Below are 56,909 nucleotides of genomic sequence, written 5' to 3'. Positions count from 1 at the left end.
CACCGGCCGGTGGACATCGAGCTGTGGATCACCGAGATACGCGCCGCGTCCTTCACGATCGCCTACGAGGTGAAGGACGACGACGTCGTCTACGTGCGCGCCTCGACCGTCATCGTGCCGTTCGACTTCACGGCGCAGCGGCCGCGGCGGATCACCGACGAGGAGCGCGCGTTCCTCAAGGAGTACACGGACGACGCCTCCGGCCAGGGGGCCGTCGCCGCATGACCGTGCTGCACCTCGCCGACGAGACGGAGGCGGCCGACCTGGCCGCCTTCCTCTCCCGGCTGCTCCACTACGACCGTTCGGCCGCGGTGCGCCTGCAGGCCGCGGGCACCGCGCTGGCCGTCTTCGGGCGGCCGCCGTCCTTCGAGGTGCTGGCGATCCGCGCCGTGCGGCTGGCCAAGCCGTACGAGGACGGGCTGGACGCCACGCTCGACGTGACCGTCTCGGCCGGTGAGCTGCTGGAGGCGGTCGACGAGGCCGCGGCCACGGCGGGCGTGCCCGGCGCGGTCACCGGGCCGCCGTGGGCCGGGCTGCTGCCGCCGCGTTCGGGCTGGCAGCCGGAGAGCGGGTTGCCCGGGGCCGACGTGCTGCGTTCCCTGGTGTCGGCCGCGGTCGCCGAATTCCGGTCGCGGACCGAGGAGTTGGCGGCCGAACGGCGTACGCGGGCCGAACTCGACTCCATCGGGCGGGACATCTGGTCCCGGACGGTCGGGGAGACCGGGCTGCCCGTACGGGCCGTGCACGCGGCCCAGTCGCTGGGGTTCCTGCGGCCGGGCGGCGCGGTGGCGCTGCTTTCCGCCGGGGCGTGGCTGCGGCTGCGCACGCCCTACGGGTCCGTCGCCGTACGGCGGGCGGGGCTCGGGGCGTTGGGGCTCAGCGTGCGCTGAGGCGGTGCCTCAGCCCCCCTTTCAGCTGTTTTCCTCGTCCGGCCGTACGGCGATGTGGTCGGGCTCCAGTTCCAGGGCCACGCGGTCGCGCATGCCCAGGGCCCGCGTGTACTCGGCCGGGAGCTGGAGGCGGCCGGCGCGGTCGAGCATGGCGTACTCGCGGGCGACGACGCGTTCGTGGCCGGTGATCTCGTCGACCTCGCTGCGGCGCAGGACCTCCGTGGAGGTGCGGCCGTCGCGGATGGCGACCGTGCGGCGGACCTCGGAGGCGACGGTCTGGTCGTGGGTGACGATGACGATCGTGGTGCCGAGTTCCTCGTTGGCGCTGCGGAACGCGGCGAAGATCTGGTGGGCGGTGTGGGAGTCGAGCTCGCCGGTGGGTTCGTCGGCGAGCAGGACCTCGGGGTCGTTGGCGAGGGCGACGGCTATCGCGACGCGCTGTTGCTGGCCGCCGGACATCTCGTGGGGGTGGCGGTCGGCGCAGTCGGCCAGGCCGAGGAGGTCGAGGAGCTCCAGGGCGCGGGCGGTGTGGCGGGCGCGGGCCGAGCGGCGGCGGTGGCCTTCGGCGAGGCCGAGGGGGAGGGTGATGTTCTGGGCGGCGGTGAGGTAGGGGAGGAGGTTGCGGGAGGTCTGCTGCCAGACGAAGCCGACGGTGTGCCTGCGGTACGCCAGGCGGGACTTGGGGGTCATGGCGAGGAGGTCGTGGCCCGCGACCCGGGCGGCGCCGGCGGTGGGGGTGTCCAGGCCGGCGAGGATGTTCATGAGGGTGGACTTGCCGCTGCCGGACGCACGGTGGTGGGGCAGGACGGTCAGCAGGGCCGCGGCCGGCAGCGCCCCGTGGGCGCGTGCCCGCAGCAGGGCGAGCCGCGTGAACCCCGTGAACCCCGCCACCGACCCCCGACCCCCGTCGTCGTCACCCCGTGTCCCGGTGGCGATGCTGTCAGAGCGGACGGGCCACGGGTAAGCGGTGGTGGACCGGCTTTGACCGGATCGTGATCGGATTCCGGCGCGGGGGAACCGGAATGCGACGCTCTGGGACGGGTCAGTCCGGGGTGTTCACCATCGAGTCGGCCGCGTACGTCAGGTAGTTCCACAGCGTCGTCTCGTGCTCCTCGGACAGGCCGAGTTCCTCGACGGCGACCCGCATGTGCCGCAGCCACGCGTCGTGCGCGGCCCGGTCGACGGCGAAGGGGGCGTGCCGCATCCGCAGCCGGGGGTGGCCGCGGTTGTCGCTGTAGGTCGTCGGGCCGCCCCAGTACTGCATGAGGAACAGCGCGAAGCGCTCCTCGGCCGGACCGAGGTCCTCCTCGGGGTACATGGGCCGCAGGACCGGGTCCTCGGCGACGCCCTCGTAGAAACGGTGCACCAGCCGGCGGAAGGTCTCCTCCCCGCCGACCTGCTCGAAGAAGGTCTGCTCCTGAAGCGTGCCGCGCCGAATCTCTTTCACGTCCCCCATGGTCTCAGACACCGGGTCCTAGGACCGAGGCCCTAGGGACGCCGGTGACGGGCCGCGCACGGCCCCGGCGCGAGGTGTGGCGCGAAGGCGTACTCGCCGGGGGCCGTCGCGGGCCGCACAGTGGAGGCATGGGTGCGGATGCTGTGGCGGCGCGAGCCGCTCTGGTGCGGGAGATCGAGGCGAGCGGCGCCTTCGCCGCCGACCCGCGCTGGCGGGAGGCGTTCACCGCGGTCCCGCGCCACCTCTTCGTGCCGTACTACTACGTGGCCACGGTCGCCGGCTACGAACGCCGCTGGGGCGAGAACCCCGACCCCCTCGCGCGCGAGCAGTGGCTGCGCGGCGCCTACGAGGACACCCCGCTGGCCACCCGGCTGCGCGACGGCGAGCTGGTCTCCTCCAGCAGCCAGCCCTCGCTCATGGCGCTGATGCTGGCCGAGCTGCGGGTCGAGGACGGCCACCGGGTGCTGGAGATCGGCGCGGGCACCGGCTACAACGCCGCGCTGCTCGCGCACCGGCTCGGCGACGACCGGGTCACCACCGTCGACCTGGACCCGGAGATCACCGAGTCCGCGCGCCGCCACCTGGACGCCGCCGGGTACCACCCCGCCGTCGTCACCGGCGACGGGGCCCGCGGGGTGCCGGAGCGGGCGCCCTTCGACCGGGTGATCGCGACCTGTCAGCTCAGCGCCGTGCCCCGGGCCTGGATCGCCCAGTGCCGGCCGGGTGCCCGGGTGCTCGTCCCGCTGGCCACCGGGCTGATCGGGCTGACCGTCCGGGACACCGGGCACGCGGAGGGCAGCTTCCTGGCCACCGCGGCCTACTTCGTGCCGCTGCGCGGCCAGGGCCGGGCCGACCAAGGACCGGTCGCGCTCGGCGGGGTGCCGCGCCCGGCACGGGACGACGACCTGTTCCGCTTCCTGGTGACGCTGACCCGGGGCGCCCTCGAACCGCCCGAGGCGTACGCCTTGTGGCGGCGGGAGGGCATGCCCGGACGCTCCCGCTACGGCATCACCGTCGAGGGCGACCGGGCCTGGGCCTGGCTGGACGACCCGGCCGGGCCGTACGCCTGGCCCCTGCCGGAAGGGCGGCCCTGACCGGCGCCGGGGCGCCGGCCGGGGGGCGCGTCAGCCGCGCCGGACCGTGATCGTCGTCCACGCGCCGACGTGCACGCGGTCGCCGTCCTGCAGCGGCACCGGCACGAACGGCTGGATCGGCTCGTCGGAGCCGTTCACCGTGGTGCCGTTCGTCGAGTTCTGGTCGACGACCGCCCAGCCGCCGTCCGGCTGCTGCACCAGCACCGCGTGCTGGTGCGAGACGCCCGGGTCCTCCGGCGGCACCGACAGGTCGATGTCGGGGGTCTCGCCGGTGGAGTGCCGGCGACGGCCGATGGTGACCTGGTTGCCGCTGAGCGTGCGCTGCTGTTCCGGGGAGTACGCGGGCAGGTTGAGCCCCGCGGCCTCCGGTCCCGAGCGGTGCATCATCGCCATGAAGTACTCGCGGTCCGGACCGATGGTCGCGGTCCAGGTCGCCGGCTGCTGCCCGAACGCCGGGCCGGGCGGGGCCTGGGCCGCGCCCTGCTGGGGGTAGCCGTAGCCGCCGCCCTGCGGGCCCGCGCCGGGACCGCCCTGGCCGCCGTGCCGCGCGGGGGCCTGGCCGGACGGCGGGGGGATCACCCAGTCGTCCTCACCGCCGCCGAAGGGCGGGGCGGACCGCTGGTTCTCCTGCGGGAACGCGGGCGGGGCCGGGGGAGCGCCGGCCGACTGGTAGCCCTGGGGGGCACCCGGGTCGGTCGCACCGGGGCCGCCGGGGTTGCCGGGACGGCCGGGGCCGCCGTGCGTCGGCGGGAGGGGGCGCGAGGGGTCGGTGCCGAAGCCGGACGGGTTGGGGCCACCGGGGCCACCGGGCCCACCCGGGCCGCCCTGTCCGGGGGGCGCGCCGAAGGGCTCACGGCCGAAGGGGCCGCCCTGGCCGCCCTGCTGGCCAGGGGTGTCCCGTCCGTACGGTCCGGGAGCACCGCCGGGACCGGAACCGGGGCCGCCGAAACCGCCACCGGGGCCGCCGGGACCGCCCGGGCCGCCGGAGGGAGCCGACGGCTCACGGCCGAAGGGGTCGGCGGACGGACCGGACGGCTCACGGCCGAAACCGGACGGCTCACGGCCGAAGGGGTCGCCCGACGGACCCGAGGGCTCACGTCGGAAGGGGTCGCCGGCCGGGCCCGACGGCTCGCGCCGGAACGGGTCACCCTGCGCGGGCTCACGTCGGAACGGATCACCGGCCGGGCCCGTGGGACCGGAGGGCTCCCGTCCGAACGGTCCGCCGGGACCCTCGGACGTCGAGCCCGGCCCACCACCGGGACCACCGGGTCCAGCCGGACCTCCGGGTCCGCCCTGGCCGCCGTGCCCGCCCGGTTCGCCGCCGAACGGCGGGGCCGGCGGGATCGGCTCGGCCGGCCGGTTCACCTGGGACGGCCGGGAGTGCTGGTAGTCGAAGGAGTCACGCCCGCCGAACGACTGAGGCGCCCCCTGAAACCGCCCGCCGGGACCCGCGCCCGGACCACCGGGACCGCCGGGACCACCGGGACCCGGACCGCCGGGACCACCTGGCGCGCCAGGACCGCCCGGTGCGGGCGCCGGCGGGCGCGGGGCGGCCGGGGTGTACGAGGTGGCCGTGTTGGTGAGGAAGTTCCACCGGCACTCCTCGCAGAACGGCGCACCGCCCTCGCGGGGCGTGCGGCACTGCGGGCAGAGCTCCGGCTCGGACGCCGAGGACGGGGGCCGGCCCGGCTGTCCGGACTGACCGTGGTGGCCGCCCGGCGTGGGCGGCGGGAAGCCGTAGCCGCCACCGGCCGGGGGCGGCGGGGGAGGGGGCGGTGGCACGGCACCGGCCATGCGGTGACCGCAGACCTCGCACCAGTCGTCGGAACCCGACTGGTGTCCGTTCGGGCAGGTCGGCATGTCGGCGCGTCCCCCTCTCCTTCGGTGTCCTGCTGGGTAGGGTCAGGTCACTTCTTTACACGAACAGTCTTGGTGGACCGGGTCTCGAGGGTCATTTCGTCTGCCTCCGCGACCTTCGCCTTCAACCGCACAGTACCTGTCGCGGCATCGACCACGTCCACCACCTTCGCAAGCAGTTTCGCAGTATCCGCGTTCCCGGAAGCGCTTGCCAGCTGAACGGCCCGGCCCAGTTTGGCCGTTGCCCCGTCCCGGTCGCCCGCCTTGCGGAGGTCGAGGCCCTGCTGGATCGTCCTCGCCAGCTCGGCCTGGCCCGTGTAGTGGGCGACCTGCGGGTTGAGGGAGGTGGAGGCGGCCACGTCGTCGGTCCACACGGCCCGGACCAGGCCCTGGGCGCCGAGGCTGCGCGCGCCGTCCGTGCCGGGCTCCGGGACGACCAGGGAGACGCGGGCGGCGAGCATCTCCTGGCCGACGTGGGCGGGCGGGACCTCGACGCACACGTGGTAGTCGCGGGACTCGTCGCCCCAGGATCCGGTGGGGTAGTCGCCGGAGCGGGGCCCGGACTCGGTGCGGCGGCCGGTCAGGTCCTCGACGGCCGGGGCGACCTGCTTGACGAACCGCACGGTCGTGCCGACCGGGGTCCACAGCCGCAGCGCGACGTCCGCGACCTCCTTGCCCATGGCCGTCTCCATCATCCCCGTGAAGTCGGCGGCCAGGCCCGCCGGGTCGGCGACGATGTCGGCGGTGCCGAGCAGCGCGGAGGCGACCCCTGTGACCTCTTTCACCTCCCAGTCGGTGCCCACGCCCCGGGCGTCGCAGGTGAAGCGGCCGGCGCAGTCGTCGAGGGCGGCCCGGAGGTCCTGCGGCGACTCGTGCTCGTTGCGGCCGTCGGTGAGCAGGATGCCGTGGCGGATGGCGACGTCGGCCGAGGACAGCAGCCGGTCGGCGAGGCGCAGCCAGGTGCCGATGGCGGTGCCGCCGCCCGCGTGGAGCCGGCGCAGCGCCTGCTTGGCCTGCTCGCGGGTGGACGCGTCGGCGACGGCGAGGCGCCCGCCGCCGGGGTAGACCTCCTTGGCCACGTGGGTGCCGGCGATCACCGCGAAGTGCACGCCGTCGCGCAGGGTGTCGACGGCGGCCGCCGTGGCGTCCCGGGCGTTGCGCATCTTGGCGGGCGGGTAGTCCATGGAGCCCGAGCAGTCGACCATGAGCGCCACGGCGGCCGCCGTGGCGTCCCGGGCGTTGCGCATCTTGGCGGGCGGGTAGTCCATGGAGCCCGAGCAGTCGACCATGAGCGCCACGGCGGCCGACGGGCCGCGACCGGCCGTGTACAGGTGCGGTGCGCCGACCGCGCCGCCGACCGTGCCGCCGCCGGTGGCGGTGACCGTGACGATCGCGTTCACCTCGCGGCCGCCCTCGGGCAGGTACTCGTTCTGGTAGACGTCCACCGCGAACTGCGGCACGTTCGGTTTCGAGAAATTGGCCATGCCCACATCCCCCTTGAAGGCCCCGCGGCGGCCGCGGAGTGATCACTCCTCCCGCCCCGGTCCCCTCCGGGGCGGTGAGGTTTCCCCGTTTTGTGCGGGTCGCTCAGGCCGATCCTGCCCCTTGGGGCGGCGCCGGGAACGGGACGACGGCCACTGTTACGTTGTCGTGGCCCCCGCCGTCCAGCGCGTGCCCGACGAGGACCCGGGCGCTGTGCAGGGGGCGTACGGCGGCGTCGTGGGGGACCGCCTCGGCCAACTCCTCGGCGGCCTCGGCGTAGTTCCACAGGCCGTCGGTGCACACCACGACCACGCCGGGCCGGTCCGGTTTGAACGCGGCGGTGTGCGGCTCCAGTTCGTAGGCGTCCGCGCCGAGCCAGCCGGTGATCGCGTGGGCGCGCTCGTCGGCGTACGCCTCGGCCTCGCTCATCAGGCCCGCGGCGACCATCTGCGCGGCCCAGGAGTCGTCCTCGGTGAGCCGGGCGGCGGGGGAGCGGTCGTCCGGGATCCAGTAGGCGCGGCTGTCGCCGACCCAGCCGACGACCAGCAGGCCGGCGCTGACGACCGAGCCGACGAGGGTGCAGGCGGGGGCGTTCTGGTGCGGGGTGTGCTCGCGGGCCGTGGCGGGTTCGGCGGCCAGCGCGTCGACGGCGCGGGCGGCGGCGACGATCGCGTCGTGCATGGCCTGCTGCGGGTGGGTGCCGTGGGCCAGGGCGGCCACCAGGGACTCGCACGCGGTGCGGGAGGCGGCGAGGGAGGCGTCGTCGGGGCGGGTCGCGGAGGACACGCCGTCGCAGACGATCGCCACGGTCGCGTGCGTGCCGTCGGGCAGCGCGGTGTGGCCGAGGGCGAAGGCGTCCTCGTTGCGGTGGTGGCGCAGCCCGCGGTCGCTGACGGCGGCGACCGGGCCGAACTCCTGCTCCAGGTGGTCCCGTTCCCGGGGCTGGGCGTGCCCGCAGTTCTCGCAGTAGCCGTCGCCGTCGACCCGGCCCGCGCGGCAGGCCACGCACACCGGGACGGGCCCGGCATCCGGGGCGGCGTCGGCGGTCTCGGCGGCGACGCGCGGGTCGGGCGCCTGGAGCGGGTACTCGTCGGGCTCGGGCACCCGGTCGAACCGCACCCCGGCGGCGGGGGCCGCGGGCGACGGTGCGGCCGTGGACGCCGGCGGCACGGCAGCGGCGGCGGGCCCGGCGGGCACCTCCGGGGCGGGGGCGTGCGCGGGCCCGGCCGCGGTGCCGGGCGGTGGACCTTGGGGGGCGTCCGGGAGCACCGCGCCGTTCATCGCGAGCGTCGGGTGGTCGGGCGGGGGCGGCGGCACGGCGGTCAGGTCGTACCCGCACGCGCCGCAGAACCGGTCACCCGACTCCAGCGGCTCGGCACAGCTCGGGCACTTCGACAGTGCGGCTTGCGGGGGCATCTGCGACATCAACTACACCCACGTCCGGGGGCGGTAACGGTTGGCACGTTCCACCAGATCGATCCTCTCCTCACCGCCGGGCGCGAGCCGGGCCAGCGTGCGGTACGAACGCTCCAGTCCGAAGCGCAGGCCCCGCTCGTCCAGGTCGCTGCCGAGCAGTGTGCGCCGGGCGTCCGGGGCGGCGTCGCGGCCACCGGAGAGTATCCAGTCCAGCGCGCTGCCGAGGACTTCGGCGGACAACTGCTCGCGCCGCGTGGGGTCGAGGCCGTGGGCGTCCAGCGCCTCGACCTGGGCCGCCGCGGCGGTGAGGTCCTCCAGGAAGGGTACGTCCCCGGCGGTGGCCGTCCGCTGCCGCAGCCGGGCCCGCACGGCGGCGACCCGGGCGGCGGTGGAGTGGACGGAGGACTCCGGCACCGACTCCAGCGTCCGTACGGCGGCGCGGCGGTCCCCGGCGGCGAGCTGCACGCGCGCGAGGCCGAACGCCGCGCTCACGTGGCTCGGGTCGGTCGCCCACACCAGCCGGTAGTACTCGGCGGCGTTGTCCAGCTGGTGCAGCAGTTCGGCGCACAGGCCGAGGGCCAGCTTCGGCACGGGTTCGCCCGGGAACGCGTCGTAGATCGCGTCGAAGGCGAGGGCGGCGCCCTCGTGGTCGCCGGTGACCAGCGCGCTCACGCCCCGGTACCAGACGACCCGCCAGTCGTCGGGCCGCTCGTCCTCCAGCGTGGCCAGGGTGGCGAGGGCGTCCTCGGGGTCGTCCTTCTCCAGCCGGGCCCGCACCTGCCGCAGCCGGGTCTCCACGGAGGGCGCGGGCGCCGCCGCGAGCGCGGTGAGCAGCTCGCCCGGCGCGGTGGTCACCAGGCCCGCGAGGAAACCGGCGTTGGGGTCGGCGGGGTCGACGTGCGGCACGGGCAGGGCGAGCGCGGCGGCAGCGGCGTCGACGGGCCGCACCAGCCCGGACGCGGCACCGGCGCCCACGGACGCCGTACCGGCACCCACGGACGCGGCACCGGCACCCTGCGCGCCGCCCGGCCCGGGGGCGAGGGGCCGCCCGGTCCGGTCGGTGCGGGCCCCCAGCCGGGACACCTCCCCGTCCAGGCGCGGGAACAGCTCCGTGTCGGTCACCCGGGTCTCCGGTCCGAACAGCGTGGACAGCGCGGGACGCGCCCGCCCGGTCTGCAGGGAGACGACCTCGCGGAGCACGCCGGTCAGCTGCTCGGCCATCTCCTGCGCGGAGGCGAACCGCCGGGCCGGGTCGGGGTCGGTGGCGCGCACCAGCAGCCGGTAGAACGACTCGTAGGCGCGGAACACCTCGATGTGGTCCGGGTCGGGCAGCGCGTCCGCGTAGACGGACGTGTAGCCCTGGAAGTCGAAGGTGAGCACGGCGAGGGTGCGGCCGACCGTGTACAGGTCGGACGCCACGGACGGGCCGGCGTCGGCGACCTCGGGCGCCTGGTAGCCCACCGTGCCGTAGATCGCCGACTCGGTGTCGTCCATGCGGCGCACGGCGCCCATGTCGATCAGCTTGAGCTCGTCCTCGGTCTGGATGGCGTTGTCGACCTTGAAGTCGCAGTACAGCAGGTTGCGGCTGTGCAGGTGGCCGAGCGCCTCCAGCGCCTCGATGCCGTAGGCGCAGGCCTGCTCCACGGGCAGCGGGTCGCGCCGGCCGTCGGGCGTGCGGCGGGCGTTGGCGATCTCCTTGAGGGACTTGCCGCCGACGTACTCCATGACGATGTACCCGTCCAGCGACCCCGTCCGCTGGTCGAGGTGCTCGACGAAGTTGTAGATCCGCACGATGTTGGCGTGCTCGATCTCGGCGAGGAAGCGCCGCTCGGAGATCGCGGCGGCCATCGCGTCCTGGTCGCCGGTGTCCAGCAGGCCCTTGAGGACCACCCACCGGTCGGAGACCGCGCGGTCCACGGCGAGGTAGATCCAGCCGAGCCCGCCGTGCGCCAGGCAGCCCACGACCTCGTACTGGCCGTGCACGACGTCGCCCGACTTCAGCTTCGGCACGAACGAGTAGGGGTGGCCGCACTTGGTGCAGAAGCCCTCGGTGCGCCCCGGCTGCTCCCCGCGCGAACGACCCACCGGCGCCCCGCAGTCCGAGCGCGAGCAGAACCGCTTGCGTTCGGGCACCTCCGGGTCGTCCAGCACCATCGCGCGCGGGTCGGGACGCGGCACCTGGGGCACCGAGACCAGCCCGGCGCCGAGCCTGACCCGCCCGGAGGAGCCGGCCGAGGAGCCGGAGCTGCGCACCGACACCGAGCGGCCGGTCGAGGTGCCCGAGAGCTCGCGCGACAGGCGGCCCGACACCGAGCGCCGCGACCGCGACGACTGCGAGGCCGTGCGCGAGGAGCGCGCGGAGCGCGAACTGCCGCTGTCCGCAGCGGCCTTGCCGCCGCCGACGTGGGTGGGCGCGGAGGCGACCAGGCCGCTGCCGGACACCACCGGGGCGAGCCCGCAGGTACCGCAGTACAGCTCGCCGCCGCCCATGTCCTCGTACGACCCGTCGCAGCCCGGTCGCTGGCACGGCCGCCCTGCCTGACTCATGGCGTCTGCTCCCCCCTGCCCTCGTGGCCCTCGTGGCCGTCGTGGCTGCCCCGGCCGTCGTACGGCCGGTCCTGCGGACCGCCCTGGCCGGGCACCCGCGAGGTGCCGAGCAGTTCGGCGGCCGCCTGCTGGTAGCGCAGCACGGCCTGCTCGGCGACGCGCAGGTCGCACGGCGCGCTCCACAGCATGCGGCGCGCCGCGTCGTACCGCTCGACCAGGAACGGGTCCTCCGCCAGGCCGTGCCGGGCCACCTTCGCCTTGTACGCGTCGAGCCGGCCGCGCAGCTCCGCGCGGACCGCGAGCGGCGCGGTGACCGCGGTCAACGACTCACGGGCACGCAGCAGTTCGTCCTCCGCCTTCTCCTCCAGGGCCTCCAGCAGCGGGGACAGCCGGTGCCACTGGCCCTGCCGGCGGTACTCGGCGGCGGTCGCCAGCTGCTCCTGGAGCGCGGTGGGCGGGCCGCTGACCACCGGCACCTCCGTGGCGGCGATCTTCGCCAGCACCTCGCCGCGCGCGGTGCGCGCCTCGGCGAGCGTGCGGTCGGCGCGGGAGAGGACGTCGCGCAGCCGCACCAGCCGCTGCTCCGCGTCCTGACGCACCGTCAGCACCGCGTCGATCTCCCGGCGCACGTCCTCCAGCGCCCGCGCCTCCCGGTCGTACACCGTGGTGTCGGGCCGGCCGCCGCCCGGGGCCGAACTGCCCTGCGCGGGCACCCAGAAGGCCAGCGGGTCGGAGATGACCCGGGCGCGCAGCGCGGTCAGCGTGCGGGTGATGCCCTCCAGGTCGTCGCCCGACGGGTGCTCGCCCGGGCGCACGCCGACGGAGTGCGCGAGCCGGCGGGTGCGCTGGAGCTCGGCGGCCAGTAGATCGATGCGCGCGGGCAGCGCCGACCACACCGCGTCGGCGGCGACGACCACGTCCAGCGAGGACGCGTACAGCTCGTTCATCCGGTCCACCAGCGCGGTCAGCGTGAAGCGGTGGCTGAGCCGGCCGGTGCAGTGCAGCGTCGGCGCGTGCGCGACGGCGGTCGCGGAGTCGGCGATCGTGACGCTCTCGCCGCGCAGCAGCTCGGTCAGCTCCACCAGGTCCTCGCGGCTGGACCAGCGGCGCCGCGAGCGGATCACCCGGGCGGTGCGCAGCGCGTCCGTGTAGGCGTCGAAGTACGTCCACAGCAGCGTGATCGACGCCTCCGTGGCCGTCCAGCGCTCCGCGGTGACGCCGGTGAGCCCGGCTCCCTCGAGGAGTCTGCGGCCCGCGTGGTCCTGGAGGGCCAGCAGCGAGGTCTCGATCGCCTCGTGCTCCTGGCCGAGCCGCGCCAGCGCACGGTCCACCTCGTCCCGGTCCATCACCGGCCCGGCGGGGTCCGTGACGCCCATCGATCACCTCTCGCTGCTGTGTGTGCCCTCGTGTACGCCCTGGCTCCGCCCCGGTCCCGCCCGGTCGGTCCCGCCCTCCTCCGTGGTGCCGTCAGCTCGTGCGCCGGTACGTGGGCGCGGGCGGCCGGGACGCCGTCGCGTCCTTCCCCAGTGTCGCCGACAGCCAGGTGTCGTACGACGCCTGCCAGCCGTTCGCGCGGTACTGCACCAGGACCTGATTGACCCGGCGTACCAGATCGTCCGCGTCCTTCTTCATCGCCACGCCGTAGTACTCGGTCGTGAACGCCGCACCCTTGAGGGTGACCGTCGGGTCCTGCGCGGCCTGGCTGGCGGCGAGCGCCCCGTCGGTCACCACCGCGTCCGCCTCGCCGAGTTGGAGCCGCACCAGGCAGTCCAGCTGGTTGGGCACGGTGAGGGAGATGTCCGTCGACGCGGGCAGCCGGCCCGTCCGGCGGTCGTCCGTCAGCCGGGAGTTGGCGGTCGATCCAGCCGCCGAGCACACCTTCTTGTGCGCCAGCGAGGCGTCGTAGCCGGTGATCGCCGACGACCGGGGCGCGAGCACCTGCTGCCCGGTCCTGAAGTAAGGCGCGGAGAACGCCACTTCGCCCAGCCGGTCGCAGGTGATGGTCATGGTGCGCACCACCATGTCCACCCGGCCCTCCTGGATCGCCGGGCCGCGCTGGTTGGTGGGGATCGCCTTGAACTGGACGGCGTCCGGGTCGCCGAGGATGTCCTGGGCGATCCGGTGCACCAGGTCGATGTCGAAACCCTCCAGCTCCGCACGGGCGTTGTTGGGGTTGCGGTAGCCCCAGCGGTAGCTGTTCTGGTCGACGCCCACGACCAGCTTGCGCTTCTCGCCCCGGCGGGCCTTGATGGCGCTGATCGTCGGACCGTCGGCACCGGACGGCGCGAGGGTCTGCTGCTCCGGCGCGGTGCATTTCTCGTCGGCGGCCGCGCTGCCCCGGCCGCTGCCCCCGCCGTCCCGGCCCGGGCCGTCGCCGTGCGCCCCGGCCCGCGGCAGCAGCAGCACGAACGCCAGCGCGAGGGCGCAGGCGACCGCCATCGCGCCGACCCCGCCCCAGCCGCGGGGGAGGCGGCGGCGCAGCCCCGTCCGGCCGGCGACGCCCTCCGCCCCGGACCGTCCGCGTCGCGTACGCATCCCTGCGATCACTGCGCCTCCTCTCACCGGTACTCCGACAGCCGGCGCCCGATGCCGACGACCGCGCCCGCGGCCGCGAGGACGGCGAGCACGGCGGCACCGGCCGGCAGACCGGTCATGGCGTCCCGGCCGTCGCCGGCCGCCCGCAGGAACTCGCGCTGCTCGTGGGCGAGCGCCTGGTCGAGATGGCCGTCGACGCTGTCGAAGCACTCGCCGGTCGACCCCTTGGCGCCGATCACCAGCGCCAGCGCCTGCTGGTAGTTGCCGTTGTCGTCCTGGTCGCGGGCGGCGCCGTGCCGCTTGCGCCACTCCGTCATGTTGCCCTGCGCCGTGGTGACCGGCTGCCGGCCCGCGCGGTCGTCGGCCAGGGCGGCGGCCCGGTCCAGGCCCTTGGCGAGGACGGCCATGTCGGCGGAGAAGTCGTGGTCGTAGCGGTCGACCGTCCGTTCCTCGCCGTCCGCGGTCTCCTTCACCGTCTCGGCACCGCGGGCCACCAGGGTGAGGTTCTCGTTGCCGCGGGCCTTCAGGGAGGCGACGCGGGCGTCGTGCAGGACGTTCAGCGAGCGGACGCCGTGGTCGTAGGAGTCGTCCAGGCCCGCGCGGGCCACGCCGTGCCCGACGACCAGCCAGAGCAGGACGATCCCGGCGGCCGCCGTCGCCGCGACCAGGCCGTGGTTGAGCACCCGGTTCGTGCGGCGGTAGGTGCGGTGCTGGACCCAGGCCAGCGCGGCCAGCGCGAGGACGCCGAGCGCGATCGCCGCCCATGGGTAGGGCGTGGCGTCCGCGTAGTCGTCCTCCAGCCGCTGGTTCTCCTTCTGGTACAGGTCCTCGGCGGCCGGGAGCATCTCCTGCTGCATCTTCTGGTTGGCGTAGCGCAGGTAGGCGCCGCCGACCGGGAAGCCCTGCCGGTTGTAGGTGCGGGCGCGCTCGACCAGGCCCTTGTACTCCGGCAGCAGGGTGTTGAGCCGGGTGATCGACGCGGCCGCGGGGGAGCCGGGGTCGGAGCTCTCCGCGGCGGTGACGAGCCCGGCCGCCGCGGTGTCGATGTCCCGCTCGTAGCGCTCGCGGGTCCCGGCGCTCTCCTGGCCGCCCGACAGGAAGCCGCTGGAGGCGGCCGTGTTGGCGTCCGCGAGGGAGCGGTAGATGTCGGCCGCCGCCGAGCTGAGCGGCTGGCTCTTGTGCAGCACGTCGTCGGCGGCGGCCGCGCGGTCGGTGGTCTGCCAGGCGGCGACGGAGCCGAAGGCGAGCACCAGCAGGGCGAGCAGGGCGCCGATGACGCGCAGCCGGCCCGGCTCGGTGGTGGCGGCCGCCCGCAGCCGGTCCAGGCCCTCGGCGAACGCCGTACGGCGAGGCGGCGGCGGGGCCGCGGTGATCGTCGGCGTCATGGCCACTGCCTGACCTCCCCCATGGTCATGTCCCGCGGCAAGTATCGCTGCCGCGACCGGCGGTGCGAACCCCGCTTCACCGGATCCCGGTGCGATCGCGGCCCCCCTGTCCATGACGCGCAGAACGGGGGTTCGGTTCCTGGGGGAGGGGCGGCCCGCGCACCGACCGGGTGGGCGGGCCGGTGTCAGGGGCTGGTCAGGACCACCAGCCGCTGGGTGGCCCGGGTCATCGCCACGTAGCGGTCGACCGCGCCCCGCACGCCCCCGCCGAACCGCTGCGGGTCCACGAGGACCACCAGGTCGAACTCGAGCCCCTTGGACAGCTCGGGGGTGAGCGAGCGCACCCGGGCCGTCTCCCGGAACGCCGGGTCGCCGATCACGCACGCCACGCCCTCGTCGTGGTCGGCGAGCCAGGCGTCGAGGACGGCGTCCCGCTCGGCCACGGGGGCGTGCAGCACCGGAACGCCGGTGCGGCGCACGGACGTCGGCACGTTGGCGTCCGGCAGCGCGGCCCGGATCACCGGCTCGGCCTCGGCCATCACCTCCTGCGGGGTGCGGTAGTTGATGCCGAGGGAGGCCACCTCGACCCGGTCGAGCCCGACCCGCGCCAGCCGTTCCCGCCACGACTCGGTGAACCCCTGCCGGGCCTGCGCCCGGTCGCCGACCACGGTGAAGCTCCCGGACGGGCAGCGCAGCCGCAGCATCTGCCACTCGGCGTCGGTCAGTTCCTGCGCCTCGTCCACCACGACGTGCGCGAACGGGCCCGCCAGCAGGTCGGGTTCGGCGACCGGCGGCCCGTCCACCGGGACCAGGCTGTTCTGCAGGTCCTGCCCGGTCAGCATGGTCATCAGCATGCCCTGCCAGTCGTCGTCGCCGCGCTGCAGGTTCTCGGTGACCTGCGCCCGGTACGCGCGCTCGGCGGCGGCCTCGGCCTGCTGCCGGCGCCGGCGCCGGGACGCGCGCGGGTCGCCGAGCCGCTGCCGTGCCGCGTCCAGCAGCGGCAGGTCGGACACCGTCCACGCCTGCGGCTCGGCCCGCTGGAGCCGCCGCACCTCCTCGCGGGACAGCCACGGCGCGCACAGCCGCAGGTAGGCCGGCACCGACCACAGGTCCCCGACGAGGTCGGCCGCCTCCAGCAGCGGCCAGGCCCGGCCGAGGGCCGCGGTCAGCTGCCCGTCGGCCGCGAGGGCCCGGCGGAAGTGCTGCGGCGGGGCGTCGCCGCGGTAGCGGTCGTACAGGATCTCGACCAGCTTGTCCCACACCTGGTCGCGCCCCTCGTTGTGCGGGGTGCCCGGCTCGGGCGCGTCGAACGCCTCGGCCCAGTCCGCGGCGCTCAGCCGCAGTTCGAACCGGTCGACGGTGACCGTCAGCGGCTCGGTGGGCGGCTCCTCGTAGAACGCGACCGCCTTCTCGACGGCCCGCACCAGATCGGCGGACGCCTTCAGCCGGGCCACCTCCGGGTCGCCCTCCTCCGTCGCGGCGGCGCCCTCGGGCACCAGGTCCCGCAGGAGGCAGGTCTGCACGCCCTCCTCGCCGAGGCTGGGCAGCACGTCGGAGACGTAGGTCAGGTACGGCCGGTGCGGGCCGACGAAGAGCACCCCGCCCTTGCGGTGCCCGAGGCGCGGGTCGGAATAGAGCAGGTGGGCGGTGCGGTGCAGGGCGACGACGGTCTTGCCCGTGCCGGGGCCGCCGTCGACGACGAGGGCGCCGCGGGACCCGGCCCGGATGATGGCGTCCTGGTCGGCCTGGATGGTGGCCAGCACGTCCCGCATGCGCTCGGAGCGGTGGCCGCCCAGGCTCGCCACGAACGCCGACTGGTCGTCCAGCGCGGCGCGTCCGTCCAGGCCGTCGGCGGTGAACACCTCGTCCCAGTAGTCGGTGATCCGGCCGCCGGTCCAGCGGTAGCGGCGGCGGCTGGCCAGGCCCATGGGCCGGGCGTGGGTGGCCGCGAAGAACGGCTCGGCCGCCGGGGAGCGCCAGTCGATCAGCAGCCGGCGGCCGTGGCCGTCGGTCAGGCCGAGCCGTCCCACGTACAGCGGCTCGTCGGGCCGGTCCGCCGGGACCATCCGGCCCAGGCACAGGTCGAGGCCGAAGCGGCGCAGGGTGCGCAGCCGGGCGCTGAGCCGGTGCACCTCCAGGTCGCGGTCCATCGCCTGCTGCCCGCTGCCGCCGGGGTTCTTCAGCTCGGCCTCGAGCCGCTCGGACAGCTCGGCGATCGTCTCCTCCAGGCTCCGGGCGACGTCCGCGAAGTGCCGCTCGTCAGCGGCGATCAGCGCCGGATCGGCCTTGGCGGAGAGCCGGTCGGGGAGGTCGAACGGCCCCTGCCCCCGCTGGTCCGCGTGTCCCGACCGTTCCGACCGAAGCGCGCACACGTCGTGAGTCCCTCATTTCCGCAGGATCTGGCCGGATTCGGCCCCAAGACCTGCGATTGTGCGGTACGAGGGGGGCCTTGCCGCAAGCCCCCCGGTGCGCTATACGTTGAGAGTGGCGAGGAGTCGGTGACACTCCTCGCTTTTCCTGTTCCGTCACGCCGCGAAGTGCGCCCGCAGCCGCTCCTGCGTCGGGGCGTCGGCCCCCACCCGGTCCAGGCCCAGCAGCGCCGCGCCCAGCACCGGCCGGGCCCGCACCACGCGCGCCGTCGCCTTCGGGGCGCGGGCCGCCAGCCGCTCCCGTACCCCGTCGTCCAGCTGTGCGTGGCCGGCGGTGAGGACGCCGCCGCCCAGCAGGACCGGGGCCTCCTCCGCCAGCAGGTCCAGGCGGGTGAGGGCCACCGTCGCCAGCGCGACCACCTCCTCGGCCAGGCGGTCGACGATGCCCCGGGCGACCGCGTCCCCGGCGGCGGCCGTCGCGAACAGCACCGGCGTGAGCTCGTGGCGCCGGTGCGGCGCGAGGCGCTCCAGGTGCAGCGCCTCGATCAGGTCGTACATGGTGCGCAGGCCGAAGTACGCGGGCAGGGTGCGCGCCAGGTCGGTGGGCGCGCCCCGGCCGTCCTCCGCGCGCGCCGCGCTCCACAGGGCCTCCTCGGCGAGGCCCCAGCCGCCGCCCCAGTCGCCGGAGATGCGCCCGATGGCGGGGAAGCGGGCCGTGCGCCCGTCGGGGCGCATGCCGACGCAGTTGATGCCGGCGCCGCACACCACGGCGACCCCGCGCGGCTCGGCCACGCCGGCCCGCAGGATCGCGAAGGTGTCGTTGCGGACCTCCACCGTGTCGCCCCACGCGCGCGCGTGCAGCGCGGCGGCCAGCTGCTCCTCCTCGACCGGCAGGTCCGCGTTGGCCAGACAGGCCGACACGTGCGCGACCGCGTCCACGCCCGCCGCCTCGTACGCGCGCGAGACGGTCGCGGCCAGCGCCCCGACGGCCGCCGCGACGCCCACGGCGGGCGGCCGGAAGCCGCCGCCGCGGGCCGTTGCCAGGACCTGTCCGTCGGCCGCCACCACCGCGACGTCGGTCTTGCTGTTGCCCGCGTCGATGGCGAGGACACTTGCGGTCAGGCCCACGCGAGGTGCTCCCGGTTGTGTGCGATCAGTTCGTCGGCGAGGCGGTCGGCGTACGCGTGCTGCCCGATCAGGGGGTGCGCGAGCAGCGCGCGGACCACCCGGTCGCGCCCGCCGCGCAGCGCCGCCTCCAGTGCCAGGTCCTCGTACGCGGTCACGTGCGCCATGAGGCCCGCGTACAGCGGGTCCACGCGCGGCACGGGCAGCGGGGAGGCGCCCTGCGCGCCGACGGCGGCCTGCACCTCGATCACCGCGTCCGCGGGCAGGAAGGGCAGTGTGCCCTGGTTGTAGGTGTTCACCACCTGGTAGGGGCTGCCGCCCCCGCCGAGCAGCGCCGCCGCCAGGTCCACGGCCGCCTCCGAGTAGAAGGCCCCGCCCCGCCGCGCCAGCAGCTCCGGCTTCTCGTCCAGCGCGGGATCGCCGTACATCTCCAGCAGCTCCCGCTCCATGGCGGCCACTTCGGCGGCCCGGGGCGGCTTGGTGCGCTGCTCCTCGACGACCTCGTCGTGGGCGTAGAAGTAGCGCAGGTAGTACGACGGGACGACGCCGAGCCGGTCGAGCAGCGACCGGGGCAGGCGCAGGTCGGCCGCGATCGCCTCGGCGTGGCCGGCCAGCAGCTTGGGCAGGACGTCCTCGCCCTCGGGGCCGCCGAGGCGCACGCCCGTCTCCCACGTCAGGTGGTTCAGGCCCACGTGGTCCAGGTGCACCTGCGCCGGGGCCACCCCGAGCAGCGCCGCGAACTTGCGCTGGAAGCCGATGGCCACGTTGCACAGCCCGACCGAGCGGTGGCCGGCCTTCAGCAGGGCCCGGGTGACGATGCCGACCGGGTTGGTGAAGTCGATGATCCAGGCCCGCGGGTTGGCGCGGCGGACCCGCTCGGCGATGTCGAGGACGACCGGGACGGTGCGCAGCGCCTTGGCGAGGCCGCCCGCGCCGGTCGTCTCCTGCCCGACGCAGCCGCACTCCAGGGGCCAGGTCTCGTCCTGTTCCCGGGCGGCCTGGCCGCCGACGCGCAGCTGCAGCAGCACCGCGTCGGCGCCGTCCACGCCCGCGTCCAGGTCGGTCGTGGTGACGATCCGGCCGTCGTGGCCCTGCTTGGCGAAGATGCGCCGGGCCAGGCCGCCGACCAGTTCGAGCCGGTCGGCGGCCGGGTCGACCAGCACGAGTTCCTCGACGGGCAGGGTGTCCCTGAGACGGGCGAAGCCGTCGACGAGTTCGGGGGTGTAGGTCGAGCCTCCGCCGACCACGGTGAGTTTCATATCCGGATCAACCCTTCACTCCGGTCAGCGTGACGCCCTCGACGAACGCCTTCTGCGCGAAGAAGAACACGAGGATCACGGGGGCCATGACCAGCACGGTGGCGGCCATGGTGAGGTTCCAGTCGGTGTGGTGCATGCCCTTGAAGGACTCCAGGCCGTAGGACAGCGTCCAGGCGCCGGGGTTCTCCGAGGCGTAGATCTGCGGCCCGAAGTAGTCGTTCCAGGCGTAGAAGAACTGGAACAGGGCCACCGCGGCGATGCCGGGCTTCGCCATCGGGACGATCACCCGCAGCAGGGTGCGCAGGTCGCCGCAGCCGTCGACCCTGGCGGCGTCGACGTACTCGTTGGGGATGGTCGTCAGGAACTGCCGCAGCAGGAAGATGGAGAACGCGTCGCCGAACGCCATCGGCACGATCAGCGGCCACAGCGTGCCCGACAGGTCCAGCTGCTTCGCCCAGAACAGGTACATCGGGATGACGACCACCTGCGGCGGCAGCATCATCATCGAGATGACCAGCATCAGCGCCAGGTTGCGGCCGCGGAAGCGGAACTTGGCGAGCGCGTAGGCCACCGGCAGCGAGGAGACGACCGTGAGGACGGTCCCCAGCCCCGCGTACAGCAGGGTGTTGCGCCACCAGGTCAGGAAGCCCGGGGTGTCCAGCACCCGCCGGTAGTTGTCCCACTCCCACGGGTGCGGGAGCAGGTCGCGGCTGAGCGCCTGGCTGTCGCTCATCAGCGAGGTCAGCAGGACGAACACGAACGGCAGGGTGAAGAACAGCGCGGCCGCGACGCCCAGCGCGTGCACGGCGATCCACTCCAGCAGCGCCCTGCGCCGGGCGGTGCGCCGCGCGTCGGGCGCCGGGGTGGCCGACGCGACGGGTTTGTCCAGTACTTGGGCCATGCGTCAGTCACCTGCCTGGATGAGCCCGCCCCGGCGCCGCATCAGCAACGCGGTGAACGCCATCGACAGGGCGAAGAGGACCAGGGCCACCACGCACGCCGAGCCGTAGTCGAAGCGCTGGAAGCCGAGGTTGTAGACGAGCTGGGGGAGGGTGAGCGTGGAGTGCTCCGGGTAGCCGGGCTCGAACATGGTGCCCGCGCCCTGGATGACCCCCGAGGCGACCTTTCCGGCCACCAGGGGCTGCGTGTAGTACTGCATGGCCTGGATCACGCCCGTGACCACGGCGAACATCACGATCGGCGAGATGTTCGGCAGCGTCACGTAGCGGAACCGCTGCCACGCCGAGGCCCCGTCCAGCTCGGCGGCCTCGTACTGCTCGCGGGGCACGTCGAGCAGCGCGGCCATGAAGATGACCATGAGGTCGCCGATGCCCCACAGGGCGAGCAGGGTCAGCGCCGGCTTGGACCAGGTGGGGTCGTTGAACCAGCCGGGCGCCGGCAGACCCACCTTCTCCAGGATCGAGTTGACCGGTCCGGTCCCGGGGTTGAGCAGGAAGGCGAACGCCATGGTGGCCGCCACCGGCGGGGCGAGGTACGGCAGGTAGAACAGCGTGCGGAAGACGCCCGTGCCGGTCTTGATCCGGGTGATCAGCAGGCCCACGCCCAGGCCGAACAGCACCCGCAGCGTGACCATCACCAGGACCAGCCAGAGCGTGTTGCGCAGCGCCGGCCAGAAGAAGGGGTAGTGCTCGAAGACGTACGTCCAGTTCTTCGTGCCGCTCCACGTCGGCGGCCGGAAGCCGTCGTAGTGCATGAACGAGAAGTAGACGGTCGACAGAAGCGGGTAGGCGAAGAAGACCGCGAAACCGATCAGCCAGGGCGACAGGAAGGCGATCGTCCGCAGGGCCGCGCGGCGGCGCTTGGCGGCGAGGGTGACGGTGCTCATGGCGGCGGGCCCCCGGGCTACTTCGCCTGCGCGATGTCCGTGTCGATCTGCGCGGCGGCCTTCTTCAGGCCGGCCCGCAGGTCGGTGACCTTGCCGCTCTCGTAGTCGTAGCCGAGCTGCTGGATCGTGGTGAGGTACACGCCGCCGTTGACGGTCGCGGGGGACGTCGTGGAGTGCGGGTTCGCCGCGATGTCCAGGAACGTCTTGAAGCGCGGGTCGTACTTCAGGTCCGGGGACTTCAGGGCGGCGAGCGTGGACGGCACGTTGTGGATGGCGTTGGAGAAGCCCACCACCGCGCTCGTGTCGGTGGTCATGTACTTCACCAGCTCCCAGGCCGCGTTCTGCTTGTGGCTGGTGGCCGCGATGCCCGCGATGGTGCCGGTGATGTAGCCCTTGCCGTACTCGCCGGCCCGGTCGTCCGGGACGGGCAGCGGGGCGACGCCGATCTCGAAGCCGGGCTTGGCCTCCTCGGCCATGCCCAGCCGCCACTCGCCGTCGAGCTGCATGGCGACCTGGCCGGTGTGGAAGGGGTGCTTGGGTCCCCACTCGTCGCCGAGCCCGGAGCGGAACTTCTCCAGCTTCCTGAACCCGCCGAGCGAGTCGACCAGGTTCTTCTGCATCGTGAAGGCGGCGGCCACGGAAGGGTCGGTGGCCAGGGTCGACTTGCCGTCCTGGTCGAAGTAGGTGGGCGAGAACTGGCCCAGGTAGTGCTCGGTGGTGCTCTCCCAGCCGTGGTAGTTCGGCATGAAGCCCAGCTGCTTGAAGCCGTCGCCCTGCGGGACCGTCAGCTTCTTGGCGTCCGCCGCGAACTCCGACCAGGTCTTCGGCGGCGCGGCGATGCCCGCCTTCCGGAACGCCGTCTTGTTGTAGTAGAGGCCGTAGGCGTCGCCCAGCAGCGGGACGGTGCAGCGGTTCCCGTCGTACTGGGTGTACTCGTTCATCGCCTTCGGGAACGTCGTCTCCGGGTCGATCTGCGCCTTCTTGAAGAAGGGGTTCAGGTCGACCAGCGCGCCGGAGGAGCAGAACTTGCCCACGTTGTTGGTGGTGAACGAGGAGATCACGTCGGGCGCCTTGCTGCCGCCCGCCCGCAGCGCCTGGTTGATCTTGTCGTCCGTCATGTTGCCGACGACGGTCACGTGGACGTTGGGGTGGGTCTTCTCGAAGCCGGCGACCAGGTTCTTGACGGCCTCGACCTCGTTCGGCGCGCTCCAGGCGTGCCAGAAGGTGAGGGTCGTCTCCTTGGAGGCGTCGTCGTCGGCGCCGGCCGAGGACTGGCCGGTGCAGGCGGTGGCGCACAGGGCCAGCGCCGTGGCGGCACTCAGGGCGAAGGCCGCTTTCCGGGCGGCTCGGGGCAGGGTTCGGGGCATGACGGGACCTCCCGGTGGCGGGCGAGGACGAGGGAAGAAGAGCGAGGGACGGCAGGTGCGGGGGCTGGGGGCCGGTGACGGGTCAGCGCGAGGTGTCGAAGACCTCGTCCCGGGTGGCCGCCAGCGCGCTCTCCAGCGCGCCGCGCAGCACGGGGTGTTCCTGGACGTCGCCGACGACGAGCTTCGGCCGGGACGCGGCCAGTTCCTCCAGTTCGGCCTGGACGAGGGCGCGCAGCACCTCGCCGCCGGCGGTCAGCGAGGCGCCGGACAGGACGACGAGTTCGGGGTCGAGGACGGAGACCAGCGAGGCCAGACCGGTCGCCAGCCGGGTCGCGTAGGTCCGCAGCAGCTGCCGGTGCGCGGCGGTGTCCTCGGCGGCGGCGCGGGCCACCAGGGCGGCGGCCGCCCCGGCGTACGGCCCGGACGGCACGTCGTCCAGGCCGAGTTCGCGGGCCAGGCGAGGCAGCGCCTGGGAGCCGGCCAGCTCCTGGTAGCCGCCGCTGTTGGCCTTGGTGACGTGCCGGACCAGCGGGGCGCCCGGGACCGGCAGGAAGCCCACCTCTCCCGCGCCGCCGGTCCAGCCGCGGTGCAGCCGGCCGCCGAGGACCAGGGCGGCGCCGAGGCCCTCCTGGTTCCACAGCAGGACGAAGTCCTCGTGGCCGCGGGCCGCGCCGAGCCGCTGTTCGGCGAGCGCGACCAGGTTGACGTCGTTCTCGTACTCCACCGGCACCGGCAGGGCCGCCGCCAGGTCGTCCAGCAGGCTGGGGGAGTGCCAGCCGGGCAGGTGGGAGGCGTAGCGCAGCCGGCCGGTGCCCGGGTCGAACGCGCCGGGCGTGCCCACCACGATCCGGCGCACGTCGTCCCGGGCGAGCCCGGCGGCCTTCACCGCGCCGTCGAGCGCGTCGGTGACCTGCCGTACGACAGACCCGGCGGCGCGCCGGCCCGGCGTGGGTACCTCGTGGGTGGCCACCGTGCGGCCGGTGATGTCGGCGACGGCGGCCAGCACCCGGTCCGGGGTGACGTCGAGCCCGGCGACGTGGGCGGCGGCCGGGTTGACCTCGTACAGCTGGGCGCTGGGGCCCGGCCGGCCCTCGCTGGTGCCGGTCGCCAGGACCAGCCCGGCGGCCTCCAGGCGGGCCAGCAGCTGGGAGGCGGTCGGCTTGGACAGGCCGGTGAGCTTGCCGATCCGGGTGCGCGACAGCGGTCCGTGCTCCAGCAGGAGGTCGAGCGCGGCACGGTCGTTCATGGCGCGCAGGACGCGCGGGGTGCCCGGCGTACCGGCGGTTCCTGCCATGGGTCTCGACACCTGCCTCTCCGGCCGCCCAGCTTCCCAGCGAGCCGGTCGCACCGTCCAGTCGTGATCACCGGCCGACGGTCCGCCGGTCGGAGATCACTGTTAGGAAAGTTTCCTATCGGGGTGGGAGGAACGTAAGCCCCGGGCGAAGAGGGCGTCAATAGGCGACGCCCCCGAGGAGACGGAGTCGTTACCTCGGGGGCGTGCGGAAGGCGGGGTGCGCCGGCGGGCGCCGGCTACTTGGCGGGCGGCGCCGGGCGCTGGGGGGTGATCGGGGCGGTCGCCGCCACCTGTGGCGAGTCGGCGTTGGCGTACACCGACGGCGCGGCCATCGCGGCCGCCGGGTCCGCGGCGGCGGCCTCGGCGTCCTCCACCGACGTCGCACCGCCCACGATGCGGATGTCCGCCGCGTCGAAGGCGCGCTTGATGCGCCAGCGCAGCTCGCGCTCCACCGCCACCGACTTGCCCGGCATCGTCTTCGCCGAGACCCGCAGCACCATGGAGTCGATCAGCACCGAGTCCAGGCCGAGCACCTCCACCGGGCTCCACAGGAACTCGTTCCAGGGCTCTTCCTTGCTCATCTTCTCGGCGACCTCGGCCAGCGTCGCCCGCAGCCGGTCCAGGTCCTCGCTCGCCTTCACGGTCACGTCCACCCCGGCCGTGGCCCAGCCCTGCGAGAGGTTGCCGATCCGCTTGACCTCACCGTTGCGGACGTACCAGATCTCACCGCTGTCGCCGCGCAGCTTGGTCACGCGCAGCCCGACCTCGATCACCTCACCGGAGGCCACGCCCGCGTCGATCGTGTCGCCGACGCCGTACTGGTCCTCCAGGATCATGAACACGCCGGACAGGAAGTCCGTGACCAGGTTGCGGGCGCCGAAACCGATCGCCACGCCCGCGACACCGGCCGAGGCCAGCAGCGGCGCCAGGTTGATCCTGAAGGTGGACAGCACCATCAGCGCGGCCGTGCCGAGGATCAGGAAGCTCGTCACCGAGCGCAGCACCGAACCGATCGCCGCCGAGCGCTGCCGGCGCCGCTCGGCGTTGACCAGCAGCCCGCCCAGGCCGCTGCCGTCCATGCTCTGCGGGGTGCGGCCCATCCGGTCGATCAGCTGGGTGATGGCCCGCCGCACCACCGCCCGCAGCGCCACCGCGACGACCACGACCAGCAGGATCTGCAGCCCCATCGCCAGCCAGGTCGACCAGTTCTGCTCGACCCACCCGGCCGCGTTCGCCGCGCTCTCGTGCGCGTCCTGGAGCGTGGGCACCGACACCGCCGGCGACTGGGAGGGCGTCGGCGTCGGCGACGGACCGGCGGCCAGCCGGAAGACCGACGCGGACGACGCGGACGACGCGGACGACGCGGACGACGCGAGGGACGCGTACGACGCGACAACGGACACGGCAGGAACCTCCAGGTGCGGTCCACCCGGCCGGTACGGCGGTCAGGGTCGTCGAGGTCACGGAAAGGTCACCGGACGGGCAGGCCCACCACACTAACGGGGCATCGTGTGCGGGTCCGACGGGTGCGCCGCGGAGGGACCGTGCTCACCTGGGCTTGGACCCCGGCCGGTGCGGGGGATGCTCCGGGTGTGGTCGAAAACACTCCCGGCCCGTTACCGGGACATGGTGGCGCGTTCACCAGGCATGAGGGGAGACTGAAGCAGATCGTCCCGGCGCGAGCCACGCGCCGCCGGCGTACAAGGAGGCATCCGTGCCGCACGTCCTGGTCCTCAACGCGTCGTACGAGCCGCTCGGCGTCGTACCGCTCCGCCGCGCGCTCGTCCTCGTCCTCGAGAACAAGGCCGTCTGCCTCGAGGAGTCCGGCGCCTTCCTGCACAGCGCGACCGTCACAGTCCCCGCACCCAGCGTGGTCCGGCTCAAGCGATTCGTACGGGTTCCCTACCGGGGGCCCGTTCCTCTGACCCGCCGGGCGCTGTTCGCCCGCGACGGGGGCCGGTGCATGTACTGCGGTGGCGTCGCAACCAGCGTCGACCACGTCATCCCGCGCAGCCGCGGGGGCAAGCACGTCTGGGACAACGTGGTGGCGTCCTGCCGCCGCTGCAACCACGTGAAGGCCGACCGCCACCTCGTGGAACTCGGCTGGCGGCTGCGCCACAAACCCGCCCCGCCCACCGGTCTGGCCTGGCGCATCATCGGCACCGGCCACAGGGACCCGCGCTGGCTGCCCTACCTCCAGCCCTACGGCGCGGACGACGCACTGGCCCGGATCGACGGCATCTCCGCCTGACGGTCCGGGTCTTCGCGTCCCCGGCCCGGAGGCCGCCCACGGCCCCGGGCCGAGCTGCCGTGCGCGCGACGGGGCGGAAGGGTCGTGCGGGTCTCCGGGGCGTGCGGTCGTGCGCGTGACGGGGCCGAGGGATCGTGCGGGCCTCCGGGGCGAGCGGTCGTGCGCCCCTCCGGGCGACTCCGGGCCGAACCGTCGTGCGCGCCCGGGGCCGGGTGGCCGTGCCTGCCCCCGAATCGGCCGGTCGCGCGCGCCGCGCCACCCGCCCCCGCGTTGGGCCGAAATGCCGGTCGTGTTCCCCCGCGGACGTCTGCCTCCGCGTCCACTGGGTAGGGCTGCGATAGCCCCTTACGACGCCCTACCCCGAGGAGGTCACGTGGCCGTGTCGGCCCGCCCCCTGATCCCGGCCCCTTCGAAACCCCCGGCGGAGTCCCCCTCCGCCGCACCCCAGGAAGGCGCCTCCAGCGCCGAGGGCGCCCTCGCCGAGGCCCCGCTGACCAGCGAGCCCCCGCTGCCCGACGCCGAACCCCTCACCAGCGAACCGCCGCTCGCCGCCGCGGACCCCGACTCCACGAGGCCGTAGATGACCGCACCCCGTGAGGAAGCCGCCCACCACCAGCCCCCCGGCGAGGAGCTGTCCCGGCTCGCCGAGCTGCACGGCGTGGCCACCTCCTACAGCCCGTCCCCGGACCGCACCGTCCCCGCCACCGCCACGGCCGTCACCCGCGCCCTGGCCGCCCTGGGCGTCGACGCGAGCACCCCGCAGGCCCTGCGGACCGCCCTCGCCGACCGCGAACGCCACCTGCGTGAACGGCTCCTGCCGCCGACCGTGGTCGCCTGGAGCGGCAGCCCCGTGCCCGCGCTCACCGCCCTGCCCGACGGGACCCGGCTGCACGTCACCACCGAGGAGGGCGCGACCCGCACCTCCCTGGACGGTCTCCCGCCCGGCGTGCACGAGCTGACCGCCACCGCGCCCGACGGCCGCACCGCCCGCTCCCACCTCGTCGTCGCCCCGCCCCGGCTGCCCTCCGTGCCGGGACGCTCCCACGGCCTGCTGGTCCAGCTGTACTCCCTGCTGTCCTCCCGCTCCTGGGGCATGGGCGACCTCGGCGACCTCGCCGAGCTCACCGGCTGGGCCGGCCGGGACCTCGGCGTCGGCTTCGTCCAGGTCAACCCGCTGCACGCGGCCGTGCCCGGCACCCCCACCGACCCCTCCCCGTACCGCCCCTCCTCCCGCCGCTTCCCCGACCCGGTGCACCTGCGCGTCGAGGACGTCCCCGAGTACGCCTACGCCGAGGACCAGGAGACCCTGCGCTCCCTGCGCGAGCGGGCGGCCCGGCTGCGCGCCGCCGTCCTGGAGAAGGGCGAACTGATCGACCGGGACGCCGTGTGGGACCTCAAGCGCCAGGCCCTGGAGCTGGTCGCGCGCGTCCCCCTCGGCCCCGGCCGGCACGCCGCCTACCGGGCCTTCCTCGCCGAACAGGGCCAGGTCCTGGAGGACCACGCCACCTGGTACGCCCTCGCCGAGGTGCACGGCTCCGACTGGACCCGCTGGCCCGAGGGCCTGCGCGACCCGCGCTCCACCGAGACCGCCCGCGCCCGCACCGAGCTGCGGGACCGGGTCGACTTCCACAGCCGGCTCGCCTGGCTCACCGACACTCAGCTCACCGACGCCCAGCGCGCCGCGCGCGAGGCCGGGATGGCGGTCGGCATCGTGCACGACCTCGCCGTCGGCGTGCACCCCGAGGGCGCCGACACCTGGGCGCAGCAGGAGTACTTCGCGGCCGGCATGTCCGTCGGCGCGCCCCCGGACGCCTTCAACGCCCGCGGCCAGGACTGGGGCCTGCCGCCCTGGCGCCCCGACCGCCTCGCCGCCTGCGGGTACGCGCCCTACCGCTCCCTCTTGCGCGCCCTGTTCCGCTCGGCCGGCGCCCTGCGCATCGACCACGTCATGGGCCTGTTCCGGCTCTGGTGGGTCCCCCAGGGCGAACCCCCGACCCAGGGCACCTACGTCCGCTACGACGCCGAGGCCATGCTCGCCGTCCTGGTCCTGGAGGCGTCCCGGGCCGGGGCCATGGTGATCGGCGAGGACCTCGGCACGGTCGAGCCGGGCGTGCGCGAGCGGCTGCGCGAGCGCGGGGTGCTCGGCACCTCGGTGCTGTGGTTCGAACGCGACTGGACCGGCGACGGCCGCCCGCTGCCGCCGGAGAGCTGGCGCGCCGACTGCCTCGCCACCGCCACCACCCATGACCTCCCGCCCACCGCGGCCCGCCTCACCGGCGAGCACGTCGAGCTCCGCGACCGCCTGGGCCTGCTCACCCGCCCCCTCGACGTCGAACGCGCCGAGGCCGCCGCCGACACCGCCGAGTGGCGGGAGGAGCTGGCCCGCCTCGGCCTGCTCACCGGCTCCGGCGGGAGCGGCTCCTCGGAGGAGGACGAGGTGCAGGCCGTCCACCGGTTCCTGCTGCGCACCCCGGCCCACATGGTCGGCGTCTGGCTCCCGGACGGCGTCGGCGACCGCCGTCCGCAGAACCTGCCCGGCACCTGGGACCAGTACCCGAACTGGCGGCTGCCCGTCGCCGACGCGGAGGGCCGGCCCGTCACGCTGGAGGAGGTGGCGGCCTCACCCCGGATGCGGGCGCTGATGGAGGTGCTGAGGAGCCGGGGCGAGGACGCTCCTCCCGCCGGCGGATGAGACCCGCGGGGAAGGGGTGCGCCGGCCCCCGCACGGCCGCCCGGGCGCCCTCATACGGCACCCCGGGCGCGCACCCCTTCCACCGGTTCGCTAACTTGGGCGTCGTGGACAAGAAGAACGCCCTGCGCGCCGGCGCCCTGGCTGCCGGTACGACGCTGATGATGCTGCTCATGTCGTCCCCCGCGCTCGCGCTGACGCGCGACGACGGTGACGACCCCGGTCCGGGCCTGAGCGTCATCGAGACGCTGGGCCTCTACGTCGTGGCCCCGCTCGTACTGTTCGGGGTCATCACCGGCCTGGTCATGGTCCTGGACAAGTCGCACCGCGCCAAGGACACCACCAGCTCCAACATCGACACCCGGGCCGACGCCAAGGCCTGACGCGGAGCGTCCGTCCGCCGCACTCCACCGAGGGCGCCGCCCCCGCCGCCGTACGCGCACACCACGCCGTACGACGACGGGGGCGGCGCCCTTGCCGTCGTGCCCGCCGTGCGGCGCGGGGACGCGGCCCGGACCGGTCAGGGGTTGGGTGCCGTCAGGTACCGCTGCACGGTGGGTGCCAGCCACGCCACGATCTCCCGGCGGTGCAGCGCGGCGGCGGGCGCGAGGCGCAGGACGTAGCGGGCGAGGGCGAGGCCGAGGAGCTGCGACGCGGAGAGCGCGGCGCGCGTCGCGACCTGCTCGGGGTCGGGGCAGACGGCCCGGGCGACGGGCAGCAACTGGTCGCGGAAGATGTCCTGCACCCGCTCGGCGCCGGCCTGATTGGTGACGCCGACCCGCAGCAGCGCGGTGAGCACCTCGTTGCTCTCCCACAGGTCGAGGAAGTGGGTGACCAGGGCCTCGCCGACCTCGTGCCGGGGGACCGCGCCGAGGTCGGGCAGCTTGAGGTCGACGGCGACGGCCGCCGCGAACAGGCCCTCCTTGCTGCCGTAGTAGCGCATCACCATCGAGGGATCGATGCGTGCGTCCCGGGCGATGGCCCGAATGGTGGCCCGCTCGTACCCGTCGGCGGCGAACCGCTCGCGGGCGGCGTGCAGGATCGCGGTGCGGGTGGCGTCGGAGCGGCGGGGCGACACGGTGCGGTCTGGCATGCCAACGAGCGTAGGCCAACGAGCGTGGGCAAACCAGTGTTGGCTGCATTTCGGCCACTTGGCCGTGCGGTGCGGTGCGAACAAATGTTGGCCAACACGTGTAGGCCAACGGATGTTGGCAATCAGTACGACGACCCCTATCGTCATGGCCAACACGCGTTGACCACCGCGCCGGCACCAGGAGGGCTCGATGAACGGCACAGACACCCAGGGCATCCAGGGCAACCAGGGCACCCAGGGCGCCCCATCCGTGATCGTCGTCGGCGCCGGCCCCACCGGTCTGCTCCTCGCCGGTGACCTCGCCACCGCCGGCGTCCCGGTCACCCTCCTCGACAAGCGCCCCCGCGAGATCAGCAATCTCTCGCGCGCCTTCGTGCTGCACGCCCGCACCCTGGAGGAGCTGGACGCCCGTGACCTGGCCGACCGGCTGGAGTCCGTGGGCCGCCCCCTGGAGAACCTCCAGCTCTTCGGCCGGCTGGACCTCGACCTCGCCGGGCTGCACTCCCGCTTCCGGCACGTCCTGGTCATCCCGCAGTACGAGGTCGAGAAGGCGCTCCTCGAGCGCGCCGAACGGGCCGGGGTGACGTTCCGCTACGGGAGCGAGGTCACCCGGCTGGCCCAGGACGCCGACGGCGTGACCGTCACCGTCACCTCCTCGGAGAAGGGCGCCGGCAAGGGCTCCGGGAAGGACGGCGACGGCAAGGGCTCAGGCAAGGACGGCGGAGGCTCCGGCGCCCCCGCCACCGAGCGCCTGCGCGCCTCCTACGTCGTCGGCGCCGACGGCCTGCACAGCACCGTCCGCAAGGCCGTCGGCCTGCCCTTCCCCGGCCACGCGGTGATCCGCTCCGTCGTCCTCGCGGACGTGCGGCTGACCGAGGAGCCCGAGGCGCTCCTCACGGTGAACGCCACCGGGAAGGCCTTCGCCTTCCTCGCGCCCTTCGGCGACGGCTACCACCGGGTGATCGGCTGGAACCGCGACCGGGTCGTCTCCGACCACGCGCCGCTCGACCTCGACGAGGTCAAGGAGATCACCCGGCTCGCGCTCGGCCGTGACTTCGGCATGCACGACCCGCGCTGGATGTCCCGCTTCCACAGCGACGAGCGCCAGGCGCCCGCCTACCGCGTCGGCCGCGTCCTCCTCGCGGGTGACGCCGCGCACGTGCACAGCCCGGCCGGCGGCCAGGGCATGAACACCGGCCTCCAGGACGCCGCCAACCTGAGCTGGAAGCTCGCCCAGGTGGTGCACGGCCGCGCGGACGACGCCCTGCTCGACTCCTACCAGGCCGAGCGCCACCCCGTCGGCAAGGCCGTGCTGCGCAGCAGCGGCGGCATCGTCCGCCTCGCCATGGCCCACCGGCCGTGGTCGCGGGGGCTGCGGGCGGCCGTCGCGGGCGTGGTGGACTCGGTCGCCCCGGTCCGCCGGCGCGCCACCGGCCAGGTGACCGGCGTCGGCTACCGCTACCCGGCGCCCCGCGGCGCCCACCGCTTCACCGGCCTGCGCGTGCCCGACGTGGCCCTGGCCGACGGCGGCCGGCTGTACGCGTCGCTGCGCGGCGGCCGCTTCGTGCTGATCACCCCGGGCGCCCCGGAGACGGCGGCGCACCCGTACGAGGAGGGCCGCAAGGACCGGCTGGCGGTGGAGCACTGGGCGAGCGACCGCCGCACGGCCGTCCTGGTGCGCCCCGACGGGTACGTGGCCTGGGCGTCGGACGGCGCGGACCCGGCCGGGGTCGAGGCGGCCCTGGAGCGGCACGTGGGCTGAGCCCGCACGTCACCCGGCGGGGGCCCCTAGGGGGTGTCTTGCCGATCAGGCCGGATCAGCAAGACACCCCCTAGCGCTCCGTCGAGCGCAGCAACTCCCGCAGCAGGTCGGCCAGCTGGCCGGCCTGTTGTGCGTTCAGGGCGGACAGCGCCTCGCGCTCGACGGCGAGCCCGGCGCCGACGGCGCGGTCGACGAGGTCGAGCCCCTGCTCGGTGAGCGTGACGCGCAGCCCGCGCCGGTCGTGCGGGTCGGGGGAGCGGCGCAGCAGCCCGGCGCGCTCCAGTTTGTCCAGTCGGCCGGTCATCCCGCCCGTGGTCAGCATGAGCGTCGCCGAGAGCTCGCGGGGCGAGAGGGTGTAGGGCTCGCCGGCGCGGCGCAGGATGGCGAGCACGTCGAACTCGCCGCGGGCCAGGCCGAGGGGCGCGTACGCCTTCTCCATGCGGTCGCCCATGGCGCGGGAGAGCCGGAAGATCCGGCCGAAGACCTCCATGGCGGCGGTGTCGAGGTCGGGCCGGACGGCGGCCCACTGCTCGACGATCGCGTCGACGGGGTCCTGGGGGTGCGCCTGCGGGTTCATGGCCCGCAGTATCCGACGGCGGTCGGCTCGGTCGCAAGAAAGCTGCTTGACACTAAGTCGCTTAGCGCTAAGCTACTTGCTGCCTACCTAATCGTCGGGAAGAAGGAACGGCCATGAACCGGTCCGCCACCGTCCTGCTCACCGCCCTCGCCCCCGTCTCCTGGGGTACCACCTATGCGGTCACCACCGAGTTCCTCCCGGCGGACCGCCCCCTGTTCACCGCCGCCCTGCGCGCCCTGCCCGCGGGTCTGCTGCTCCTCGCCCTCGCCCGGGTCCTGCCGCGCGGCGCCTGGTGGGGCAGGGCCGCGGTGCTGGGCGCGCTGAACATCGGCGCGTTCTTCCCGCTGCTGTTCCTCGCCGCGTACCGCCTGCCGGGCGGCATGGCGGCGGTGGTGGGCTCGGTCGGCCCGCTGTTCGTGGTGGGCCTGTCGGCGCTGTTCCTGGGGCACCGCCCCACCGCCCGCACCCTGCTGACCGGCATCGTGGCGGCCCTCGGCGTCAGCCTGGTGGTGCTCAGGGCGGCCGGGGCGCTGGACGCGGTGGGGGTCCTCGCGGCCCTCGCCTCCACGGCCTCCATGTCGGCCGGCACGGTCCTGACCAAGAAGTGGGGGCGCCCCGAGGGGGTCGGTCCGCTGGCGCTGACCGCCTGGCAGCTCACGGCCGGCGGTCTGATGACGGTGCCGCTCGCCCTCGCCGTCGAGGGGGCCCCGCCCGCGCTGGACGCCCCCGCGGTCGGCGGCTACCTCTACCTCGCCCTGGCCAACACGGCGCTCGCCTACTGGCTGTGGTTCCGCGGCATCGGCCGGCTCAGCGCCACCCAGGTCACCTTCCTCGGCCCGCTGTCCCCGCTCACCGCGGCGGTCGTCGGCTGGGCGGCCCTGGGCCAGACGCTGACCCCCGTCCAGCTGGCGGGCATGGCCCTGGCCTTCGGCGCGACGGTGGCGGGCCAGCTCCGCCCGGGCGGCGGGCCGAGCGCACCCCGCACGCCCCGGCGGGCGGCCACGGGACCCGCCCCCGTGCCCGCCCCCCGTACGGTGGCCGCGACCCCCGCTCCCGCTCGGCACGGATGACCCCGGGCCCGCGGCGGCGGGCGGAGGAACGCCGAGGGGCGCCCGGTACCACCGGGCGCCCCTCCACGTTCACCGACCCGGGCTCACCGGCCCGGACTCACCGGCCCGCGTGCGCCGCGTCCGCGGCCTGGGCCCTCAGGGCCCGCTCGACGCCGGAGCGGGACTCCGACACCAGGCGGCGCAGGGCCGCGTTCGGCCCGGCCGAGGCGAGCCAGGTGTCGGTCCTGGTCAGGGTGTCCTGCGTGACCTGGACCGACGGGTACAGGCCGATCGCGATCTGCTGCGCCATCTCGTGCGAACGCGACTCCCAGATGTCCTTGAGGACCTCGAAGTACTTGTCCGTGTAGGGGGCGAGCAGCTCGCGCTGGTCGGTCTGCACGAAGCCCGCGATCACCGCCTCCTGCAGGGCGTTGGGCAGCTTGTCGGACTCCACGACCGACGCCCACGCCTCGGCCTTGGCCTGCTCCGTGGGACGTGCGGCGCGGGCGGTCGCCGCGTGGCGCTCACCGGCGGCCGTGCGGTCCCGCTCGTACTCGGTGGCGATCTCCGCCTCGTCGTAGCGGCCCACCGCGGCCAGGCGCTGCACGAACGCCCAGCGCAGCTCGGTGTCGACGGCCAGCCCCTCGACGGTCTGCGAGCCGTCGAGCAGGGCCTCCAGCAGGTCCAGCTGCTCGGGCGTGCGGGCGGTCGCCGCGAAGGCGCGCGCCCAGGCGAGCTGGTGGTCGCCGCCCGGCTCGGCCGACCGCAGGTGGGCCAGCGTGGCGTCGGTCCACCGGGTGAGCAGCGTCTCGCGCGCGCTCGGGTCGGCGTACAGGTCGATCGCCAGCTTCACCTGGCGGTGCAGCGACTGCACGACGCCGATGTCCGACTCCCGGCCGATGCCGGACAGCACCAGCGACAGGTAGTCGCGGGTCGCGAGCTCCCCGTCCCGGGTCATGTCCCAGGCGGACGCCCAGCACAGGGCGCGCGGCAGCGAGGCGTCGAAGTCGCCCAGGTGCTCGGTGACGAACGCCAGCGACGCCTCGTCCAGGCGGACCTTGGCGTAGGACAGGTCGTCGTCGTTGAGCAGGACCACGTCGGGGCGGCGCCGGCCGTGCAGCTGCGGCACGGCGGTCCGCTCGCCGTCGACGTCCAGCTCCAGGCGGTCCTCGCGCACCAGCTTGCCGCTCGCCGCGTCACGGACGTACAGGCCGACGGCGATGCGGTGCGGGCGCAGCGTCGGCTCGCCCTTGGCGCCGGCGGGCAGGGCCGGGGCCTCCTGGAGGATGGTGAAGGAGGTGATGACGCCGTCGGCGTCCGTCCCGATCTCCGGGCGCAGGACGTTGATGCCGGCCGTCTCCAGCCACTTCCCGGACCAGTTCTTCAGGTCGCGCCCGGAGGTCTCCTCCAGCGCGCCCAGCAGGTCGGACAGGCGCGTGTTGCCGAACGCGTGGCGCTTGAAGTACGCCTGCACGCCACGGAAGAACGCGTCCTCGCCGACGTAGGCCACGAGCTGCTTGAGGACGCTCGCGCCCTTGGCGTACGTGATGCCGTCGAAGTTGACCAGCACGTCGTCCAGGTCGCTGATGTCCGCCATGATCGGGTGCGTGGAGGGCAGCTGGTCCTGCCGGTACGCCCAGGTCTTCATCTGGTTGGCGAACGTCGTCCACGAGTGCGGCCACTTCGAGCCGGGCGCGTCGGCCTGGCAGGCGGCCTCGGCGTAGGTGGCGAACGACTCGTTCAGCCACAGGTCGTTCCACCACTCCATGGTGACCAGGTCGCCGAACCACATGTGCGCCAGCTCGTGCAGGATCGTCGCCGCCCGCACCTCGTACGCGGCGTCCGTCACCTTGGAGCGGAACACGTACTGGTCGCGGATGGTCACCGCGCCCGCGTTCTCCATCGCGCCCGCGTTGAACTCCGGCACGAACAGCTGGTCGTACTTCTTGAACGGGTACGCGTAGTCGAACTTCTCCTGGAACCAGTCGAAGCCCTGCCGGGTGACCTCGAAGATCGCGTCGGCGTCGAGGTACTCGGCGAGCGAGGGACGGCAGTAGATGCCGAGCGGCACGCTCTGGCCGTCCTTCTCGTAGACGCTGTGCACGCTGTGGTACGGGCCGACGACCAGCGCCGTGACGTACGTCGAGATGCGCGGGGTCGGCTCGAAGGCCCAGACGTCGTCCTGGGGTTCGGGCGTCGGGGAGTTCGAGACGACCGTCCAGCCCTCGGGGGCGCGCACGGTGAACCGGAAGGTGGCCTTCAGGTCGGGCTGCTCGAACGAGGCGAACACCCGGCGGGCGTCGGGCACCTCGAACTGGGTGTACAGGTAGGCCTGTTCGTCGACCGGGTCGACGAACCGGTGCAGGCCCTCACCGGTGTTGGTGTACGCGCAGTCGGCGACGACCCGCAGGACGTTGCGGCCCTCCAGCAGTCCCGGGAGCGCGATCCGGGAGTCCGCGAAGACCTCCGCCGGGTCGAGGCCGTCACCGTTGAGGGTCACCTCGTGGACGGCCGGGGCGACCAGGTCGATGAAGGACTGGGCCCCGTTCTCGGCCACGTCGAAGCGCACCGTGGTGACGGACCGGTAGGTCCCTCCCTCCTGCGCGCCGGAGAGGTCGAGATCGATCTCGTACGAGTCAACGGTGAGCAGCTTCGCCCGCTGCTGCGCCTCTTCGCGAGTCAGGTTTGTGCCAGGCACGCGGTCATCTCCTCGTGGTGTGTCGGTCGCGTCATCCTTCCACGCGACCGGTGCCGAGCGCGATGTCCGTTTCCTGCCGGTGAGCAGGTCGTACGTGCGACAGCCTGGACCCATGAGCACCTACACGGCACGAGCACTCGCCCCTGAGGTCCTGGCGGAACTGCGCGCCACCGACGACGCCGGACGCGTCCCCGTCCCGGAGCGCGACGAGGAGGGCGGCGCCCCGCTGCGCTGCTGCCTGCGGCACAGCCGAGCCGGGGAGCGGACCGCCCTCGTCTCCTACGCGCCGCTGCGCCGCTGGGCAGCCGCCACCGGCGCCGACCCGGGCCCGTACGACGAGCAGGGGCCCGTCTTCGTCCACGCCGAGGAGTGCGCCGGACCCGAGGGGGACGGCCTGGCGTTCACGAACGCGCGCCGGGTCCTGCGCCGCTACTCCGCCGACGGGCGCATCCTCGGCGGCGAGCTGGTCGAGGAGGGCTTCGGCGACGCGGAGCTGGCGAAGGCGTTCGACGACCCGGCCGTGGCACTGGTCCACGTCCGGGCCGTCGAGTACGGCTGCTTCTACTACGAGGTCCGCAGGCCCTGACCCCGACAGGGCCGGGCCGGGTCCGCACGACCTAGGCGGACGCCGTGCGGCCCTTGAGCTCGGCCGCCACCAGCTCCGCCAGCTGGACCGCGTTCAGCGCGGCGCCCTTGCGGAGGTTGTCGTTGGAGACGAACAGCGCGAGGCCGTTGTCCACGGTCTCGTCGCGGCGGATCCGGCCCACGAACGACGGGTCCTGGCCGGCGGCCTGCAGCGGGGTCGGGATGTCGCTGAGGGCGACCCCGGGGGCGCCGCCCAGCAGCTCGGTCGCGCGCTCCGGGGACAGTGGGCGGGCGAAGCGGGCGTTGACCTGCAGCGAGTGGCCGGAGAACACCGGGACGCGGACACAGGTGCCGGAGACCTTCAGGCCGGGGATCTCCAGGATCTTGCGGGACTCGTGGCGGAGCTTCTGCTCCTCGTCCGTCTCGTTCAGGCCGTCGTCGACGATGTTCCCGGCGAGGGGCAGCACGTTGAAGGCGATGGGGCGCTTGTAGACGCCGGGCTCGGGGAAGTCCACGGCCGATCCGTCGTGGGTCAGCTGGTCGGCGTCGGCGACGACCTTCTGCACCTGGCCGTGCAGCTCCGCGACGCCCGCGAGGCCCGAACCGGACACCGCCTGGTAGGTGGCCACCACCAGGGCCTCCAGGCCGGCCTCCTCGTGCAGCGGCTTGAGGACCGGCATCGCGGCCATCGTCGTGCAGTTCGGGTTGGCGATGATGCCCTTCGGGCGGCTCGCGATCGCGTGCGGGTTGACCTCGGCCACCACCAGCGGCACGTCCGGGTCGCGGCGCCACGCCGACGAGTTGTCGATCACGACCGCGCCCTGCGCGGCGACCTTCTCGGCCAGCGCGCGGGAGGTGGCGCCGCCCGCGGAGAACAGCACGATGTCGAGGCCGCTGTAGTCGGCGGTGGACGCGTCCTCCACCGTCACGCCGTCCAGCTCGGTCCCGGCGGAGCGGGCCGAGGCGAACAGGCGCAGCTCCGTGACCGGGAAGTCGCGCTCCTTGAGGATCCTGCGCATGACCGTGCCGACCTGTCCGGTGGCTCCGACGATTCCGACCCTCACGGCGACTCCCTCTGCGTGTCCTGCGTGTCTGCTGCCTGCAGGTGTCTGCGGCCCCGCAGGTGACTGCGGTCTTTCCATCATGCGGCCGACCGGGGTGAGCGTGTCCAATTCTTTGCCCCCGTGTTCGAGGAGTGGGACACCTGACGGGCGCCGGTGTGACGTACGCCTCCGAACGTTTCCGGGCCCGGCGGCGTCGTAGGGGAAACGCGGTGAGGGGAGGGGTGTCCGTGCTGCGCAGAGCGGCCCGCCGCGCCCAGGGGGACACGGCCGTGCCCGGCGATCCCCTGGACGCGGCACAGGAACGCCGGGTGCGGGCGGTGCTCGCGCTGGGCGGCGTACCGCAGGCGGACCTGCCGGACGGGGTGCAGCAGGTCCGCCTGCGGCTGCTGGAGCGGGCGGCGAACGGGCAGGAGGCGCCGCGGGACGTCTCGGCGTGGGCCGCCGTGGTCGCCTCCAACCTGGCCATGGACTGGCATCGCGCCAAGCGCCGCCAGGAACGGCTGGGGGAGCGGCTGGCCTCCCTGCGCCAGGCCGCGCACCCCTCCGGTGAGGACACCAGCGTGCTCTCCCTGGCGGTCGCGCGGGGCCTGGACCAGCTGCCCGACGCCCAGCGGCAGGTCGTCGTCCTGCGGTTCTACGCCGACCTGCCGGTGCGCTCCATCGCCGAGGAGCTCGGTGTCCCGGAGGGCACGGTCAAGAGCCGCCTGCACACGGCGGTACGGGCCCTGCGGGTCCGGCTGCACGAGGACGAGGTGGTGTGAGATGACCGCCGGACACGACACCGCCGGACCCGCCGGGCCCGGCCGCGACCCGCTGTCGGCCGTGCTGGGCGGGGAGCCCCTGACCGACGAGGAGCGCGCCGACCCGGCGTTCCTGGCCGGGCACCGGGCGGCCGCCGCCGACGTGGACCTGCTCAGGGACCAGCTGGCGCTGCTCGCGGACGCCCTCACCGGGGACACCCCCGCCGGGGACGGCACCGCCCCGGCACCCCGCTCCCCGGCCCCCGTGGTGGAGCTGCGGCGGCCCCGCCGCCGGGTGCTGCCGCTCGCCCTGAAGGGGCTCGGCGTGGCCGCGGCCGGCGCGCTGGTCGCCGGCTCCGGGTGGCTGCTCCTGGGGGCCGGTCACGGAGCCGGCCTCGACGCCTCCGGCAGCGCGGACAAGGCCCGGTCCGGCGCGGGGGCCGACACGGGGTCCGGCGCCGGGTCCGGCGCCAAGGACGGCGAGGCCTGGCAGGGCGCCGCCGGTCCACTGGGCGACCCCGCCTACCTGGCGTGCGCCCGGCTGGTGGTGGAGGGCGACGTGACGGGCGTGGCCCGGCTGCCCGGCGGCACGGGGGAGCCGGACGCCCTGCGGATCACCCTGCGGGTCACCCACGCCTACAAGCCCGGCCGCGCCGGGGCCGAGGTCACCTTCACGACGGACGCCGGCCCCGGCGGCACGGCCGCCCCGGACGGCGCCCCCGCGTCCGCCGCCCCGCTCCCGGCCCGCGGCGACCACGTCCTGGTGGGCGTGTCGCCCGGCTCGTCCGAGGCGGACACGTGGACGGTCGGCGAGGCCGCGATCGCCCCCGAGCGGGCGGCCCTGCTTCAGGCGCTGCCCGCGGCGCGCGGCCTGCCCTGCTCGTGACGCCCCGGTACGACGAAGGGGCGGGCGCCCGTACGGACGCCCGCCCCTCCTCACCGCAGTCGCGGTGTCACGGTGTCACGGTGTGACCTTGCCGATGGCCACGTTGCCGGTGCCCGCGACCGTGCCGTTCGCGTTCACCAGCTGGACCCGGCCGAAGAAGGCCCGGCCCTCCGGCGCGGCGGCCGCGGCGGTGACGGTGGCCGACACGGACGCCGAGGCGCCCGTGGCCAGCTTCACCGGCGCGGAGCCGGCGACGTCGACCGTGCCGAGGGACGTCGAGAAGAACACGTCCCGGTAGTCGTACGCGGTGGAACCGGCCGGCACCGAGTAGCCCGCGACCTGGATGGTGTACGTGCCGGCGGCGGGCGACGGGATGGAGACCGCCTCCTCCGAGTCGCCGTCGGCGGACTGGGCGACCTGCGTGCCGGCCGCGTCGTAGACCGTGAGGTCCAGGTCGGCGGAGGTGTCGGAGACCTTGCCGATGGCGACGTCCAGCGACGTGGCGCCCGCGGGCACCTCGACCGTGGTGGTCTGCGTCTCGCCCTGGGCGATGCTCGGGCGGGTCGTCTTCGACGAGCCGAGCGGGCCGCCGACCAGCTTGCCGTCGAGCGCGGCGAAGCGGTTGGTCACCGTCCAGGAGGCGGCGGCCGGCGTGCCGACCTTGGCCTCGGGCACGGTCACGGTCGCCGGCGCGAAGTCCGCGCCGAGCACGGTGACGTCCAGCTTGTACGGGTTGTCGAGCAGCGGCGACGTACGGCGCGACTCGACCTCGATCTCCCAGACGCCGGGGGCCGGGGCGGCGTAGGCGCGCACGTCGGGCCGGCAGCCGTTGCCGTCGAGGTAGTTGTTGTAGCAGTACGGCGTCGAGGTGTTGTCCTGCGGGACGCCGTAGGGGTGGATGGCGATGAACCGGGTCTGGCTCTTGTCCTTCAGCCCGCCGATGGCGACCTCGAGGGACGTGGCGCCCTCGGGGACGGTCACGAAGTAGGACTGCGTGCTGTTGCGCTGCACGGTGTCCGACGCGCTGAAGGTGTACTGCACCGGCGCGGAGACCACGACCGTGGTCATGATCTGCTTGTCCACGCCCTCGGTGCGCGGGTCGTCGACCTCGAGGATCGCGCTCTTCAGGCCCGCCGAGCGCGGGGCCGCCTGGACCTTGACGGTGACCGGCTGGTTCAGCGGCAGCTTCACCTCGTCGGAGCCGACGATCCGGAAGGTGCCGCCGGCGTTGTTCGCGAAGTGCAGCTCGTGCCGGACCGCCTTGTCGGGGCCGGAGGTGCGGGTGACGGTGACGTCGTAGGTCTTCTTCTGACCGGCCTTCAGGCCGCCCTCGCGGTCGTAGAGGCCGGTGCCGAAGCCCGGCTCCTTCAGCGCGTAGTCGATCGCGGTGTCGACCGGGGCCTTGACGGTGTAGTCGTGCGCGGAGGCACCGTGGCGGATCGCGTCCCAGGCGTCCACGATGTCGATCAGGCCCGCGCCCTCCTCGTACGCCTGCACACCCTTGATGTGGTCGGCGGTGGAGGTCAGGGCCGTGCGCAGCACGGCGGGCGTCAGGTCGATGTGCTTCTGCTCGGCCGCGGACAGCAGCAGCGCGGAGGCGCCGGCGGCCTGCGGGGAAGCCATCGAGGTGCCCTGCAGCATGGAGTAGCCGGCCGGCAGCGTGTAGCCCGCCTCGGCGACCGGGGAGCCCGGCAGCCAGGTCTGGGTGGTGTTGATCGACGCGCCGGGCGCGGTCAGGGTCGGCGTGAAGCCGCCGTCCTCACGCGGGCCGCGCGAGGAGAACGGCATCATCGCGTACTTCTTCGTCACGGCGGAGCCGTAGTTGGACGCCCAGGTCTCCTTGGAGATGGACGCGCCGACGGAGATGACCTTGTCCGCGAGGCCGGGGTCGCCGATGGTGTTGGCGCCGGGGCCGGAGTTGCCCGCGGAGATGACCAGCTGGACGCCGTAGGTGTCGATGAGCCGCGTGTACAGCTCGGAGCGGGCGTTGTTGCCGTCGTTGAGTGCCGGCAGGCCGCCGATCGACATGTTGACGATGTCGACGCCGCGGTTGACGACGAGGTCGATCATGCCCTCGGTCAGCGCGACGTTGGTGCAGCCGCCGGTCCAGGTGCAGGCGCGGGACGACACGATCTTCGCGCCGGGCGCCGCACCGTCCATCTGCCCGCCGAACAGGCCGTTGGCGGAGGTGATGCCGGCGACGTGGGTGCCGTGCTCGGACTCGATGACGCCGATGTTGACGAAGTCGGCCTTCTTGCCGACCCAGTCGCCGCCGTACGGGTCGGTGGGGACGTCCTTGCGGATCTCCACGACGAACGGCTGGCGCTCGACGACGTCCGTCGTCGGGTCGTCGGTGCCGAAGTACCCGACCTGGTAGCCGTCCTTGTACGGCTTCATCGGCGTGTCGTCGGTGAAGTCGAAGTTGTTGTTCAGGTCGACGCGGACCGTGCCGGCGGCCGGGTCGTAGAGCAGGCCCCAGGCGTCGGTGGTGTCACCGTCGCGGTTGGCGTCGCCCTTGGCGTCGCCGCCGGCCGTGGCGGACTCGCGGAACAGGCTGACCTGGTAGCTGCCCGTGGGCGCCTTCCAGGTGGCGCCGCCGTAGCTGAACGACGGGCCGCTGACCGGGTTGGTCATCCGCCGCCAGGTGCCGTCGCTGTCGACGATCGGGTCGGTCGCGGTGACCCAGTCGACGATCTTGCGCTCGCCGGTGGTGGTCTTCTGCAGCGCCGGGTGGCCGAGGTCCACGCCGGAGTCGAGGATGCCGATGGTGACGCCGCGGCCGTCGGCCTTGGGGTGCTCGCGCACGAAGTCGACGGCGCCCGTCTCGAAGGACGGGTTGTACGGGTTGACCGCGGGGGTCTTCTTGCCGGGCGCCGGGTACGTCGCCGTGCCGGTGCCGCCCTTGGCGCCGTGCGCGGTGTCGGCGCTCGGGGTCGGGTCGTCGAGCTGGATCTCCTGGCGCAGGTCGATCGCGTGCACCGAGGACAGCTTGGCGGCGGCGGCGATGGCCGCGTCGGCCTTGGCGGTGGGGACGGTGGCGCGGACGTAGCCGAGCTTGTCGTAGGAGCGGCCCACCGAGCCGCCCTTGACGCCGTCCAGCTCCTCGGCGACCTGCTCGGTCTTCCCGGGCGCGGTGGCGACCATCAGGGTGACGTTCTTGTCGCCGGCCGCCTTGGCGTCGGCGAGCAGGTCGGCATCGTCGGCGCCGAGCTTGTCGTGGGCGGACTTCACGCCCGGGTCGGCGGCGACGGGGGTCTGGTCGGCGGAGAAGGCCATGGGTATGGGCCCGGCCGCGGACAGCGCGGTCACCAGACCGGCGGCCACGGCTATGCGGACCGCGCGTCCGGCGCCCCGGCCCGGTTCCCGCTCGGGGGTGTGGGTCATCGGCATCCCTTGCAGTGAAGGAGCGTGCGTCATACGACCGCGGCGCATCACGCCCGGTCGCACCCGTCCGGAATCCGGTCCCGGACGGTCGCACAGCTTTACGCAAGAGACAGCTATTTGGGGAGGGTTGACCGAATCGAAATGGATGTATGGGGAAAACCCGCGATGGATTTTACGGACGCCACCGGCCAAGCTGTGACATTCCTGTGGGCCCGACGGGCCGCGTGGGCCGGACAATTCGCCTGCCCGTCGGCCCGGCAGCCGTTAACGTCCCCCCGTGCGACAGAACTTGAGGGTGGCGGCCTACGCCGTGTGCGTCCGCGACGGACACCTGCTGCTGGCCCGCTCGCCGGCCGCCGACGGCACCCCGGAATGGGTGCTGCCCGGCGGCGGCATGGAGCACGGCGAGGACCCGTACGACACCGTGGTGCGCGAGCTGGAGGAGGAGACCGGGTACCGCGTCGAGGTGACCGGGCTCCTCGGCCTCGACTCCTTCCGCCGCGTCCTCCCCGGCGGCGGCGTGCTGCGCCGCCCGGTGGACCACCACGGCGTCCGGCTCGTCTACGAGGCCCGGGTCACGGGCGGCGACCTGCGCCACGAGACCGGCGGTTCGACGGACCTGGCCGCCTGGCACGACCTGGCCGAGGTGCCCGGCCTGCGCCGGATCCGCATGGTCGACGTGGGCCTGCGCCTGTGGCGCGAACGGCCGCCGACGGGGCGGGTGGCGGCCGCGGAGGGGTGACCCCCGGCCGTCACCGCGGCAGCACCACGACGTACGCGGCCGGGTCCCGGTCGCCCGCCGCCATCAGCGCCGTGCGGATCACCGCCGCCTGCTGCTCCGCCGCGTCGCGCAGCTTGCGCGGGGTGACGTGCACGACCGTGATGCCCAGCCGCTCCAGGTGCTCCCGCTTGCGGGCGTACTCCGACCACAGCGCGTCCTCGTCCTGGCGGGGCGCCCGGGTGTCCAGCTCCACCGCGACCGCCTGCTCCGGCCAGTACGCGTCGAGGCCGCCGAGGTGCGGTCCGCCGGGCAGGCGCAGGTCGACGTTCCACACCGGGTCGGGCAGGCCGTACTCGCGGACCATGCGGTAGAGCCGCTCCTCGGCGATCGCCCGCCCCTCCGCCAGCAGCGAGTCCACCGCGTCCACCACGTGCGGCCGGGCGAGCAGCTTGGCCCGGGTCAGCTCCCGCACCACCGCGGCCGGTTCGCAGTGGCCGCCGCGCACCGCCTCGGTCAGCAGCCGCCGGACCGCCCCGGCGTCCGTCAGCTCCGCCACCGCGTCGGCCAGCGCCCGCGGCACCGGCGCCACCGGGACGCCCGTCACCTGCTCGGGTGCGGGCAGCTCGGCGGTGCGCACGATCCGCGCGCACCCCGTCGAGCGCAGCCGGCGCAGCCGCGGCACCAGGACGTCGACCCGCTCCAGGGAGAGCAGCGGGGGAGCGCAGGTGAAGCCGTGGAGGGTGAGGGCCGCGAGACCCGTGATCATCGCGTCGGCGTACGCCGCCCGGTGCGGTCCCCCGGCCCCCGGCTGGACCGGCACCGCGGGGGAGACGGTCTGCCGCGCGGCGTACAGCAGGACCGCGTGCAGGCGCTCCTCGCCGGTGGGCGGCCCGGGGTGGAGCAGGTACACGCCCGGCAGGAGCTGCTGCCAGGGGCCGCCGGGCCGGCACTGCTCGGCGGTCTCGGCGGGCGAGACGCCGTGGCTGCGCAGCTGGGCGGTGGTCAGGACGCGCCGCTGGACGTCCGAGAGGTGGCGCAGGGGGCGGGGCGAGAGCGGGGGGACCGGGGTGTTGTGGTTCATGACCCGGGGATTCCCGCGCCGGATCGGCCGCTTAACCGCTGTTACACGCTCGTCGACAATTCCGGACAAGCGCGTACTAAAGGGCGGGTGTTCGGATGCCGATAGGCGCCGAAAACCCCTGGTCCCGAGGGGTGGGTCCAGGGGTTACGGTGAGGATTGCCCGAATTTCGTAACGGTGACCGTCGGCCCAATCGCTGGCCAAAGGTCGTCAGGGGTCAGGGGTCAGGGTGCCGTGGGTGCCGTGGCCTCCGCCCGCGCGTCGCACTCCTGGCCGCGCAGCGTCCGCGCCAGGTCGTCCCGCGCCTCCAGCACCAGCCGGCGCAGCGCCGGCGGCGCGCCCTCGTGCCCGGTCAGCCACGCGTCGGTCGCCGCCAGCGTCTCGGGGGAGTCCTGCAACGACGGGAACAGGCCCGACACCACGTCCATGCCGATCTGGATGGACCGCTCGGCCCACACCCGCTCGATCGCCGCGAAGTACTTCTCGGTGTACGGCGCGAGCAGCTCCCGCTGCGAGGACTGCGAGAAGCCCGCGATGGTGGCCCCCACCAGCGCGTTGGACAGCGCGTCCGACTCCACTACCTGCGCCCACGCCTGCGCCTTCACCGCCGCCGAGGGGCGCGCGGCCAGGCAGCGGACCTGGTGACGCTTGCCGGACGCCGTGTCGTCGCGGGCCAGTTCGGCCGCCAGGGCCTGCTCGTCGGCGACGCCGTGCGCGGCCAGCGGCTCCAGGAACGCCCAGCGCAGCTCCTGGTCCACCTCCAGACCGTCGATCTTGCCGGTGCCGTCCAGCAGTTCGCCCAGCAGCCGCAGGTCGCCCTCGCCGCAGGCCACCGCGGCGTAGAAGCGGGCCCACGTCAGCTGCTGCTCGCTGCCCGGCGCGGCCTCCCGCAGTTCCTCCAGCGCGCCCTCGGCCAGCAGCCGCTCACCGGTGGGCCGCCAGCCCGGCGCCGCGTAGTGCTCCAGCGCCGACCTCGCCCACGCGTGCAGCATCTGCAGCACGCCGATGTCGCTCTCGCGCCCCGCGAAGCGCAGCACCAGCGCGATGAACTCCCGCGCCGGCAGCAGCGCGTCCCGGGTCAGGTTCCACAGCGCCGACCAGCACAGGGCACGGGCCAGCGGGTCGGCCAGCGCGCCCAGGTGCTCCCGGAGCGTGTCCAGCGAGGTCGCGTCGAAGCGGATCTTGCAGTAGGTCAGGTCGTCGTCGTTGACCAGCACCAGCTCGGGCGCCCCGGCGCCGGCCAGCTCCGTGACCACCGTGCGCGGGCCGTCGACGTCCACCTCGGCGCGCGCGTACCGCTCCAGTGCCCCGGCCGGGGTGCGCCGGTACAGCCCGACCGCGACCCGGTGCGGGCGCAGCTCCGGGTGCGACTCGGCGGCCTCCTGCACCACCGCCAGCTCGTCGATCCGGCCGCCGGCGTCCAGCAGCACCTGGGGCGTGAGCGCGTTCACGCCCGCCGTCTGCAGCCAGGACCGCGCCCACGTGCCCATGTCCCGGCCGCTGGTCTCCGCCAGCACCGACAGCAGGTCGCCCAGGCGCGTATTGCCGTACGCGTGCCGCTGGAAGTAGCGCCGCGCGCCCTCCAGGAAGGCGTCCTGGCCGACGTACGCCACCAGCTGCTTGAGCACCGAGGCGCCCTTGGCGTAGGTGATGCCGTCGAAGTTGAGCTTGGCGTCCTGCAGGTCGCGGATGTCGGCGGTGATCGGGTGCGTGGAGGGCAGCTGGTCCGCGCGGTACGCCCAGGCCTTGCGGCGGTTGGCGAAGGTGATCCAGGCGTCGGTGAAGCGGGTCGCGCCGACGTTGGCGAAGGTGCCCATGAAGTCCGCGAACGACTCCTTCAGCCACAGGTCGTCCCACCAGGCCATGGTGACCAGGTCGCCGAACCACATGTGGGCCATCTCGTGCAGGATCACATTGGCCCGGGCCTCGTAGGAGGACCGGGTGACCTTGCCCCGGAAGATGAACTCCTCGCGGAAGGTGACCAGCCCCGGGTTCTCCATCGCGCCGAGGTTGTACTCGGGCACGAACGCCTGGTCGTACTTGCCGAAGGGGTACGGGTAGTCGAAGTGCTCGTGGAAGAAGTCCAGGCCCTGCTTGGTCACCAGGAACACGTCGTCGGCGTCGAAGTGCGGCGCGAGCCCCTTGCGGCACAGGGCGCCGAGCGGGATGCGCAGCGTGGAGCCGTCGGGCAGCTCGCGCTCGTAGGAGTCGGTGACGTAGTGGTACGGGCCCGCCACGACGCAGGTGATGTACGTCGAGATCGGCCGGGTCTCAGCGAACCGCCACACGCCGTCCGCGAGGGTGCCGGCGCCGTTGCTCCACACCGTCCACCCCTCGGGCGCGCGCACCTCGAAGCGGAACGGCGCCTTGAGGTCGGGCTGCTCGAAGTTCGCGAACACCCGCCGGGAGTCGGCCGGCTCGTACTGCGTGTACAGGTAGACCTCGCCGTCCTCCGGGTCGACGAAGCGGTGCAGGCCCTCACCGGTGCGCGAGTAGGCGCACTGCGCGTCCACGACCAGCTCGTTCTCGGCGGCCAGGTCCTCCAGCGCGATCCGGGAGCCGTCGAAGACCTCGGCCGGGTCCAGGTCGCGGCCGTTGAGGGACACGGCCGTCACCCGCGGCGCGATCAGGTCGGCGAAGGCCGAGGCGCCCGGTTCGTTGCAGCGGAAGCGGACCGTGGTCACCGAGCGGAAGGTGCGCGGCTCGCCGGCCGGAGCGTCGCCGACCGCCGAGCGCACGTCGAGGGACACGTCGTACCCCTCGACGGACAACAGGGCGGCCCGCTCCCGGGCCTCGTCGCGGGACAGGTTCTCACCGGGCACGGGCGGACTCCCTCACTGCGTGTGCCGAGGTCATGTGACAGGGCCGATCCTGCCATGCGCCCCTGACGCCGGGCAGCAGGGAATGACCGGGACGACCGCGGACGTTGTCCGGGGGAAGACTGCATCGCGCCGCTGAGCTCGCTGAGGAGAGACATGTCGGAGAAGACGCCCGTCGACTTCTGGTTCGACCCGCTGTGCCCGTGGGCGTGGATGACCTCCCGCTGGGTGCTGGAGGTGGAGAAGGTCCGGGACATCGAGGTGCGCTGGCACGTGATGAGCCTGGCCGTCCTCAACGAGGACAAGCTCGACGAGCTGCCCGCGGAGTACCGGGAGATGCTGGCCACCAAGGCGTGGAAGCCGGTCCGGGTGGTCACCGCCGCCTGGCAGAAGCACGGCGAGGACGTCCTCGGCCCGCTGTACACCGCGCTCGGCACCCGCATCCACAACAACGGCGAGGGCCCGACCCTGGAGGCCGTCGCCGGGGCGCTCGCGGACGTCGGCCTGCCCGCCGACCTCATCGACTACGCCGACCAGGAGGACTTCGAGTTCGACGCCGAGCTGCGCGCCTCCCACAAGGAGGGCATCGAGAAGGTCGGCCAGGAGGTGGGCACCCCGGTCATCGCCGTGCCCGGCGCCGACGGCGAGCAGATCGCCTTCTTCGGCCCGGTCGTCACCCCCGCGCCGAAGGGCGAGGAGGCCGCCCGGCTGTGGGACGGCACCCTGGCCGTCGCCTCGGTCCCCGGCTTCTACGAGATCAAGCGCACCCGGACCAAGGGCCCGGACTTCAGCAACCTCTGAGCCTCACCTCCCGGATCCCGCCGGTGCCTCCTCGGCCCCTTCGGCACCGGGCTCCGGCATCTTCCGGGGCGGGTTCAGCGGCTTGACCCGCCAGGCGGTGCGGATGTTGCGGCAGTCCCGATCGGTGCTGACGCAAATCCAGTGGTCGTCCACGTAGGCACGGGGCCCGAGGCCCCGCAGCGCGCGGAGGACACCGCGCTCCCGGTCGTCCTTGGGCTGCCGGTGCGGCTGGTACGTACCGCAGGTGTGACAGGGCAGCGACCTCTCCATCGGCATCCCGCCACGATGGCCCGTAATCCCGCACACGGGAAGGCCCCCCGCGCGTCACGTCCGCGCGGGGGGCCTTCCTTCTTTCTCCGCCTGCCCGCGTGAAGGGTGAGAAGACGATCACGAGGCAGGACGCCCAGGGGGTACGGGACCAGGGAGGGTTCAGGGCGCCGGCAGCAGCAGGACGTTCCCGCGGGTCCGGGCGGCCGTGAGGCGCCGGGCGACGTCCTGCCAGTTCACGACCTCCCACATCGCCTCGATGAAGTCGACCTTCTGGTTCCTGTACTGGAGGTAGAAGGCGTGCTCCCAGGCGTCGAACACCAGGAGGGGGACGGCGCCCTGGCCGACGTTGCCCTGGTGGTCGTAGACCTGCTCCACGACCAGCCGGCCGGCGAGCGGCTCGTAGGCGAGGACGCCCCAGCCGGAGCCCTGGGTGGTCGCGGCGGCCTTGGACAGCTGGGCCTTGAAGCCGGCGAAGGAGCCGAAGGACTCCCGGATCGCCTCGGCCAGCTCGCCGACGCCGTCCTGCGCCAGCGGCTCGCCGCCGCCGTCCCGCGGGCCCGTCATGTTCTGCCAGTAGATCGAGTGCAGGACGTGCCCCGACAGGTGGAAGGCCAGGTTCTTCTCCAGGCCGTTGACCGAGCCCCACTGCTCCTTGTCGCGCGCCTCGGCCAGCTGCTCCAGCGTGTCGTTGGCGCCCTTGACGTAGGCCGCGTGGTGCTTGTCGTGGTGCAGCTCGATGATCTCCGGGCTGATCACGGGGGCCAGCGCCGCGTAGTCGTACGGCAGGTCGGGCAGCGTGTACACGGGCATGCGCGGGGTCCCCTCGGCTTATTGCAACTGGTTCGCAACAACAACCTAGCAGCAAGAAGCCCCCGTGGACGAGACCACGGGGGCTTTCGCGGCGGGCCGCGCGTCCCTACGCCGCCACGGGCGTGTAGTGCGAGGCGTCGCCCTCGATCGAGTAGCTCTCCTTGCCCTCGATCCCGACCGGGACGTCCCCGGCGACGGTCACCCGGTGCAGCCGGCGGGGCAGGCCGTCGTAGTTGTCGATGGCGTAGTGCTGGGTGATGCGGTTGTCGAAGACGACCAGCTGGTTCTCCGACCAGCGGTGGCGCAGCACGTTCTCCGGCCGGGTCACGTACGACTGGAGCAGGTCGAGCAGCTTGCGGGACTCGCCCAGCGACAGCCCCACGAGGCGCTGCGCGAACCCGCCGATGAACAGGCCGCGTTCGCCGGTCAGCGGGTGCACGCGGACCACCGGGTGGACCGTGCGGTACGCGATCGAGGTGAACTGGGCGCGCTGGGCGGCCTTCTCCTCGTCGATGTCCTCCTCCGGCACGGCGTAGTCGTAGTCGTTGGTGTGCTCCGCCCACAGCGTGTCGGCGAGCCGGCGCAGCGGCTCGGGCAGGTCGCGGTAGGCGGCGGCCTGGTTGGCGATCAGCGTCTCGCCGCCGTACGGCGGGACGGTGAGCGAGCGCAGGGTGGTGGCCTGCGGCGGGTTGAGGACGAACGTGACGTCGGTGTGCCAGTGGTTGGCGCGGCCCCGCTCGCTGTCGACGGGCAGCACGTGCGGGGCGTCCGCCACCGCGCCGACCGTCGGGTGGGCGGTGGTGAGGTCGCCGAACCGGCGGGCGAACGCCTGCTGGCCGGCGTCGTCCAGGCCGTGCGCGTCCAGGACGAGCGCCTTGTGGGTGTTCAGCGCCTCCCGGAGCGCGGCGACCTCCGCCTCGGCGAGCGGGCGGGTGAGGTCGACGCCGGAGACGTGCGCGCCGATCCGGGCGGTGACCTTGGTGATCTCGATGCTCATGACGGACCTCTCGGGACAGGGGGAGTGAGCGGCAGGGCGAAGAGCAGGTGAAGGGGCGAGGAGGAGGGGCCGGGGCGGGACGGGTCAGACGAGGGCGGGTGCGCCGGCCGGGCGGACGTACTGGTTGGCCGGGCGGGGCAGGCCGTAGCGCTCGCGCAGGGTGGTGCGCGGCCCGTACGCGGTGCGCAGCAGGCCGCGGGCGCGCAGCAGCGGCACGACGTGGTCGACGAACAGCTCCAGCCCGGACGGCAGCACCGGCGGCATGATGTTGAACCCGTCGGCCGCGCCCTGGGTGAACCAGGTCTCGATCGCGTCGGCGACCTGCTCGGGCGTGCCCGCGAAGGTGAGGTGCCCGCGCCCGCCGCCCAGCCGGCCGATCAGCCGCCGTACGGTCAGCCGCTCGCGCCGGGCCAGTTCGACGACCAGCGTGTAGCGGCTCTTGGCGCCCTCGATCTCACTCTCCGGGGGCAGGTCCGCGGGCAGCTCGGCGTCCAGGTCCAGGGAGCCGGCGGGCAGTTGGAGCAGCCGTTCGAGGTGGTCCACCCCGTGCCGGTGCACGATGTGGTCCTCCAGCAGCTCCTCCTGGGCGCGGGCCTCGGCCTCGGTGGAGCCGAGCACCGGGACGATGCCGGGCAGCACCTTGACGTGCTCCGGGTCGCGCCCCGCCCGCACGGTGCGGGACTTCAGGTCGGCGTAGAAGGCCCGGGCGTCCTCGATGGTCTGCTGGGCGGTGAACACCGCCTCCGCGTACCGGGCGGCGAAGGCCTTGCCGTCCTCCGAGGAGCCGGCCTGCACCAGCAGCGGGTAACCCTGGGGCGTGCGCGGCACGTTGAGGGCGCCCTCGACGCTGAAGTACGTCCCCCGGTGCCGGGGCGGGTGGATCTTGGCGTCGTCGCCCCAGACGCCGGAGGCCTTGTCGGCGACGATCGCGTCGTCCTCCCAGCTGTCCCAGAGCTTGAGCGCCACGTCGAGGAACTCGGCGGCCCGGGCGTACCGCTCGGCGTGCGCGGGCTCGGCGTCCAGCCCGAAGTTGCGGGCCGCCTCCGCGCCGGCGGTGGTGACGATGTTCCAGCCCGCGCGGCCGCCGCTGATGATGTCCAGCGAGGCGAACTTGCGGGCCAGGTTGTAGGGGGAGTTGTAGGACGTGGAGGCGGTGGCGATCAGCCCGATGTGCTCGGTGGCCGTCGCCAGCGCGGTCAGCAGGGTGAGCGGCTCCAGCGCCCCGGCGGGACGCTGGGCGACGCTGCTCCACAGCTGGGGGCCGTCGGCGAGGAACAGCGAGTCGAACGTGCCGCGCTCGGCGGTGCGGGCCAGCCGCACGTAGTGGGCGAGGTCGACGTGCGCCGACGGGTCGCTCTCGGGGAGCCGCCACGACGCCTCGTGGTGGCCGGTGTTCATCAGGAACGCGTTGAGGTGGAGCTGACGGGGCATGGGGGTCCTTCGCTGGGGGCGGGGGCGTCCGGGGTCGTCGGAGGGCGCGGGGAGGCGGCGGCCGCCGCTCAGTCCGTGTCCTCGACCACCCCGAGCGCGCCGAGCAGTTCGGTGCGGTACTCGCTCAGCAGCGGGTCCCGGTACGAGCGCGGGTGCGGCCGGTCGACGGTCAGGTCCAGGCCGATGCGGCCGTGGTCGAGGACGAGCACCCGGTCCGCGAGGACGATCGCCTCGTCCACGTCGTGGGTGACCAGCAGCACCGACGGCCGGTGCCGCTTCCACAGCTCCCGCAGCAGCGCGTGCATCCTGATCCGGGTCAGCGCGTCCAGCGCCCCGAACGGCTCGTCGGCGAGCAGCAGTTCCGGCTCGCGCACCAGCGAGCGGGCCAGCGCGGCGCGCTGGGCCTCACCGCCGGACAGTTCGCTGGGCCAGGCCCGCTCGCGCCCGGCGAGGCCGACCTCGGCGAGGGCCGCGCGGCCCCGCTCCTCGGCGTCCTTGCCGTCCAGGCCGAGCAGCACGTTGGGCAGGATCCGCCGCCAGGGCAGCAGCCGGGAGTCCTGGAAGACCACCGACACCCGCTCCGGCGCGGTCAGCCGGCCGCTGCCGGTGACCTCGTGGTCCAGGCCCGCGACGGCCCGCAGCAGGGTGCTCTTGCCGGACCCGCTGTGCCCGAGCAGCGCCACGAACTGCCCCGCGGGGATCTCCAGGTCGACGCCGTCGAGGACGGTGCGCCCCTCGAAGGAGCGGGTCAGCCCCTCGAGCCGGACGGCGGGACGGGTCAGCTGCTCAGTGTGCGGCGCCATGACAGCACCCTCCGTTCGACGAGGCGGACCACGCTGTCGGAGACCAGGCCGAAGATGCCGTACACCACCAGGCCGACCAGGATCACGTCCGACTGGCCGTAGTTGGTGGCCTGGAACATCAGGTAGCCGAGCCCGCTGGTGGCGTTGATCTGCTCCAGCACCACCAGGCCCAGCCAGGAGCCGGTGACGCCGAGCCGGAGTCCCACGAAGAACCCGGGCAGCGCCCCGGGGACGACGACCTCCCGGACGAAGCGGGCCCTGGACAGGCCCTGCACCTCGGCGAGTTCGACGAAGCGGTGGTCGATCCCGGCCAGCGCGGCATGGGTGTTGAGGTAGATCGGGATGTAGACGACGATCGCGATGATGGCGATCTTGAAGGTCTCGCCGATGCCCAGCCAGAGGATGAACAGCGGGATCAGGCCCAGCGTCGGGATCGCCCGGTTCAGCTGGACGGTCCCGTCGATCAGGGCCTCGCCGGTGCGGCTCAGCCCGGACGCCAGCGCCAGCACGACGCCCGCGGTGAGCCCGATGGCGAAGCCGTACCCGGCGCGCTGCAGCGAGGTGGCGATGTCCCCGGCCAGCGTCCCGTCGGTCCACAGGTGGACCCCGGTGCGCAGCACCGTCCAGGGCGCGGGGATCGCGGCCGGGTCGAGGCGTCCGGCGGCGGAGGCGGCGGCCCACAGGGCGAGCACGAGCAGGGGTCCGGCCAGCCGTGCGGCGGGCAGCCGGCGGCCGGGGGACAGGCCGCGGCGGCGGGTCCTGGGCCGTTCGTCGGGGGTGGCGGCGGGCGCCGCGGGCACGGTGGTGGTGGTCACGGCGCTCACTTGCGGTACTCCTCGGGGACGGCCTCGGCCGCGAGGGACTCGAAGCGGTGGTCGAAGAGCGACGAGACGTCGAACTTCTTCACGAAGCCGCCCTCCGCGAGCAGGTCGGCGGTCTCCTGCTCCCAGGCGATCGCCTCGTCCCAGCGCGGCGGGAACAGCGGCTTGTTGGCGAGGGCCGAGATGCCGCGGGCCTGCGCCGGGCTGAGGTTCTGCGTCTTGACGTAGAACTCCTCGTTCCAGACGTCGGGGTGCTCGTACTGCCAGACCAGGCCCTTGGCCCACTGCGGGATGTACGCGGCGACCGCCGCCGCCTTGGCGCGGTCGTCGAGCACCGACACCGGCGCCCACAGCAGGTTGAGCAGGTCGACGACGTCGGTGGTGACGGTCCGGGCGCCCTTGTGGCCGTACTGCTGGAGGTAGGCCGGCGCCTGCTGGTTGCCGAGCGGCGCGATGTCGACCTGGCCGGACTGCAGGGCGGTGAGGAACTGGTTGCTGGTCAGCGGCACCAGCCGTACGTCGTCGTAGGAGAGGCCCGCCTTCTTCAGGGCCCGCAGCAGCACCACGCCCTGCGCCTGTCCCTGGGAGAACGCCAGCTTCCGGCCCTTGAAGTCGGCGACCGTGTGGATGTCGCTGCCGGGCTTGGTGGCGAACACGTAGTTCGGCTTGCGGGTCACGTCGATCGCGACGATCTTCGCGTCGAAGCCCTGGTAGTGCGCCTGGATCGGCGGGATGCCCGCGTTGTTGGCGAGGTCCAGGGACTTGGCGCGGAACGCGTTGATGACGTCGGGACCGGCGCCGATGTTCAGCCAGCTCGACACGGTGAACGGCAGCTCCGGCAGTTTCGCCAGCTCGAACAGGAGCTGCTGCTGGTTCTGGAACGACGCGATCTTCAGGCGGGTGCCCGCCGGCACCTTGTCGGCGAGCGGGGCCGACGAGGCGCCCGCACCGGTGCTGGCGGCGCTGCTCTGGGCGCAGCCGCTGAGGCCGGCCACCGAGGCGGCGGCCCCCAGCACGGAGGCGAGGAAAACACGTCGGTCGTGGGACACGGGCATGGCGGAACTCCCGGGAAAAGGGCAGGAAAGGGAAAGGGCAGGGAAGCGGGCGTCCGGGTACAGCGGAAAGACGGGCCGCAATACCCGGACGGAAAAAGGGGAAGAACGCGCGTGACTACGCGGGGAAAGGCGGGAGGAGGAAGGCGCTCCCGGCGCGCCGGGGCGTCAGCAACAGAAGGTGCGACAGCTCATGAGCACCAGGCTCCCGGTCACGCTCGGCCCCTGTCAACATTCCGCGTTTCTGAATTAATTAAATCGAGGTGACGCGCCCAGCGGATCCCGGAAGAGCACGTCCAGGGCGACCGCGCCGCCCGCCACGGCCAGCACCGAATCGAGCGGAAAACTCGTCGGCGCGACACAGTCCGCCCGCGCGGCACCGACCTCCTCGCGCAACGCCGCGAGGCAATCCGCGCGCAGCATGGCACCCACCTCGGTGACGACGACCCGCTCCGGGTTCAGCACGTCGAGCAGCAGCGCCGCCGCCCGGCCCACCATCCGCGCCCGCTCCACCAGCAGCCGCACCGCCACCGGGTGCCCGCCCGCCGCCGCGGCCACCACCCGCATCGGGTTCGCCCCGTCGACGACCCCCGCCTCCCGGGCCCGTCGGCACAACGTCCGCTCGCTCAGCTCCACTTGGAGGCAGCCGACCCGTCCGCACCCGCAGGGCTCACTGCCCCCGGCCAGCGGCAGGTGCGCGATGGCGCCCGCCTGCGAGCGGGGGCCGTGGTGCACCCCGTCCCGGGTGGCGAACGCCGCGTCGACCACGTTGCCGACGAACAGGTGCAGCAGGCTCCCGCTGCCCCGGGCCCGCCCGAACAGCCGCTCCGCGTTGACCAACGCCCGCGCGTGGCCGTCCACGTGGACCGGCAGGCCGGTGCGGGCGCCGAGCTGCTCGCGCACCGGCACGTCCCGCCAGCCCAGCAGCGGATGCTCCACCACCGTCCCGGAGTCCCGGTCCACCCAGCCGCCCACCGCGACCCCGACGTTCAGCGCCGGGCGGCCGGCCCGGGTGAGCAGCGCCTGGAGCGCGTCGACGGCGCCGCTGAGCACCCGGGCGGGGTCCGCCGAGGCGTGCTTGACCTCCCGGCGGGCCAGCACCCGCCCGCGCAGGTCCAGCAGCGCGACGGTGGTGTACGGCACGGCCACGTGCACCCCGGCCACCACGAACCCGGTGTCGTCCAGTTCCACGGGGACGTGCGGCCGGCCGACGCGGGCGCCGGCCGTGCGGGGCGGGGCCGCCTCCCGGACCAGCCCGAGCCCGGCCAGCCGGGCGCAGTGCTCGGTCACCGCCGCCGGGGACAGCCCGGTCAGCCGGGCCACGGTGCTGCGGGCCACCGGGCCGTGCTCCAGCACCGACCGCAGCACCGCACTGGCGCTGGTGCGCCGCCGGTCGGGGTCGGCGACCCGGGGGACGGGCGAGGCGGACGGGTCGGCCGCCACCGTGGCGGACGAGGGGACGGCGGGCGTCCGGGTACGGGGTGTCGCGGTACGGGGCATGGGAGCTTCCTCGGGGCCGGTCCGGCAGTGCGCCTTCACTTCGCTGCTCGCGCAGTGGGCGAGGCGTGCCGGAGCGACTCCGCCGCCTCACCGCCGGGGGCGACAGGCGGCCGTGTCCACGCGCCGCAGGTCGACGTGGCGACGCGACGAGAAGTACCGGGACTGGGCGACCATGCGCCCGAAGCTAGCAAGGCGGCCGACGTCCTGCCCAGAGGGCGACCGAGCGCTGAGACACGGGGATGAGACGCCCCGTCCGGGATGAGACGCCCCGCCCGGATTGGCGGAACCCTACAGACGCCCCCCGCCCGGCCCGCGTCGCACCGGCCACGCCACCACCGTGACCAGTGTCACGTCATACCGTGCATGGCCCGCGGTCTTTGTGCGGACCCCATGAAGCCGGTGGCGGCGCCTTTGTCGACGGCTGACGGTGATCACGCCGGCCGCCCTGGGATAGCGTCACGGTGTCCAGCACTGCCCTCACCCCGCGGAGTCCCCCAATGAGCACCGCTGCCGCCGCACCGGCCCGTACCGGCGAGGTCCTCGCCGACCTCCTGCCCGCCTCCCGCCTGCGGGACGCGGCCCTGGTCCTCGGCGGCGCCGCCCTGACCGGGCTCGCGGCCCAGATCGCGGTGCCGGTCCCCGGCTCCCCGGTGCCGGTGACCGGCCAGACCTTCGCCGCGCTGCTCGTCGGCACCTCCCTCGGTGCCCGCCGCGGCTTCCTGTCCCTCGCGCTGTACGCGCTGGCGGGCGTCGCCGGTGTGCCGTGGTTCGCGGGCGGCGGCTCCGGCGCGGCGGCCCCCTCCTTCGGCTACGTCCTCGGCATGCTCCTCGCCGCCACCGTCGTCGGTGCCCTCGCCCGGCGCGGCGCGGACCGCAGCGTGTGGCGCACGGCGGCCACCATGCTGCTCGGCGAGGCGATCGTCTACGCCGTCGGCGTGCCCTACCTGGCCCTGGCCACCGGCATGTCCGCGTCCGCCGCGATCGCGGCCGGCCTCACGCCGTTCCTGATCGGCGACGCCCTCAAGGCGGCGCTGGCGATGGGCCTGCTGCCCACCGCCTGGAAGCTCCTCGACCGCTGATCACCCCCCGCGCAACGAAGAGGCTC

At 74.0% G+C, this 56,909-nt stretch carries 47 protein-coding genes (1 of these 47 cut by a window edge); 15 read left to right on the top strand and 32 right to left on the bottom strand.

Features of this window, described 5'->3' with window-relative positions; translation table 11 throughout:
• Both E4U91_RS12480 and E4U91_RS12475 read left to right on the top strand, forming a co-directional pair.
• A protein-coding gene (locus E4U91_RS12480; RefSeq protein WP_067236435.1) for an acyl-CoA thioesterase crosses the window boundary here: on the top strand, window positions 1-225 show its 3' portion. Its footprint begins 192 nt before the window's first position; only the last 225 of its 417 coding nucleotides appear in the window; its start codon lies off the left edge, out of view; its stop codon occupies window positions 223-225.
• Window positions 222-890, top strand: a complete 669-nt coding sequence (locus E4U91_RS12475) for a DUF8185 domain-containing protein (RefSeq protein WP_137306917.1) — start codon at window positions 222-224, stop codon at window positions 888-890. Before E4U91_RS12480 ends, E4U91_RS12475 begins: the two co-directional genes overlap by 4 nt.
• 21 nt (window positions 891-911) lie before the next feature.
• On the opposite strand, the gene E4U91_RS12470 is transcribed toward E4U91_RS12475, so the two are convergent.
• Complete coding sequence (locus E4U91_RS12470) at window positions 912-1,721, bottom strand: ATP-binding cassette domain-containing protein (RefSeq protein ID WP_241678843.1); 810 nt, start codon at window positions 1,719-1,721, stop codon at window positions 912-914.
• A gap of 211 nt (window positions 1,722-1,932) precedes the next feature.
• The gene (locus E4U91_RS12465) at window positions 1,933-2,346 is read right to left on the bottom strand and encodes a globin (protein ID WP_137306916.1); all 414 of its coding nucleotides are present in this window, start codon (window positions 2,344-2,346) and stop codon (window positions 1,933-1,935) included.
• A gap of 128 nt (window positions 2,347-2,474) precedes the next feature.
• On the opposite strand from E4U91_RS12465, the gene E4U91_RS12460 reads away from it, so the two are divergent.
• On the top strand, window positions 2,475-3,440 hold the full coding sequence (locus tag E4U91_RS12460) for a methyltransferase domain-containing protein (protein WP_137306915.1): 966 nt from the start codon (window positions 2,475-2,477) through the stop codon (window positions 3,438-3,440).
• 30 nt (window positions 3,441-3,470) lie between these two features.
• Here E4U91_RS12460 and E4U91_RS12455 read toward each other — a convergent pair whose 3' ends face one another.
• The 15 genes from E4U91_RS12455 to E4U91_RS12385 form a co-directional block, all read right to left on the bottom strand.
• Window positions 3,471-5,300, bottom strand: coding sequence for an FHA domain-containing protein (locus E4U91_RS12455; RefSeq protein WP_137306914.1), 1,830 nt, complete (start codon window positions 5,298-5,300; stop codon window positions 3,471-3,473).
• A 47-nt stretch (window positions 5,301-5,347) separates the two neighbouring features.
• Window positions 5,348-6,781 carry a vWA domain-containing protein gene (locus tag E4U91_RS12450; protein WP_137306913.1) on the bottom strand — a complete coding sequence of 478 codons (1,434 nt, stop codon included), beginning with the start codon at window positions 6,779-6,781 and terminating at the stop codon, window positions 5,348-5,350.
• 103 nt (window positions 6,782-6,884) lie between these two features.
• A complete protein-coding gene (locus E4U91_RS12445; RefSeq protein WP_137306912.1) occupies window positions 6,885-8,204 on the bottom strand; it encodes a PP2C family protein-serine/threonine phosphatase in 1,320 nt (439 codons plus the stop codon).
• Window positions 8,205-8,207: 3 nt separating this feature from the next.
• A complete protein-coding gene (locus tag E4U91_RS12440) occupies window positions 8,208-10,742 on the bottom strand; it encodes a serine/threonine-protein kinase (protein ID WP_137306911.1) in 2,535 nt (844 codons plus the stop codon).
• Window positions 10,739-12,118, bottom strand: coding sequence for a coiled-coil domain-containing protein (locus E4U91_RS12435; protein ID WP_241678572.1), 1,380 nt, complete (start codon window positions 12,116-12,118; stop codon window positions 10,739-10,741). The genes E4U91_RS12440 and E4U91_RS12435 overlap by 4 nt, the downstream gene beginning before the upstream one ends.
• A gap of 91 nt (window positions 12,119-12,209) precedes the next feature.
• Window positions 12,210-13,277, bottom strand: coding sequence for a glutamate ABC transporter substrate-binding protein (locus tag E4U91_RS12430; RefSeq protein WP_404765493.1), 1,068 nt, complete (start codon window positions 13,275-13,277; stop codon window positions 12,210-12,212).
• Between the two features lie 23 nt (window positions 13,278-13,300).
• On the bottom strand, window positions 13,301-14,662 hold the full coding sequence (locus E4U91_RS12425; protein WP_137306910.1) for a hypothetical protein: 1,362 nt from the start codon (window positions 14,660-14,662) through the stop codon (window positions 13,301-13,303).
• Between the two features lie 185 nt (window positions 14,663-14,847).
• Window positions 14,848-17,034 carry an RNA polymerase recycling motor ATPase HelR gene (gene helR / locus E4U91_RS12420; RefSeq protein ID WP_137306909.1) on the bottom strand — a complete coding sequence of 729 codons (2,187 nt, stop codon included), beginning with the start codon at window positions 17,032-17,034 and terminating at the stop codon, window positions 14,848-14,850.
• A 153-nt stretch (window positions 17,035-17,187) separates the two neighbouring features.
• On the bottom strand, window positions 17,188-18,159 hold the full coding sequence (locus E4U91_RS12415) for an N-acetylglucosamine kinase (protein WP_137306908.1): 972 nt from the start codon (window positions 18,157-18,159) through the stop codon (window positions 17,188-17,190).
• Window positions 18,150-19,415, bottom strand: coding sequence for a 6-phospho-beta-glucosidase (locus E4U91_RS12410; protein ID WP_137306907.1), 1,266 nt, complete (start codon window positions 19,413-19,415; stop codon window positions 18,150-18,152). The genes E4U91_RS12415 and E4U91_RS12410 overlap by 10 nt, the downstream gene beginning before the upstream one ends.
• A gap of 7 nt (window positions 19,416-19,422) precedes the next feature.
• Window positions 19,423-20,316 (bottom strand): carbohydrate ABC transporter permease, encoded by an 894-nt coding sequence (locus tag E4U91_RS12405; protein ID WP_137306906.1) that lies wholly within the window; start codon window positions 20,314-20,316, stop codon window positions 19,423-19,425.
• 3 nt (window positions 20,317-20,319) lie between these two features.
• The gene (locus E4U91_RS12400; RefSeq protein WP_137306905.1) at window positions 20,320-21,261 is read right to left on the bottom strand and encodes a carbohydrate ABC transporter permease; all 942 of its coding nucleotides are present in this window, start codon (window positions 21,259-21,261) and stop codon (window positions 20,320-20,322) included.
• Between the two features lie 17 nt (window positions 21,262-21,278).
• Window positions 21,279-22,628 (bottom strand): ABC transporter substrate-binding protein, encoded by a 1,350-nt coding sequence (locus E4U91_RS12395; protein WP_137306904.1) that lies wholly within the window; start codon window positions 22,626-22,628, stop codon window positions 21,279-21,281.
• An 82-nt stretch (window positions 22,629-22,710) separates the two neighbouring features.
• Window positions 22,711-23,922, bottom strand: coding sequence for an ROK family transcriptional regulator (locus E4U91_RS12390; RefSeq protein ID WP_137306903.1), 1,212 nt, complete (start codon window positions 23,920-23,922; stop codon window positions 22,711-22,713).
• A 236-nt stretch (window positions 23,923-24,158) separates the two neighbouring features.
• Window positions 24,159-25,244, bottom strand: coding sequence for a mechanosensitive ion channel family protein (locus E4U91_RS12385; RefSeq protein WP_137310787.1), 1,086 nt, complete (start codon window positions 25,242-25,244; stop codon window positions 24,159-24,161).
• 392 nt (window positions 25,245-25,636) lie between these two features.
• Between E4U91_RS12385 and E4U91_RS12375 the strand changes: the two genes are divergently transcribed.
• The 4 genes from E4U91_RS12375 (at window position 25,637) to E4U91_RS12360 (ending at window position 29,245) form a co-directional block, all read left to right on the top strand.
• Window positions 25,637-26,173 carry an HNH endonuclease gene (locus tag E4U91_RS12375; protein ID WP_067236479.1) on the top strand — a complete coding sequence of 179 codons (537 nt, stop codon included), beginning with the start codon at window positions 25,637-25,639 and terminating at the stop codon, window positions 26,171-26,173.
• 373 nt (window positions 26,174-26,546) lie between these two features.
• Window positions 26,547-26,753, top strand: a complete 207-nt coding sequence (locus E4U91_RS12370; RefSeq protein WP_137306902.1) for a hypothetical protein — start codon at window positions 26,547-26,549, stop codon at window positions 26,751-26,753.
• Window positions 26,754-28,865 carry a 4-alpha-glucanotransferase gene (gene malQ / locus E4U91_RS12365; protein WP_137306901.1) on the top strand — a complete coding sequence of 704 codons (2,112 nt, stop codon included), beginning with the start codon at window positions 26,754-26,756 and terminating at the stop codon, window positions 28,863-28,865.
• A gap of 104 nt (window positions 28,866-28,969) precedes the next feature.
• Entirely contained in the window at window positions 28,970-29,245 is a 276-nt protein-coding gene (locus E4U91_RS12360; RefSeq protein ID WP_067236607.1) for a hypothetical protein, read from the top strand.
• Between the two features lie 137 nt (window positions 29,246-29,382).
• On the opposite strand, the gene E4U91_RS12355 is transcribed toward E4U91_RS12360, so the two are convergent.
• Window positions 29,383-29,955, bottom strand: a complete 573-nt coding sequence (locus E4U91_RS12355; protein ID WP_137306900.1) for a TetR/AcrR family transcriptional regulator — start codon at window positions 29,953-29,955, stop codon at window positions 29,383-29,385.
• A 190-nt stretch (window positions 29,956-30,145) separates the two neighbouring features.
• On the opposite strand from E4U91_RS12355, the gene E4U91_RS12350 reads away from it, so the two are divergent.
• Window positions 30,146-31,717, top strand: coding sequence for an FAD-dependent monooxygenase (locus E4U91_RS12350; protein WP_137306899.1), 1,572 nt, complete (start codon window positions 30,146-30,148; stop codon window positions 31,715-31,717).
• Between the two features lie 70 nt (window positions 31,718-31,787).
• Here the strand turns inward: E4U91_RS12350 and E4U91_RS12345 are convergent, their stop codons facing one another.
• Complete coding sequence (locus E4U91_RS12345; RefSeq protein ID WP_137306898.1) at window positions 31,788-32,294, bottom strand: MarR family winged helix-turn-helix transcriptional regulator; 507 nt, start codon at window positions 32,292-32,294, stop codon at window positions 31,788-31,790.
• Between the two features lie 113 nt (window positions 32,295-32,407).
• On the opposite strand from E4U91_RS12345, the gene E4U91_RS12340 reads away from it, so the two are divergent.
• A complete protein-coding gene (locus E4U91_RS12340) occupies window positions 32,408-33,364 on the top strand; it encodes an EamA family transporter (RefSeq protein ID WP_137306897.1) in 957 nt (318 codons plus the stop codon).
• A 97-nt stretch (window positions 33,365-33,461) separates the two neighbouring features.
• On the opposite strand, the gene pepN (E4U91_RS12335) is transcribed toward E4U91_RS12340, so the two are convergent.
• Entirely contained in the window at window positions 33,462-36,041 is a 2,580-nt protein-coding gene (pepN, locus tag E4U91_RS12335) for an aminopeptidase N (protein WP_137306896.1), read from the bottom strand.
• A 112-nt stretch (window positions 36,042-36,153) separates the two neighbouring features.
• On the opposite strand from pepN (E4U91_RS12335), the gene E4U91_RS12330 reads away from it, so the two are divergent.
• Window positions 36,154-36,627 carry a DUF1203 domain-containing protein gene (locus tag E4U91_RS12330; protein ID WP_137306895.1) on the top strand — a complete coding sequence of 158 codons (474 nt, stop codon included), beginning with the start codon at window positions 36,154-36,156 and terminating at the stop codon, window positions 36,625-36,627.
• A gap of 31 nt (window positions 36,628-36,658) precedes the next feature.
• On the opposite strand, the gene E4U91_RS12325 is transcribed toward E4U91_RS12330, so the two are convergent.
• Window positions 36,659-37,690 (bottom strand): aspartate-semialdehyde dehydrogenase, encoded by a 1,032-nt coding sequence (locus tag E4U91_RS12325; protein ID WP_137306894.1) that lies wholly within the window; start codon window positions 37,688-37,690, stop codon window positions 36,659-36,661.
• Between the two features lie 221 nt (window positions 37,691-37,911).
• On the opposite strand from E4U91_RS12325, the gene E4U91_RS12320 reads away from it, so the two are divergent.
• Complete coding sequence (locus tag E4U91_RS12320) at window positions 37,912-38,451, top strand: sigma-70 family RNA polymerase sigma factor (protein ID WP_067236505.1); 540 nt, start codon at window positions 37,912-37,914, stop codon at window positions 38,449-38,451.
• A gap of 1 nt (window position 38,452) precedes the next feature.
• Window positions 38,453-39,316, top strand: coding sequence for a hypothetical protein (locus E4U91_RS12315; RefSeq protein WP_241678571.1), 864 nt, complete (start codon window positions 38,453-38,455; stop codon window positions 39,314-39,316).
• A gap of 75 nt (window positions 39,317-39,391) precedes the next feature.
• On the opposite strand, the gene E4U91_RS12310 is transcribed toward E4U91_RS12315, so the two are convergent.
• Window positions 39,392-42,700: a S8 family serine peptidase gene (locus E4U91_RS12310; protein WP_137306892.1), complete on the bottom strand. Its 3,309-nt coding sequence runs from the start codon at window positions 42,698-42,700 to the stop codon at window positions 39,392-39,394.
• A 277-nt stretch (window positions 42,701-42,977) separates the two neighbouring features.
• Here E4U91_RS12310 and E4U91_RS12305 point away from each other — a divergent pair, with 277 nt between their 5' ends.
• Window positions 42,978-43,442: an NUDIX hydrolase gene (locus E4U91_RS12305; protein ID WP_241678570.1), complete on the top strand. Its 465-nt coding sequence runs from the start codon at window positions 42,978-42,980 to the stop codon at window positions 43,440-43,442.
• A gap of 10 nt (window positions 43,443-43,452) precedes the next feature.
• Here E4U91_RS12305 and E4U91_RS12300 read toward each other — a convergent pair whose 3' ends face one another.
• Both E4U91_RS12300 and pepN (E4U91_RS12295) read right to left on the bottom strand, forming a co-directional pair.
• On the bottom strand, window positions 43,453-44,502 hold the full coding sequence (locus E4U91_RS12300) for a hypothetical protein (RefSeq protein WP_137306891.1): 1,050 nt from the start codon (window positions 44,500-44,502) through the stop codon (window positions 43,453-43,455).
• Window positions 44,503-44,724: 222 nt separating this feature from the next.
• On the bottom strand, window positions 44,725-47,322 hold the full coding sequence (gene pepN, locus E4U91_RS12295) for an aminopeptidase N (protein ID WP_137306890.1): 2,598 nt from the start codon (window positions 47,320-47,322) through the stop codon (window positions 44,725-44,727).
• Between the two features lie 153 nt (window positions 47,323-47,475).
• On the opposite strand from pepN (E4U91_RS12295), the gene E4U91_RS12290 reads away from it, so the two are divergent.
• Complete coding sequence (locus E4U91_RS12290) at window positions 47,476-48,120, top strand: mycothiol-dependent nitroreductase Rv2466c family protein (RefSeq protein ID WP_137306889.1); 645 nt, start codon at window positions 47,476-47,478, stop codon at window positions 48,118-48,120.
• Between the two features lie 3 nt (window positions 48,121-48,123).
• On the opposite strand, the gene E4U91_RS12285 is transcribed toward E4U91_RS12290, so the two are convergent.
• The 8 genes from E4U91_RS12285 to E4U91_RS12250 form a co-directional block, all read right to left on the bottom strand.
• Entirely contained in the window at window positions 48,124-48,396 is a 273-nt protein-coding gene (locus tag E4U91_RS12285; RefSeq protein ID WP_137306888.1) for a hypothetical protein, read from the bottom strand.
• Between the two features lie 153 nt (window positions 48,397-48,549).
• The gene (locus E4U91_RS12280) at window positions 48,550-49,200 is read right to left on the bottom strand and encodes a superoxide dismutase (RefSeq protein WP_137306887.1); all 651 of its coding nucleotides are present in this window, start codon (window positions 49,198-49,200) and stop codon (window positions 48,550-48,552) included.
• Between the two features lie 106 nt (window positions 49,201-49,306).
• Window positions 49,307-50,197, bottom strand: coding sequence for a TauD/TfdA dioxygenase family protein (locus tag E4U91_RS12275; protein WP_137306886.1), 891 nt, complete (start codon window positions 50,195-50,197; stop codon window positions 49,307-49,309).
• Window positions 50,198-50,281: 84 nt separating this feature from the next.
• The gene (locus E4U91_RS12270) at window positions 50,282-51,628 is read right to left on the bottom strand and encodes an LLM class flavin-dependent oxidoreductase (protein ID WP_137306885.1); all 1,347 of its coding nucleotides are present in this window, start codon (window positions 51,626-51,628) and stop codon (window positions 50,282-50,284) included.
• A gap of 68 nt (window positions 51,629-51,696) precedes the next feature.
• Window positions 51,697-52,431, bottom strand: coding sequence for an ABC transporter ATP-binding protein (locus tag E4U91_RS12265; protein WP_137306884.1), 735 nt, complete (start codon window positions 52,429-52,431; stop codon window positions 51,697-51,699).
• A complete protein-coding gene (locus tag E4U91_RS12260) occupies window positions 52,407-53,255 on the bottom strand; it encodes an ABC transporter permease (RefSeq protein ID WP_137306883.1) in 849 nt (282 codons plus the stop codon). Before E4U91_RS12260 ends, E4U91_RS12265 begins: the two co-directional genes overlap by 25 nt.
• Entirely contained in the window at window positions 53,252-54,307 is a 1,056-nt protein-coding gene (locus tag E4U91_RS12255; RefSeq protein WP_137306882.1) for an ABC transporter substrate-binding protein, read from the bottom strand. The genes E4U91_RS12260 and E4U91_RS12255 overlap by 4 nt, the downstream gene beginning before the upstream one ends.
• Before the next feature lie 246 nt (window positions 54,308-54,553).
• Window positions 54,554-55,804: an ROK family transcriptional regulator gene (locus tag E4U91_RS12250; protein ID WP_137306881.1), complete on the bottom strand. Its 1,251-nt coding sequence runs from the start codon at window positions 55,802-55,804 to the stop codon at window positions 54,554-54,556.
• Window positions 55,805-56,301: 497 nt separating this feature from the next.
• Here E4U91_RS12250 and E4U91_RS12245 point away from each other — a divergent pair, with 497 nt between their 5' ends.
• Window positions 56,302-56,883 (top strand): biotin transporter BioY, encoded by a 582-nt coding sequence (locus E4U91_RS12245; RefSeq protein WP_137306880.1) that lies wholly within the window; start codon window positions 56,302-56,304, stop codon window positions 56,881-56,883.
• Window positions 56,884-56,909: the final 26 nt, after the last annotated feature.

Source organism: Streptomyces lasalocidi, assembly GCF_005280215.1.
Classification (GTDB): Bacteria; Actinomycetota; Actinomycetes; order Streptomycetales; family Streptomycetaceae; genus Streptomyces; species Streptomyces longwoodensis.
Note: the sequence above shows the minus strand (reverse complement) of the source record. Positions and strands in the feature narration are given on the sequence as shown.

What these genes read in the sequence shown, in the direction of transcription:
- E4U91_RS12250 (WP_137306881.1), bottom strand. Translation starts at nt 55,804, where the DNA reads ATGCCCCGTACCGCGACACCCCGTACCCGGACGCCCGCCGTCCCCTCG.
- E4U91_RS12345 (WP_137306898.1), bottom strand. Translation starts at nt 32,294, where the DNA reads ATGAACCCGCAGGCGCACCCCCAGGACCCCGTCGACGCGATCGTCGAG.
- E4U91_RS12455 (WP_137306914.1), bottom strand. Translation starts at nt 5,300, where the DNA reads ATGCCGACCTGCCCGAACGGACACCAGTCGGGTTCCGACGACTGGTGC.
- E4U91_RS12340 (WP_137306897.1), top strand. Translation starts at nt 32,408, where the DNA reads ATGAACCGGTCCGCCACCGTCCTGCTCACCGCCCTCGCCCCCGTCTCC.
- E4U91_RS12400 (WP_137306905.1), bottom strand. Translation starts at nt 21,261, where the DNA reads ATGAGCACCGTCACCCTCGCCGCCAAGCGCCGCCGCGCGGCCCTGCGG.
- E4U91_RS12460 (WP_137306915.1), top strand. Translation starts at nt 2,475, where the DNA reads ATGGGTGCGGATGCTGTGGCGGCGCGAGCCGCTCTGGTGCGGGAGATC.
- E4U91_RS12450 (WP_137306913.1), bottom strand. Translation starts at nt 6,781, where the DNA reads ATGGCCAATTTCTCGAAACCGAACGTGCCGCAGTTCGCGGTGGACGTC.
- E4U91_RS12280 (WP_137306887.1), bottom strand. Translation starts at nt 49,200, where the DNA reads ATGCCCGTGTACACGCTGCCCGACCTGCCGTACGACTACGCGGCGCTG.
- E4U91_RS12290 (WP_137306889.1), top strand. Translation starts at nt 47,476, where the DNA reads ATGTCGGAGAAGACGCCCGTCGACTTCTGGTTCGACCCGCTGTGCCCG.
- E4U91_RS12330 (WP_137306895.1), top strand. Translation starts at nt 36,154, where the DNA reads ATGAGCACCTACACGGCACGAGCACTCGCCCCTGAGGTCCTGGCGGAA.
- E4U91_RS12270 (WP_137306885.1), bottom strand. Translation starts at nt 51,628, where the DNA reads ATGCCCCGTCAGCTCCACCTCAACGCGTTCCTGATGAACACCGGCCAC.
- E4U91_RS12390 (WP_137306903.1), bottom strand. Translation starts at nt 23,922, where the DNA reads ATGGCAGGAACCGCCGGTACGCCGGGCACCCCGCGCGTCCTGCGCGCC.
- E4U91_RS12425 (WP_137306910.1), bottom strand. Translation starts at nt 14,662, where the DNA reads ATGACGCCGACGATCACCGCGGCCCCGCCGCCGCCTCGCCGTACGGCG.
- E4U91_RS12405 (WP_137306906.1), bottom strand. Translation starts at nt 20,316, where the DNA reads ATGGCCCAAGTACTGGACAAACCCGTCGCGTCGGCCACCCCGGCGCCC.
- E4U91_RS12410 (WP_137306907.1), bottom strand. Translation starts at nt 19,415, where the DNA reads ATGAAACTCACCGTGGTCGGCGGAGGCTCGACCTACACCCCCGAACTC.
- E4U91_RS12310 (WP_137306892.1), bottom strand. Translation starts at nt 42,700, where the DNA reads ATGACCCACACCCCCGAGCGGGAACCGGGCCGGGGCGCCGGACGCGCG.
- E4U91_RS12350 (WP_137306899.1), top strand. Translation starts at nt 30,146, where the DNA reads ATGAACGGCACAGACACCCAGGGCATCCAGGGCAACCAGGGCACCCAG.
- E4U91_RS12435 (WP_241678572.1), bottom strand. Translation starts at nt 12,118, where the DNA reads ATGGGCGTCACGGACCCCGCCGGGCCGGTGATGGACCGGGACGAGGTG.
- E4U91_RS12285 (WP_137306888.1), bottom strand. Translation starts at nt 48,396, where the DNA reads ATGCCGATGGAGAGGTCGCTGCCCTGTCACACCTGCGGTACGTACCAG.
- E4U91_RS12315 (WP_241678571.1), top strand. Translation starts at nt 38,453, where the DNA reads ATGACCGCCGGACACGACACCGCCGGACCCGCCGGGCCCGGCCGCGAC.
- E4U91_RS12430 (WP_404765493.1), bottom strand. Translation starts at nt 13,277, where the DNA reads ATGCGTACGCGACGCGGACGGTCCGGGGCGGAGGGCGTCGCCGGCCGG.
- E4U91_RS12395 (WP_137306904.1), bottom strand. Translation starts at nt 22,628, where the DNA reads ATGCCCCGAACCCTGCCCCGAGCCGCCCGGAAAGCGGCCTTCGCCCTG.
- E4U91_RS12445 (WP_137306912.1), bottom strand. Translation starts at nt 8,204, where the DNA reads ATGTCGCAGATGCCCCCGCAAGCCGCACTGTCGAAGTGCCCGAGCTGT.
- E4U91_RS12265 (WP_137306884.1), bottom strand. Translation starts at nt 52,431, where the DNA reads ATGGCGCCGCACACTGAGCAGCTGACCCGTCCCGCCGTCCGGCTCGAG.
- E4U91_RS12300 (WP_137306891.1), bottom strand. Translation starts at nt 44,502, where the DNA reads ATGAACCACAACACCCCGGTCCCCCCGCTCTCGCCCCGCCCCCTGCGC.
- E4U91_RS12255 (WP_137306882.1), bottom strand. Translation starts at nt 54,307, where the DNA reads ATGCCCGTGTCCCACGACCGACGTGTTTTCCTCGCCTCCGTGCTGGGG.
- malQ (WP_137306901.1), top strand. Translation starts at nt 26,754, where the DNA reads ATGACCGCACCCCGTGAGGAAGCCGCCCACCACCAGCCCCCCGGCGAG.
- E4U91_RS12245 (WP_137306880.1), top strand. Translation starts at nt 56,302, where the DNA reads ATGAGCACCGCTGCCGCCGCACCGGCCCGTACCGGCGAGGTCCTCGCC.
- E4U91_RS12475 (WP_137306917.1), top strand. Translation starts at nt 222, where the DNA reads ATGACCGTGCTGCACCTCGCCGACGAGACGGAGGCGGCCGACCTGGCC.
- E4U91_RS12275 (WP_137306886.1), bottom strand. Translation starts at nt 50,197, where the DNA reads ATGAGCATCGAGATCACCAAGGTCACCGCCCGGATCGGCGCGCACGTC.
- E4U91_RS12440 (WP_137306911.1), bottom strand. Translation starts at nt 10,742, where the DNA reads ATGAGTCAGGCAGGGCGGCCGTGCCAGCGACCGGGCTGCGACGGGTCG.
- E4U91_RS12465 (WP_137306916.1), bottom strand. Translation starts at nt 2,346, where the DNA reads ATGGGGGACGTGAAAGAGATTCGGCGCGGCACGCTTCAGGAGCAGACC.
- E4U91_RS12355 (WP_137306900.1), bottom strand. Translation starts at nt 29,955, where the DNA reads ATGCCAGACCGCACCGTGTCGCCCCGCCGCTCCGACGCCACCCGCACC.